The organism is Pseudomonas entomophila (assembly GCF_018417595.1).
Classification (GTDB): Bacteria; Pseudomonadota; Gammaproteobacteria; order Pseudomonadales; family Pseudomonadaceae; genus Aquipseudomonas; species Aquipseudomonas entomophila_C.
Map to the genome: position 1 here is coordinate 2,463,509 of NZ_CP070982.1, position 55,493 is coordinate 2,519,001.

The following is a 55,493-nucleotide window of genomic DNA, read 5'->3' on the forward strand; positions in this document are numbered from 1 at the left end:
GCAATACTTCGCGGCTGCCTGCGCGTTCGTGAAGGTCGTCGACGTTCTGTGTCACCAGGGTGACTTTCGGTAGCCTGGCTTGCAGGCTGGCGATGGCCTGATGCGCGGGGTTGGGGCGTGCCTGAATGATGCCCGCACGACGCATCTCGTACCAGCCCCAGACCAGCGCCGGGTCCGCGGCAAAGCCGTCGGCGCTGGCCAGTTGCACGGGGTCGAAGCGCTCCCACAGCCCCTCGAGCTTGTCGCGAAAGGTAGCGATACCGCTCTCGGCCGACACGCCGGCGCCGGTGAACACCACCAGGTGGCGGGCCTGGGCAAGCAGTCCGGGGTCGAAGGGCATGGCGAATCTCCAGGGGCAGGGCGGTCACTGTGCCTGCGGGGCGGAAAACGAACAAGGGGAATTGGTGCTTGACCTCGACTTAACCCGAGGTTCGATACTCGGCCGCTCTTCCCTCGACGGAGCGATACCATGACCCAGCCACACGCCTTTCACCTGTCCAACCCGGAAGGCCTCTACGACCCCAGCGCCAACGCCTATTCCCACGTCGCCGAAGTGCGTGCCGGCAGCCGCTTGCTGTATATCGCCGGGCAGGGCGGGGAAGATGGACGGGGCGAACTGTCGGCGCATTTCGACGAGCAGGCCCGGCAGGCCCTGGCCAACCTCAAGACCGCCCTGGCGTCCAAGGGGGCGAGCCTGGCCGATGTGTTCAAGCTGACGCTGCTGGTGGTCGACCACTGCGAGGAACGCCTGCGCCAGTGGGTGGCCGAGGCCGAGCGGGCCTGGGGCGGGCGGATGGCGCCGACCTGCACGTTGATTCCGGTGCCGCGCCTGGCGCTGGACGGCATGCTGGTGGAAGTCGATGCGGTGGCGGCGCTGCCTGCGCAGTAGTGTCGGCAAGGCCGCTCCCCGACCGGCACCGCGCGCTATCGAGGCATTGGGCCGTCACCCGCGCGAGCAGTTCCAGTACGATCGGGGCTGGCCTACTTGTTGTTGATGCACTGCGACTGCACCACATAGCGCACGGTACGCAGGGTGCCCTGGCTGTCCTCGAAGGTCATCAGCCTCGGTACCACCTCGCAGGTGCGCGGGTCGCCCGACTGGCGCACGAAGCGGGCGACATCCAGCTGCATGCCATAGCGATAGTCGACGATCTCGGGCATCGGCTTGTCGCGTTTCGCCGCGTAGGCCGCCACGGCCTGCTGGTGGTCGGCGAACAGCTGCTCGTTGCGCTGCCCGGAAAAGCCGCTGGCCTGGGCCGAGAGGGAAAGCGCCAGCAGTGCGGCGCAGATGATCAGACGTTGCATGGGGTGCCTCCGAATGGTCCGTGGTTTCGGAGCCCACCCTAAAGAGGGCCGACCAACAGCGGCATGACGCCAGGGTTACAGATCTGCAAGGGTCGCCACGTCCGCTGTGTTCACCCCTTGAATGACGCGATTGTAATCCGCCCATCACCTTCCCGTTATCCGTCGGCGGCGAGCATCAGCCTCGGCCGAAGGGGCTGGGTGCGCCTGCATCTGGCCAAGCCAGGGACGCTCCAGCGCCAAGGGCCGACAACAAGAACAGCCGCAATCGAAGGAGCATCGGATGACTAACAGTCCCACACTTTCCCTGGCCGCGCTGCTGGCGCTGGCGGGTGTCGGCCCGGCCGCCTGGGCCGCCGAAGAGCAGCAGGAAGGGTTCATCGAGGGCAGCCGCCTGAGCGTGCTCAACCGCAACTATTACTTCAACCGTGACCACCGCGACGGGCCGGCCCCCACCTACAACCGTGGCAAGGAGAGTGACAACGGCTACTCCGAAGCCTGGGCCCACGCCATCATCACCCGCTTCGAATCCGGTTTCACCCAGGGCACCGTGGGGGTCGGCGTGGATGCCTTCGCCATGCTCGGGCTCAAGCTCGACACCGGCGGTGGGCGCAACGGCGGGCGCAGCTCGTTCGATGTGCTGCCGGTGGACAGCGATGGCCAGGCCCGCGACGAATACAGCAAGGTCGGCGGCGCGGCCAAGGTGCGGCTGTTCGACACCGTGCTGCGGGTGGGCGATGTGTTCCCGGTCAACCCGGTAGTGGCTGCGGGTGACTCGCGCCTGCTGCCGGAGAGTTTTCGCGGCGTCACCCTGGAGAACACCAGCCTGCAGGGCCTGACGCTGCAGGCCGGGCGCCTGCATGCCATGAGCCAGCCGGTGTCCAGCGACTTGCGCGACAACTTCGTGACCTTCTACGGCGGCCCGGTGGATTCGCCGTGGATCGCCTACGGCGGTGGCGACTACGCGATCAACGAAAATGTCAGCGTGAGCCTGTTCGGCAGCCGCCTGAAGGACGTGTGGAACCAGTACTACGCCGGCACCAGTGTGACCTGGCCGCTGTCGGATGAACTGGCGCTGATCGGCGGCTTCAACTTCTACAACGCCAGGGACGAAGGGCGTCAGCGCCTGGGGCAGTTCGACAACGACATCTGGAGCGCAAAGGTCGGTGTGCGCTACGGCGCTCACACCCTGGCGCTGACGCACCAGCGCAACAACGGTGACGACGACTTCGACTACCTGCGCCAGTCCGACTCGATCTTCCTCGACAACTCCATCCAGTACAGCGACTTCAACTCGCCGAAGGAGCGTTCGTGGATGCTGCGCTACGACCTGAACATGGCCGCCTACGGCGTGCCGGGGCTGTCGTTCATGACCCGCTACGGCCGGGGCAGCGACGCCGACTACAGCCACGCCAACGCCTACTACATGCGCCGTGACGACAACGGCGACCCGCTCACCGACCAGAAGCGCTGGGAGCGCGACATCGAGGTCAAGTATGTGGTGCAGACCGGCGCGGCCAAGGACCTGTCGCTGCGCGTGCGCCAGGCCACGACCCGGGCCACGGCCTTCGAGTCGGACCTGGACGAGGTGCGGGTGATCGTCGAGTACCCGCTGTCGATTCTCTGATCGCAACCAGAATTCACCTTGAGAAGCCCACGTGCTCCTTTGGTTGAAGGTGAATGTTTTGGCGCCTCTTGCGAGGCGCTTTTTTTATGGATTTGAAGGTCGAATTGCAGCGACCATTCAACCGCGCGCCGCCCGCGCGGCGCATCGCGGCTAAAGCCACTCCTAGAAACATGCTGCGCAGCGCCTGTAGGAGCGGATTCATCCGCGATGCGTCGACCTCAGCTGTCTTCCTTCGGCTGCACCACGATCGCCAATGCATCTGGCTCGGGGCCGACCTTCCAGCGCGCCTTCTCGGTCCAGTTGACGGTGCTGATCACCGCGACTTCGTCGCCACCGCTGATCGCCACGTAGACCCGCTTGCCATCAGGCGAGACCACGGCCCCGATCGGTAGCGCCTCCTCACCGAGCATCGTGCGGCGGTACTCGGCACCCTCGCGGGCCAGGCCGATGCGCTTGATCTCTTTCTTGGCCGCTACGTCGATGACGGCAAGCTCCGCCGATTTGGCGCAGGTGACCAGCGCATACTTGCCGTCCGGGGTCATGGCGACGCGGATCGGGAACAGGCCGGTGCGGATGCGGTCGGTGACCTCCAGGCGCTGGGCATCGACGATGACCACTTCGTTGCCGCCACGGTTGCTGACCCACACCTGGTTGCCGCTGGGGGTGACCGCCACGCCTTCGCTGCCCGAGCCGGTCGGGATCTCGGCGATCTTCTTCTTGTGCAGCAGGTCGACCACCGACAGGGTGCCGCTGTCGACATGGGTGACATAGGCGCGGTCGGCGCCGGGCGACAGCGCGACCATGTGCGGCTTGCCACCACCGACGTCGATGCGCTCGAGCACCTTGCCCTGGGCCAGGTCGACGATCAGCAGCCGTTCGCTGGCCTCGGTGGTGACCACCACGCGCTGGTTGTCGGGCAGGAAGCGGATGCCGTGGGGGCGGGCGTCCTGGCCCAGGTCGATGGTGCGGATGACCGTGCGCGTCGGCCAGTCGATCACGCTCAGGCTGTTGTTGGCCGTGCCTTGGGCGCCGTAGTTGCCGACCACCGCCAGCAGGCCGTTGCCGCTGACCACCACCTCGTGGGGGCCGTCGCCGACCGGCAGGCGGATCATTTCCTGGCCGCTGCGGGTGTCCAGGGCCGACACGCTGGCGTCGGCCTTGTTGCCGACCAGCAGCACGTCGTCGGCATTGGCCAGGGGCGCGCAGGCGAGCAGGGCGCTGGCCACGGCCAGCAGGCGGAAGGGGGTCGTGAGTGTCAGGGGGTAGGGCATGTCCAGTCTCCTTGAGGGTGCATTCCTTATTGCATGCACTGGATGAGACCGGCCGGGCAAGGTGGGAGTTTCAGTGGATGGGCGCGGGATGGAAAAATTGACGTTGTTGTTACAGGTGTACGCGAGGCGTTGGGTTGCGCTGAGCGGGCGAACTGATGCCAGTTATTAAAGTGGGTAATAGGTGAATTATTTATGTATGTGTTATGCCCTGGGTCAGTGTCTTTATGAGATTTAGTTGTGGGAATAGTTGTTTTTTGTCAATGCATGGGTATGAGGGGGTTAGGCTTTTAATTCTAAATTATGCGGGTGAGTGGCGATGCTTTTCGAGGTGGCTTCAACTGAGTGGATTTGGAGTTATTGCTCTATATTTTTCGCTCTATCTCGGCGATTTTGCTGTGTTTCAGGTAAATTGACAGCAGTGTCTGCATCCTCTAGAGTCCGTCGCTACTTGTTGCAAACTAATTCGTTAGTAGAGTGGCAAGACGTCGCTATGGATTGGCGTCATATAAGAACAACACCCGTCTGCGTATGTCTCGTGTTTCTCGAAAGTTGAATGAGATTAACGCTGCCTTAGTGGCATCAAGCCATGAAGCGGACAGGCACGCGGCTGCCTGTCGATAACCGGAAGCCACTAAAGAAAAGGAAATTCTTTATGTTCCAGATATACAGCTGCCCGCTCAGTACCGCCCAGCAGGAAGTGTGCCTCGCTATCAGCCAGAGCGGACGTAACCTCAACTATCACTTGTGTGACGTCATCGACTTGCGCGGTGACCTGAACCTGACCTGGTTGGAGGCGGCCATCCATGGCCAGTTGCTGCAGGCCGACGCCCTGCGCGCCAACTTCGAGATCGACCCGCGCAGCGGTGAATACGTACAGCGCATTCATGCCACCGACACACTGCCGGCCAAGACCTTCCAGTTTCATGACGTCAGCGACCGCGCCGACCCGGAACAGGCTTGCAGCGAGCTGCTGCAGCACCTGTTGGGGCATGACATGGACCTGCAGCACGAACCGCTGACCCGCTACGTGGTGGTTCGCCTGGGCGCGCGCCACCACCGCCTGGTCGAGCTGGCCTCGCACCTGGTGGTGGACGGTTTCGGCCATGGCATCCTGTTCGGCAACATCACCGCGCACTACAACGCCTTGAGCCGAGGTGAAACACTGGCGCCCCACGGCTACGCGCCCCTGGCCAGCGTGGCCGAGGCCGAGCAGGCCTATCGCGACAGCCCGCAGCACGACAAGGACCGCGGCTACTGGCGCCAGTACTGCCTGAAAATGCCCGAGGCCACCCAACTGGTGCCGGGCGATGCGCCCTTGGTCGAGCTCAACCGCCTGCGCCAGGTGTTCCAGGGCGAGACCGTGCAGCGTTTGCGCCATGTGGCCGGCGAGCAGTCGTTGCGGCTGTCGAGCATCCTGCTGGCGCTGTGCGCCACCTACCTGCACCGTATGACCGGCCAGGCCGAGCTGGCCGTCGGCATGCCCGTGGCCGCGCGCCAGCTCAAGGCGCTGCGCGAGTTGCCGTCGATGGTCGCCAACATCCTGCCGTTGCACCTGTCGTTCACGCCCCAGAGCACGGTGCTGACGGTGGCGGCCAACATCCAGCGCCAGTTGCGCCACCACCTGCTGCACCAGACCTACCGCAGCGAAAGCATGATCCGCGACCTGCACGCCGAGCGGGGCAACAAGCCGCTGTTCAATACACTGCTCAATATCGTCGCCTACGACCAGGGCCCCGGCTTCGAAGGCTGTGACACCACGATCCAGAACTATGCCAACGGGCCGGCCGAGCACCTGGGCATCGATATCTTCGACCGGCACCAGGACGGGCGCCTGGAGATCGGCTTCAATGCCAACGCCGACCTGTATCCGGACGCCGCGCTGGCGTTGCATTACCAGCGGTTGGTGGCCCTGTTCGAGCGTTTCGCCGAGGCGCCGCAGACCCTGGCGGCGGACTATGACCTGTTCCTGGCGGATGAACACGTGCGCTACTACTCGCTGCCCGTGACCGAGGCTGCGCTGCCGGTGTTCGCCGATACTTTCTCCAGCGCCGTGCGCGAGCATGCCGGGCGGGTGGCGCTGAGCGAAGGCGGGCGTTCGCTGCGCTATGCCGAGCTCGACGCCGACGCCACGCGCCTGGCCGCGCACCTGCGCGGGCGTGGCGTGGTGGCCGGCGATTGCGTGGTGGTGATGTTCTCGCGCAGCGTCGAGTGGGTGGTGGCGGCAGTGGCATTGTTCAAGCTAGGCGCCTGCTACGTGCCGGTAGACCCCGACTTGCCGCCGGCGCGCATCGAACACATCTTCGCCGATGCCGACCCCGCGCTGGTGATCGTGGCGCCCGGCAGCCAGCTGGCCGTCGAGGTCGCCGCCGACAAGCTGCTGCCGCTCACTGCTGAAACATTGGCGCACCTGCCGCAGGTCGAACAGGCGCTGGCGCCGTTCGATGCCAACCTGCCGGCCTACCTGATCTATACCTCCGGATCCACTGGCAAGCCGAAGGGTGTCGAGGTCACCCACCGCAACCTGGTGCCGATTGCCCGTACGGCCATCGAAGCGGCCCACTTGCAGCCAGGCGCGCGCGTGCTGCAGTTCATTGCCGCCGGTTTCGACATGTCGGTGCTGGAGATCATGATGACCCTGCTGGCCGGTGCGCAGCTGGTGATCACCGACAAGGTTTCCAGCGCGCCGGGCAAGGCGCTGGCCAAGGTGGTCCGGCAGGCGTCCATCGACCTGCTGGTGATGACGCCGAGCCTGCTGGCCTGCCACCAGACCGAGGACTTCCCCCAGGACACCACGCTGATGCTGGGCGGCGAGCCGTGCACGCCGGCGTTGCTGGCGCGCTTCGCCCATTGTCGCCTGCTCAATGTGTACGGGCCGACCGAGACGTCGTTCGCCACTTCGATCAACGCTCACTACGGTAGTGGCGACCTGTCGATCGGCCCGGCCACCGACAACACCCGGCTGTACGTGGTGGACAGCCAGCAGCGCCTGCTGCCGCCGGGCAGCTGGGGTGACCTGTTCATCGGTGGCCCGGGCGTGGCGCGGGGGTACCGCAACCGTCCGGACCTCACCGCCAAAGGTTTCGTCACCGACCTGCTCGACCCGCGGAGCACCATGTACCGCGCCGGGGACCGGGTGTACTTCGACCACCAGGGGCGCATCCACTACCTCGGCCGCCAGGACAACCAGGTCAAGTTGCGCGGCCTGCGCATCGAACTGGACGAGATCAAGAACGTGCTGCTGGGTTGCAATGGCGTGACCGACGCCACGGTGTTGCTGCGTGAGTTGCGGCAGGGGCCGGCCATCGTCGCCTATGTCGCCAGCACCGATAGCCGTCTGGACAGCGCGCAACTGAAGCAGGCGCTTGGTCGGCATCTGCCCCAGCACATGATTCCGAGCGTGATCATGCGCGTCGACCACTTCCCGCTGACGCCCAACGGCAAGCTTGCGGTCGATCGCCTGCCGGAGCCTGTTTTGACCGAAGCCAACGAGCTGAGCGCCGCCGAGACCCCGGAGGAGCAGGCCATGTGCGCGTTGTTCGCCGAAACGCTCGACTGCCCGCAGGTGTTCGCCAACCAGAGTTTCTTCGACCTGGGCGGGCATTCGCTGCTGGGCTTGCAACTGGTCAACCGGATCCGCGAGCAGTTCGGCGTCGCCTTGGGCATCGCCGATTTCCTCGCCGCGCCGACCCCGCGCCAGCTCGCCCAGCGCCTGCGGCGCAACAACGGCTACAGCGATCCGTTCAGCGCCGTGCTGGCGCTGCGTACCGAAGGGCGGCGACCACCGCTGTTCTGCATCCATCCCGGCGGCGGCATCGCCTGGCCCTATGCGGGGCTGCTGGCGTACCTGCCGGAGGACCAGCCGCTGTATGCCCTGCAGTCACCGATCCTGCTCGACCCGGAGCGGGTGGTCGGTTCGCTGGAGGAACTGGCGCGGGAGTACCTGCAACGCATCGTCGCGCTGCAACCCCAGGGCCCGTATCAACTGGCGGGTTGGTCGGTGGGCGGCAACCTGGCGCTGCTGATCGCGGCGATGCTGCAGGCCCAGGGGCATGAGGTGAGTTTCCTGTGCATGTTCGACAGTTATCCGCTGCAGGGCGGGCCGGCCTCGCTGAAGCTGGACGACGCGATGATCATCAGCCGCATGACCCGCGCCATCGTCGGCACGCCACGGGCCGGGCTGAAGGGGCTCAAGAGCGCCATGGAGGAAGTGCTCGGCAGCCAGCAGCTCGGGGATGCCTTCCTGACCCGGCTGGTGGACGACTCCAAGCTGATGCTCGAATTGCTGGGGCGTTGCCAGTACGCGCGCTACAAGGGCGACTTGCTGTTCATCCGTGCCACCACCGATATCCTGCGCCAGGACGAGCAGCAACCAGGCTTGTGGTTGCCCTGCATCGACGGTGAGCTGGTGCAGGTCGATGTCGAGGCACCCCATGAGTGCCTGCTGCAGCGCCAGTACCTGGACCAGTTCGGCGAGCGCTTCGTCGAGGCGTTGCTCGAAAAGCAGGTTGCGGTGGCGGTGAACGAAGCCTGAAACGCATCGCCGCCCGGTTCTCCCACTGAGGGTGAAGCCGGGCGGCATGCCTTCACTCCGTGAACAGATTGCCGGTCGAGGGCAGCGCGTCCAGTTTTGCCTGAAGCAGTGCGATGCACTGCTCGTGGTGGGCGATCTGCGCACGGTGGGCCTCGATCTGCGCCTGCAGGTCGTGGCTGTCCGGTGAGACGAGGCGGGCCATCTTCCTCGACAGTGAGATCTTGCGGTCGGCTTCCTGCCTGGCGCGGTCGTCCATCTGCGCCACCAGCCATTGCAGATCCACGGGCGACTGCACGGTCTGGAACTGCTCCAGAGGCTTGAGGTAGACCAAGGACTTTTTCTGGCGCCCCAGCAGTTCGAGCACGTTGCCGAGCGTGCCGGGGCTCTTGCAATCCCAGATCATCAGGCCGTAGTCGCAGTCCGCCGCCATCGCCAGGTCCTTGGCGGTATGGAAGGCGCGGCCTTTGGCGTTGATCGGCGGCGAAATCATCGCCAGCGGCCAGCCACCGTCGTTATGGCGAGGGGTGTCGCCACTGCAGTAGACGGTGACGGCCGGGTAGGCGGCTTGATGAAAGTGGCGCTGCACGGCATGGTCCACACCGCCGGCGTCCCCCACCAGCACGTCCAGCCCGGATGAGCGGATGTTGTCGAGCCTCGCCTCGACCTGTGGGGGGAGGCGCTTGATGGTGATGGAGCCGGCAATGAAGACCCTGGGCATTAGTGCCTCCGCGTCAGGGCGACGACAGAAATGCTGCGGATGCTAGCGTATTCGCGCAGGGCGGTACAGGCGGCCTCCAGCGATGCGCCGGTGTCGTACAGGTCGTCCAGCACCAGGATGTCGGAGCCGAGCTGCAGGTTGGCGTTGACCGTGAAGCAGCCGGCCAGCGCCTTGACCCGCTCCTCGTAGCTGGCCAGGTCCTTCATCAGGCCGGTGCTCCAGCGTTTTTCCAGGGTTTGCTCGTTGTAGCCGGCGTCGAGCAGCGCGGCGGCACGCTGGGCCACTTCATACACCGGCTGGCGCGCACGCTGCTTGCTGGCGGGCATGGGCAGGATCGCATCGAAGCGGCGGCCGGCGAGTGCGCCGGCGACCGACTGGGCGAGGAATTCCACCTGTTTGTAGTTGTCGCGGTACTTGAGTTGGAACACCGCTTCGCCGATGGCGGTCCTGACCGTGTCGAACTGCATGTAGCCGTATTCGTTGGGGCCGATGGGGACGCTGGAAACGATGTGCTTGTCCAGGCTGATGCCGTAGTCCCAGGCGGTGTTGGCGGGGAGGGGGTGAATGACCATGGAGTGCTTCCTTGTACGTGAGTCGATGGGAGGGGCCCTTGTGGGCCGAGACGCCATCTTGCGTCTGACTCGAGACGGGATCGACTTCATGGTTTCCGTGTTTGCTGTAGTCCTTTTCCTTGTTTTTCGGGTTCCGACTTTCTCGATTCGGCGACGGTTCCTGGAGGGTGTTCGGCGGGAGAGTTGCAGCGCCGAACACCTGGAAAGCGCCCACCCTCAGTCGGCCTCTATAACTGTCTGCACAGTACTCAGCCCACCCGCAACCAGATTGCCGAGGCGTCGTCGCTCATCTTGAAGCGCGGATGGCGCAGGCAAGCGGCGTCCTCCTGTTCGATCTCCCGCAATGTGCGCGCCAGCTCGACCAGACCATGAGCCAGCAGGTGCTCGACGAATGCAGTCGGTGTGTAGGCCTGGTAGGTGTCGAACAACGCGGCGAAGCCATCGCTCATCAATACGATGTCGTCGCCCCGCGCCACTGCAGCACGGTTGTAGCGGGTGCCTTCCCGGGACAACTCGGCATCGACGCCGAGCACGGCCCGGGGCCGTTCGCGGGCCTGGCGGCGGTCGGCCAGCACTGCGGGCGTGCGTACATTGTGGGCACCGGTACCGGGGCCCAGGGCGGCCGCTTCGCCGCGTTCCGCCTCGCGATCGGGCTCTGGCGTGAGGAAGGCGACGCCCCGCGCGCTGCGGTGCAGAACCACGCAATCGGCCAGGTGCGCGCAGACCAGTTCGTCGCCTTCCAGCGCCACGGCGGCGAACGCGGCGCGTGGCAGCTCCCAGTGAGCCACGGGTTCGCGTCGGCGGTCTTGCCGGTAATCGCGGGCCAAGGTCTCGAACACCGTTTCGCACAGGGTCTGCAAGGGGCCCGAGGCCACGCTGAAGGCACGCTGCGCCGCACCCGCCAGCCAGGCCGCGCCGCCGCGTTCGCCCAGCAAGCCGGGCGCGCCGAGGTCGGTGGCGCCGTCGATCACCCAGGCATGGCAGTCGGCGCAGCCAATGCGGTCGTCATTGGGCACGTCCGGCTTGCCGGCCAGGCTGAGGGTCTGGATCAGGTCGAAATGCATGGGGATCTCCGTGTCGGGGGCAGGGGCGTGCATTGGCCTGCGACCTTGAACCCTGTGCTGGCGCACGTCAAATCCGGGGCATGCCTGACAGTCATCAGCGTTGACCGACGATACGTCCGGTATTCAGGCGAGGGGCTTGGCCATCTCAGTCGTGGCCGCCCAACCGAGCCCTGCATAGACCGGCCTGCCGGCCTCGGTTGCATGCAGCACGGCAAAGCCAAGGCCACGCTGGGCGAACTCGGCCTCGGCCAGTTGCATCAGCCTGCGGGCCAGGCCACGGCGCCGATGGCTTTGCGCGACGTAGACATTCAGCACATAGCCACGCAAACCCTGGGTAGGGTGGTTCGGGTGCGGCGGCCATTCGATGTCCATCAGGCCAATGGCCGCCACCGGGCGCTCCTGGTCCAGCAGCACGAAACCGTAGTAGCGGCCGTCTTCCAGGCGTGGCCGCAGCCAGGGGGCGAAGTGTTTGGTCATCAGGCGAAGGCGCTCCGGCGCACCACCGGCCTCGAGGAACATGGCCTCGCGATGGGCACAGACCATGGCATGGTCTTCGGGGCGCAGGCGGCGCACGGTCAGGCCTGGAAAATCGATGTGGGTGGGGAGGTCGTTCATGTCGGCTACCGGGGCGGAGTGTTCGATGCTAGGGGCTTCGGCCCAGGGGCGGCAGATACAGATGGGCGCTGAATCCGGCATACAGCGCGCTTGCCGCGGTCGTCGAACGCGGCGATGATCGGCGCCAACACCACGCCCATCGACGAGGCTTGCATGTCCATCGCCCTGCTTCTGCGTTGCCCCGACCTGGTAACCGTGCGCCGCCATTACCGTGACGTGCTGGGCTTTACCGTCACGGATACCGCCCAGGGCACCCTGACCGCGCGCCTGCAAGGTTGCAGCCTGGTCTTCACCGGGCAGGACCTGTGGCAGCAGCCGGTGGGCTGCTCGGGGACGTTCTACCTGGTGATCGACGATGTCGAGGGCTACTACGCACGGATCAGGGACAAGGCCGACATCGCCTGGCCGCTGCAGGACATGCCTTACGGTTCGCGCGAATTCGGTGTACGTGATTGCAACGGTTATCACCTGGCGTTCAGTCAGTACCAGGCTGGATGGGGCGTTGCTTGAAGGGGGCGTCATTAGCACCATCTCTTGCAGTGCTTGCGAGATCGAGCGCCGCCCGCGCGGCGCATCGCGGATGAATCCGCTCCTACATTCGTTGCAACGTGCCTGTGCCTGCCAGGGCTGGCCCGCGCAAGAATGATCAAACCTGCCTCACGCGCACTTGCTAAGGTGGCCGCGCTGACTGAGGAGCAATGGAATGCGCGGCATCGAACACATCCTGTGGTACATCGAATCGGCCCTGGACTCTGACCTGGACCTGTCTGGTGTCGCCAGGCATTTCGGCCTGTCGCCGTTCGCCCTGTCGCGCCAGTTCGTCGCCACCACTGGCTGGCCGGTCATGCGTTATGTCCGGGCCCGGCGGCTGAGCCGGGCGGCCCTGGCCCTGCGCGAAGGCCACCCGGATATCCTGGACGTCGCCCTGGCGGCCGGCTACGGCTCCCACGAAGCATTCACGCGGGCCTTCTGCGACCTGTTCGGCGTTGCGCCGAGCCAGGTGCGTGGGCAGGCCCATGACCCGATCAAGCTGGTGGAGCCCCTGCGCATGAAAGCACTGAACTTTGTCCCCCTGTCTGAACCCCGTTTCGAACACCGTCCCGAATTCATCGTCGCCGGCCTGGGCGAACGCTTCACCTTCGAGCGCAACGAGGGCATCGTGGGGCTGTGGCAGGCCTTCGATCCCTACGTGGGCCGGGTGCCTGGCCAGGTGGGCGATTTCACTTACGGGTTGTGCTGCAACCCGGGGGAGGATGGCAGTTTCGAGTACATCGCCGGGGTCGAGGTGGCCCGTACCGCCGAGCTTGCGGCGAACTTTCGCTTCTTCCGGCTCGCGGCGCGGGACTATGCGGTGTTCCGCCACCTGGGCCACGTGTCGATGATCCACCAGACGGTATTCACCGTGTTCAACCAGTGGCTGCCGGCCTCCGGCTACCAGGCCGCCGACGCGCCGGAGTTCGAGCTGTACAGCCCGGACTTCGACCCGATGCGCGGCGTCGGCTATGTCGACCTGTGGATCCCCCTGGCTGGCCGCTGATCGCACGAGGCAATTTGCTCGGGGTAGAGGGCTAGACTCGACGGGACATGGCAAGGGCACAGGAGCCACCGACATGACCCCGAAGAACAGTATCTGCCTCTGGTTCGACGGCGACGCCGAAGCGGCGGCGAACTTCTATGCGCGCACCTTCCCCGACAGCAGGGTGACCGCGGTGCACCAGGCACCCGGCGACTACCCGTCCGGCAAGCAGGGCGATGTGATCACGGTCGAGTTCACCGTGATGGGCATCCCCTGCATCGGCCTCAATGGCGGGCCGATGTTCAAGCACTGCGAGGCATTTTCATTCCAGGTGGCGACCGACGATCAAGAGGAAACCGACCGTTACTGGAACGCGATCATCGACAACGGTGGCGAAGCCAGCGTTTGTGGTTGGTGCAAGGACAAGTGGGGGCTGTCGTGGCAGATTTCACCGCGCGTGCTCACCCAAGCGGTGGGGGGCGCTGACCGGGCTGCCGCCAAACGGGCGTTCGAGGCGATGATGACGATGGGCAAGATCGATATTGCGGTGATCGAGCAAGCGCTCAAAGGCTGAGAGCCGGGCGAGCGAGGCGTATCTCTGCGCCGGTCTGTTCGCCGGCAAGGCCGGCTCCTACAAGTGTAGCGCTGAACCTGAGGTGATCATCGCCTCTGCGTCACTTTGGCCCATGGGCGGCAATACGCTTGCCAGCCTGCAAGCCAACTTCCATTGCCTGGCCATCGCGTTGCTTACCTTGTCGCGCCTGGCCGACCAGCTCGGGAATCAGCGGCCCTTCGGGCAGGTTCCTCCAGAACCGACCAGGGAGGTGCTGGCGCAAGGCGTCCGGGTTGAGCCGGGCGGGGTTGAAGGTGTGCCGGTAGTAGGTGAGCCACAGCTCGGCGCCCGGATCCTCCGCGCTTCGCGCCCACTGGCGCCATTCATCCGGGCAGTGGCGGTGGTAGTGCAGGTTTTCTCCGTCGCAGCGGATGCCGTCGCGCGGTGTCGCGATCAGCCAGCGCTGGCGCCCCAGGCGCTCGGCGAAATGGCCGCTGGCGCTGGCGAGGATGTCGTGGGCGGGTTCGTGATAGGCAACCAGGTCCAGTTGCAGGCGTTCGGCCAAGTCGGTGGGCAGTGGCACGAAGCGCACGAAGGCGTGCAGGTGATGGGCCTCGCGACCGACCTGCTTGATACGCCGCTGCAGTTCACTGCCCAGGCGGTCACCGGCGAGCATGGCGGTGCGGTCGCCATGGGCGACGCGCCAGAGCACTTCGTAGAGCAGGTTCCAGCGTTGTTCGCCGCGATAGCGCCCGGCCTGTTCCAGCTGGGCCAGCAAGGCCGCCGGCACACGGGCGCGAAACGGGCCCGGGCCTTCGGGCAGTGGCGCCGGCACCGCGAGCAAATCATCCATCGGGCCTTGGCCCCAGGTCACTTCGGCAGGGTCGATGCCATGGCCGAGCAGCCGCCGTGCCTGGTCGCGCCAGGTGGCGAAGTCATCGTCGCAGTCGAGCGCGATCATCCCCACAAGCCCATCTGCACCGGTGCCTGGGGTTCGCGCAGGCGGGCGCGCAGCAGGCCGCTGCGCAGTTCGGCCTGGGCCGGGCGGTAATCGCTGGTGACGATGAACGGGCGGGCTTTTTCCAGCACGCAGCGCAGCTGGATCAGGTCGTCGTAGCGCACTCGCCGTTCACGGCGCAGGGCCACCAGGCGCTGCACGCTGCGCAGGCCGATGCCGGGGATGCGCGCCAGCAGCGCCGGTTCGGCGCGGTTCACGTCGAGCGGGAACACGTCGCGATTGGCCAGCGCCCAGGCCAGCTTGGGATCGATGTCCAGCGCCAGGTTACCGGCCTCGCCGAGCAGCTCACCGGCCTTGTAGCCATAGCCGCGCAAGAGAAAGTCAGCCTGGTACAAGCGGTGCTCGCGCAGCAGCGGCGGGGCGGCCAGAGGGACGCTGCCAGGGCTGTCGGGGATGGGGCTGAAGGCCGAGTAATAGACGCGCTTGAGCCCGTACCCCAGGTACAGCGACTCGGCATTGCGCAGCAGCGTGCTGTCATCGGTGGTGTCGGCACCGACGATCACCTGGGTACTTTGCCCGGCGGGCGTGAAGCGCGGCGCCCGGGGCTCGCCGGCCACTGCCTGTTGCCCCTGGTGGATCACCCCCATGGCCTGGCGGATGGTGCTGGCCTGCTTTTCCGGGGCCAGGCGCTTGAGGCTGGCGTCGGTGGGCAGTTCAATGTTGACGCTCAGGCGGTCGGCCAGGCGCCCGGCTTCCTCGATCAGCAGCGGGTCGGCGTCGGGAATGGTCTTGAGGTGGATGTAGCCGCGAAAGCCGTGTTCCTCGCGTAGCAGGCGCGCCACCCTGATCAGTTGCTCCATGGTGTAGTCGGCCGAACGGATGATGCCGGAGCTGAGGAACAGGCCGCTGATGCAGTTGCGCCGGTAGAAGTCGAGGGTCAGGCGCACCACTTCCTCGGGGGTGAAGCGCGCCCGTGGCACGTTGCTGGAGCGGCGGTTGACGCAGTACTGGCAATCGTAGAGGCAGAAGTTGGTGAGCAACACCTTGAGCAGGGATACGCAGCGGCCATCCGGGGTGAAACTGTGGCAGATCCCCATGCCATCGGTGGCGCCAAGCCCGTCACGGCCTCGCGAGCTGCGCTTGGGCGCGCCGCTGCTGGCGCAGGAGGCGTCGTACTTGGCGGCGTCGGCAAGGATGCCGAGCTTGGCGATCAATTGCATGGGGGGTCTCGAAATACTGATTATTCATACAGTATTTCGGGAAGTGGCTGATTGCAAGTGCCAGCTCGATCATGCCTGAGCAAATCAGTCGACTAAGCTTGACCCAGGCTCGACACCGCAGGCCCTGTGCCTGTGGGTTGCCGGTGCAGGCAAAGGCGAACACGGGAGCGCACATGAACATTGTGAAAAGAACGAAATGGGCCTTGCTCGGACTGGTCCTGGCTGTGGGCCTGGGCAGCGTCCAGGCCGCCGATACCAAGCGGGTCGACGTACTGCTGGTGGGCGGCGGCATCATGAGTTCGACGCTGGCGGTCTGGCTCAACGAGCTGGAGCCTGGCTGGACGATGGAGATGGTCGAGCGCCTGGACAAGGTCGCCGAGGAGAGCTCCAACGGTTGGAACAATGCCGGCACCGGCCACTCCGCGCTGGCCGAGCTCAACTACACGCCGGAGAAGGACGGCAAGATCGACATCAGCAAGGCGGTGGAGATCAACGAGTCGTTCCAGGTCACCCGCCAGTTCCTGGCCTGGCAGGTGAAGCAGGGCGTGCTGAAGAATCCGCGTTCGTTCATCAACACCACGCCGCACATGAGCTTCGTCTGGGGGGACGACAATATCCGTTTCCTCAGGAAACGCTACGAAGCCTTGCAGGCCAGCCCGTTGTTCAAGCCCATGCAGTACTCCGAGGATCACGCGCAGATCGCCAAGTGGGTACCGCTGATGATGGAAGGGCGCGACCCCAACCAGAAGCTCGCGGTGACCTGGACGCCCATCGGCACCGACGTCAACTTCGGCGAGATCACCCGGCAATACGTGGGTTACTTGCAGACCCGGCCGAACTTCGACCTCAAGCTGTCCACCGAAGTCGAGGGCATCAGCCGCAACGACGATGGCAGCTGGCACGTCGAGTACAAGAACCTCAAGGACGGCAGCACCGCGGCCACCGACGCCAAGTTCCTGTTCATCGGTGCCGGCGGCGCCGCGCTGCCGCTGCTGCAGAAGTCGGGCATCGATGAAGCCAAGGACTACGCGGGCTTCCCGGTGGGCGGTTCGTTCCTGGTCACCGACAACCCGGCCATCGCCCAGCGGCACATGGCCAAGGCCTACGGCATCGCCGCCACCGGCGCGCCGCCGATGTCGGTACCGCACCTGGACACCCGGGTGCTCGACGGCAAGCGCATGATCCTGTTCGGGCCGTTCGCCACGTTCTCCACCAAGTTCCTCAAGCAGGGCTCATTGCTGGACCTGGCGGCCAGCATGTCATTGCACAACACCTGGCCGATGGTGCGGGTCGGGGTGCGCGAGTTCGACCTGGTGCAGTACCTGATCGGCCAGTTGCTGCAGTCGGACGATGATCGTTTCGCCGCGCTGCAGACCTACTTCCCCGAGGCGAAGAAGGAAGACTGGCGCCTGTGGCAGGCGGGGCAGCGGGTGCAGATCATCAAGCAGGATGAGAACCTCGGTGGGGTGCTGAAGCTGGGGACCGAGATCGTGACCTCCAAGGATGGCAGCATCGCCGGGTTGCTGGGCGCCTCGCCGGGGGCCTCCACCGCGCCGCCGATCATGCTCGACCTGCTGAACAAGGTGTTCAAGGACAAGGTTGCCACGCCGCAGTGGCAGGCCAAGATCAAGCAGATCATCCCGTCGTACGGGATCCGCCTGAACGAGCATCCGGACAAGGTGCAGGAGGAGTGGAGCTATACCAGCGAGGTGCTGCAACTGGCGCCCGCCGAAGCACCTTGAGTCGTGTGCGGTCCAGGTAGGAGCCAGCAAGCTGGCTCCTACAGGGTGGACTGCGCAACTGCCTGGATCTGCTGGCGAAACCAGCGTCGCAACGGATCGGCATGGGTGCGCGCATGCCAGATCTGCATCACTTGCACCCTGGGCAGGTCGAGCGGCAACGGATGAATGCACAGGTGCGGATCTCGCTCGATTGCCTCTTCAGCCAGCGATCTCAGGCAGGTCAGCAACAGGTCGGTGCCGCGCACCAGCCGCGTGGGTGCGATGAAGCTGGACAGGCCGGCGATGATCCTGCGTTCACGGCCCAGGCGGCGCAACGCGCGATCGACGCGGCCATCCAGGTCGCCGGTCAGGGTGGTGATCAGGTGCTCGCAGTTCAGGAAGGCTTCCAGGCTCATGCCTGCGGCCAGATGCGGGTTGCCGGCCGATGCCAGCACGACGAAGTCCTCGCTGAGCAGATGCTGCTGGTGGAAGGTGTCCGGCAAGTCGGTGTAGAAGCCGGCGATGGCCAGGTCGCAGGTGCCTTTCTCCAGTGCCTCACGCGGCAGTTCGCCACGGGTGTTGTGGGTGACCAGGGTGAGGTTCGGTGCCTGGCTGCGCAGGACCGGCAGCAGTCCAGGCAGCAGTGTCTGTTCGAGGTAGTCGGTGCTGTATAGATGAAGGCGGGCAGGGCGGGCCAGGAAGTCCTTGCCGTCGCAACGCTCGAAAAAATCCCTCAACTGCTCGGTCAGAACCTGGATTTGGGGCGCCAGTTCGTGGGCGCGTGGCGTCGGGGTGAGACCGCGTGGAGCACGCACGAACAGCGGGTCGCCGAACTGGTGCCGCAACTTGTTGAGTTTGTGGCTGAGCGCCGGCTGGCTGAGGGCCAGGCGCTCGGCGGCACGGGAGGCGTTGCGCTCCTCGTAGAGCACCTGGAACAGGTACAGCAGGTTCAGATCCTTGTTGGCGATATTCATAATTTGGATTGCAGAAATAAAAGCTTTCGAATTATAGAATCTTAGCGCGATGGCTAGCATGTGCCCATTCACATCCATCCGGAGGCGCCAATGCCCATCGCCATCTTCGCCACAATCCACCCTCGCCCTGAACACCACGACGCCATCGAAGCGGCCTTGCGCCAGATGGTCGAAAACAGCCGCGCCGAGCCCGGCAACCTGCGCTATGACCTGTTCGCCCACGAAGGCGACGCATCGGCATTCGAATTGTTCGAACTGTATACCGACGAGGCCGCGGTCGACGCCCACCGCGCCAGCCACCATTACCAGGCTTATCGCGCCGCCACCGCCGACTGGCTGGCCGCACCGACCCGGGTGCAACTGGCCCGTGCGCTCGATATCAGCCCATTCAACTGATCAGGAGATCATCATGTCCAGACTCACAACCGTCGCCCTGGCCAGCGCGCTCATGGCAGGCGGCGCCGTCGCCGCGCCCAAGGGCGAGGTACTGGTGCTGCTGTCCAGCGAAAACCAGCTGGCGCTCAAGGATGGCAAGCACTACCCGACCGGTTACTACCTCAACGAATTCGGCGTGCCCGCCGACCAGTTGCTCAAGGCCGGCTACAGGTTGGTGCTGGTCACGCCCAAGGGCAATGCGCCGAGCGTCGACGAGCGCTCGGTCGACCCGATGTACTTCGGTGGCGACCAGGCGGAAATGCTGCGGATCCGTCATGTCGTCGAAAACCTGCCGGGCATCCACGACACGTTGTCGTTGACCGAGGTGCTGGCGGGTGACCTGGACCGTTACGCCGGTATCTTCATCCCAGGCGGGCATGCGCCGCTGATCGACCTGGCCAACAACCCCCAGGTAGGGGCATTGCTGCGCCACTTCCACCAGGCTGGCAAGCCCACCGCCGCCATCTGCCATGGCCCCATTACGTTGTTGTCCGCGCAGCATGACCCGCTACCCTACCGCGCTGCCCTGGCCCGTGGCGAGGCTCCGGCGGCCCGTGACTGGAGCTACCAGGGTTATCGCATGACCATATTCTCCGACCCGGAGGAGCAGGTGTTCGAGGGGTCGCTGAAGGGGGAGCGCTTGCAGTTCTATCCGGCGAAAGCGATGGCGGGCGCCGGTGCTGACATGAGCTATGCCGATGCCTGGAAGCCCCATGTGGTGGTCGATCGCGAACTGATCACCGGGCAGAACCCATTCTCCGACAAGGCGCTGGCTGCGGCTTTGCTGGAGCAACTGGAACGAGCACAGAAAAAGGCTGGCTGAAACATCTGCATCAAAGCAAAAGCCCTGGTCCGTTGGCCAGGGCTTTTGCTTTGATGCGGGTGAAGGCTGCAGCGTCGTCGGCAGGCGCTTTCAGGGCTTGGCCGGCCTCGTCAGGCCATCGACCACCAGCACCGCCGCGCCGGCCATGATGGCGATATCGGCCAGGTTGAAGACGCCGGTGTGCAGCGAGCCGACATTGAGCACCAGGTAGTCGACCACATGGCCGTCGCGAAACACCCGGTCGATCAGGTTGGACAGGCCGCCCATGGCGATGAACCACGCCGCGGAGGCTTTGACGGGTGCCGTTTGCCAGTGCTTGTAGGCCCAGGCAATGGCCCAGCAGCAGACGATGCCCACGGCGACCACGAAGAGCAGTTGCTTGAGGCCGGGCGCCAACCCCGCGCCGAGGCTGAGGAAGGCCCCGGGATTGAGGCTCAGGGCCAGGTCCAGCCAGAAATTCTGGTTGCCGAGGACATAACTGTGGCTTTTCAGGGCGACCAGGGCGATGAGCTTCACCCACTGGTCGAGAATGATGAAGGCGACGCCCAGGATCAGGACGAGGGTACGGCTGGAGAACATGCTGGCAATTCCTGTGCTGCGCGGGCGCGGCCGTCCGGTATTGGCGGGCATGCCGACAGCGCGGCGAAGATAGCGCAGGCGGGTCTAGACTTAAAGCCTGGACCCGCATGACGCGCGGGCTGTTCAACCTTTCGACCACCGCCCCCGGGCCGGACATCGCCGACGGTGGCCTTCCGCTAGAGGAGGTCAGGTCATGGACGAGGCAAGGCTTCAGGAATTCATGGGCAGGTTGGTGGGCGACATGGGCGCGGCGGCAACCTTGGCCAATGTGGTACTCGGTGACGAGCTCGGGCTTTACAGGGCCATGGCCGACAGCCTGCCGGTCACGCCCGAGGTGCTGGCCGAGCGCACTGGCTGCCAGCCCCGCTTGGTGCGTGAATGGCTCAATGGCCAGGCCGCGGCGGGTTATGTGGAGCATCGCAATGGCAGCTTCACCCTCCCCGAGGAGCAGGCCCTGGCCCTGGCACTCGAGGACTCGCCGGCCTACATGGCCGGTGGCGCGGCGGTGCTGGCCGCACTGTTCCATGACAAGGACAAGCTGGTGGCGGCCATGCGCGGCGACGGCGGGCTGGCCTGGGGCGATCATCACCCCTGCATGTTCAGCGGTACGGAACGTTTCTTCCGCCCCGGCTACCGGACGTTCCTGGTGGCCGACTGGCTACCGGCGCTGGACGGCGTGGTGGCCAAGCTGCAGGCCGGGGCGCAGGTGGCCGATGTCGGCTGTGGCCATGGTGCTTCGACCATCGTCCTGGCCCAGGCATTCCCGGCTTCGCATTTCATCGGTTACGACTACCATGCTCCCTCGGTGAGCACCGCCATCGAACGTGCCCGGGAAGCCGGCCTGGGCGACCGGGTGAGCTTCGTCCAGGCTTCGGCCAAGGATTATCCCGGCCATGATCTCGACCTGGTGTGCTTCTTCGACTGCCTGCACGACATGGGCGACCCGGTCGGCGCGGCGCGGCACGCCTATGAAGCGTTGAAAGAGGATGGCACGGTGATGTTGGTCGAGCCGTATGCCGAAGATACCCTGGACGCCAATATCAACCCGGTCGGGCGGCTGTTCTACGCGGCATCGACGTTCATCTGCACACCGAACTCGCTGTCGCAGGAAGTGGGGCTCGGGCTGGGGGCGCAGGCTGGCGAAGCGCGGCTGCGGGCGGTGTTCGAGGAGGCGGGGTTCACACGGTTCCGGCGGGCGACGCAGACGCCGTTCAACCTGATCCTGGAGGCCAGGAAGTAGCACCCGGGCTGCGCAGAAAAGCGAAGGGGCGCCATTCGGCGCCCCTTCAGCTTGCAGCTCAGGCTTCAGCGTCCCATGGACGGTCGCCGTTTTCATCCTTGACGCGGGTCGGCAGGCCCATCACGTCCAGCGCCTTGAGGAACGGCTCGGCTGGCAGCTCCTCGACGTTGACCATGCGCCCGGCATCCCACTGGCCTCGGGCGACCAGCAGGGCGGCAGCCACCGGCGGCACGCCGGCGGTGTAGGAGATGCCCTGGCTGTCGGTCTCGGCGTAGGCCTCTTCGTGGTCCGCGACGTTGTAGATGAATACTTCGCGCGGTTGACCGTCCTTGGTGCCCTTGACCAGGTCACCGATGCAGGTCTTGCCAGTGTAGCCCGGGGCCAGCGAGGCGGGGTCGGGCAGCACGGCCTTGACCACTTTCAAGGGCACCACTTCCAGGCCTTCGGCGGTCTTGACCGGTTGCTCGGACAGCAGGCCAAGGTTCTTCAGCACGGTGAACACATTGATGTAGTGCTCGCCGAAGCTCATCCAGAAGCGCACGTTCGGCACGTTCAGGTTCTTCGAGATCGAATGAACCTCATCGTGACCGGTCAGGTACAGGTTCTGCGAACCGACCACCGGCAGGTCGTCGGTGCGCTTGACCTCGAACATGGTGTTGCTGGTCCACTGGCTGTTCTGCCAGCTCCACACTTGCCCGGTGAATTCGCGGAAGTTGATTTCCGGGTCGAAGTTGGTGGCGAAGTACTTGCCGTGGGAACCGGCATTGACGTCGAGGATGTCGATCGAGTCGATTTGGTCGAAATACTGCTGCTGCGCGAGTTTCGCGTAGCTGTTCACCACACCCGGGTCGAAGCCGACACCGAGAATGGCGGTAATGTTCTTCTGCTGGCACTCTTCGAGGTGTTTCCACTCGTAGTTGCCATACCAGGGCGGGGTTTCGCAGATCTTGCCCGGTTCTTCGTGAATCGCGGTGTCAAGATAAGCGACACCGGTATCGATGCAGGCGCGCAGCACCGACATGTTGAGGAAGGCGGAACCAACGTTGATCACGATCTGCGATTCGGTCTCGCGGATCAGTGCCTTGGTTGCCTCGACATCGAGGGCGTTGAGCGAGAAGGCCTGGATGTCGGCGGGTACCTTGAGGCTACCCTTGGCCTTGACGCTGTCGATGATGGCCTGGCATTTGGAGATGTTCCGTGACGCAATCGCAATACGACCCAGTTCGTCGTTATGCTGTGCGCACTTGTGGGCCACCACCTTGGCGACACCTCCTGCACCAATGATAAGAACGTTCTTCTTCAATTCAGCTTTTCTCCTTCATGAAAGCCTGTCTTACGACAGGCTCGAAACGTAGTCGTCGAAGCCGAACTCGCGTACCACCTCGACGCTGCCGTCGAGCTGCTTGACCACGATGGACGGCATTTTCAGACCGTTGAACCAGTTTTTCTTGACCATGGTGTAGCCGGCGGTGTCGACGAACGACAGGCGGTCACCGATCTGCAGCGGCTTGTCGAACTGATATTCGCCGAAGATATCGCCGGCCAGGCACGACTTGCCGCAGACCATGTAGGTGTGCGCGCCATCGTTGGGGGCCATCTTGGCGTTGAGGCGATAGATCAGCAGGTCGAGCAGGTGCGCCTCGATCGAGCTGTCGACCACGGCCAGGTGCTTGCCGTTGTACAGGGTGTCGAGCACGGTCACTTCCAGCGAGGCGCTGTTGGTGATGGCGGCTTCGCCCGGCTCCAGGTACACCTGCACGCCGTAGGTTTGCGAGAACTGCTTCAGGCGCGCGCAGAAGGCGTCCACCGCGTAATCTTCGCCGGTGAAGTGGATGCCGCCACCGAGGCTGACCCACTCGACCTTGTGCAGCAGGTGGCCGAAGCGCTCTTCGATGTGCGACAGCATCTTGTCGAACAGGCCGAAGTCACCGTTCTCGCAGTTGTTGTGGAACATGAAGCCGGAGACCTTCTCGATCACCTTCTCGATCTTTTCCGGGTCCCATTCACCGAGACGGCTGAACGGGCGCGCCGGGTCGGCCAGCAGGTAGTCGGAGCTGCTCACCTGCGGGTTGACGCGCAGGCCGCGGACCTTGCCTTCGGACTGTTCGGCGAAGCGCTCGAGCTGGCCGATGGAGTTGAAGATGATCTTGTCGCAGTTCTCGAGCATCTCTTCGACTTCATCGTCGGCCCAGGCCACGCTGTAGGCGTGGGTTTCACCGGCGAACTTCTGGCGGCCGAGCTTGAGCTCGTACAGCGAAGACGAGGTGGTGCCATCCATGTACTGCTGCATCAGGTCGAATACCGACCAGGTGGCGAAGCACTTGAGGGCGAGCAGGGCCTTGGCCCCGGACTGCTGGCGAACGTAGGCAATCTTTTCCATGTTGCCCAGCAGCTTTTGTTTATCGATGAGGTAGTACGGCGTCTTGATCATTTAAAGGCCCCCGGCCAGGCCGGCCAAAAAAAGGACACGCATTGTGCCTTCACTTGCCACTATTCGAAAGGGCGCAAGGCGCATTTCGTCTGAGTTGCGTGGGTGACAGGCCCAGTTGAACAGAAGATTGTGACTGTCCGGGGCTGCACTCAGGTTGCGAGCCTGCACGATGTGTTGTCGATCCTGGCCCGAGGGCGTATAAACTGCACCCACTTTTTGGCCGGTCGCTTCCTGAACCGGCCGCTGAAACAAAGAGAGTCGATATGGGCGCACAGTGGAAAGCCAAGCATAGAGAAACGGCGGCCAACGCCAAGGGCAAGATCATGGGCAAGCTGGCCAAGGAGCTCCAGATCGCGGCCAAGTCCGGCGCCGATCCGGACATGAACCCGCGCCTGCGCCTGGCCATTGTCCAGGCCAAGAAAGCCTCGATGACCCGTGAGACCCTGGAGCGTGCGATCAAGAAAGGCGCAGGGCTGGACGGCGAGGCCGTGCAGTACCATGCCGTCAGCTACGAAGGCTTCGCTCCGCACCAGGTGCCGCTGATCGTCGAGTGCCTGACCGACAACGTCAACCGTACCGTGGCCCAGATCCGCGTGCTGTTCCGCAAGGGCCAGCTGGGCGCCAGCGGTTCGGTGGCCTGGGACTTCAACCATGTCGGCCTGATCGAGGCCACCCCGGAAGGTGACGCCGACCCGGAAATGGCGGCTATCGAAGCCGGTGCCCAGGATTTCGAGCCAGGCGAGGAAGAGGGTTCGACCCTGTTCATCACCGACACCACCGACCTGGACGCGGTGCAGAAAGCCCTGCCGGAGCACGGCTTCACCGTGACGTCGGCGAAGATCGGCTACACCCCGAAGAACCCGGTGAGTGCCGCCAGCTTGAGCGCCGAGGCGTTGGCCGAGGTCGAGGCGTTTCTCGAGGCGATCGACGAGAACGAAGACGTGCAGAACGTCTATGTCGGCCTGACCGACTGATGTCCCTCCCCATCGCGGGGCAAGCCCGCTCCCACGACAATGGCGTGGGAGCGGGCTTGCCCCGCGATCCGTTCGAACTTGCGCCATGAACCCCACCTTCGCCTCCCTCAGCCTCGCCCACCTGCGCACCCTCGACTGCCTCCTGCATCTAAAGAACCTCAGCCACGCCGCCGAGCGCCTGGGCTGCAGCCAGTCCGCACTCAGCCGCCAGCTGGCCCACCTGCGCGAAGCCTTCGACGACCCGTTGCTGGTGCGCCAGGGCCGTGGTTACGTACTCAGCGAGCACGCCGAGGCATTGGTCGAACCGCTACGGCAGGTGCTGGACGAACTCAACGCCCTGCGCCAACCCGCCGCCTTCGACCCGGCCCGTTGCGAGCGGCGTTTCTGCCTGGCAGCGTCGGACTATGTGGCCGAGCACATGCTGCCATTGCTGGTGGCGGCACTTGAGCGTGAAGCGCCGGGGGTGTCGCTGGAGTACCGCACCTGGCAGGCCGGGCAATACACCTTGCTGGCCAGTGGCGAGATCGACCTGGCCACCACGCTGTTCGACGAATCACCGCCCAACCTGCACGGTCGCCTGCTCGGCGAGGACCGTGCGGTGTGCCTGATGCGGCATGACCATCCACTGGCCGTTCGCGCCGAACTGAGCCAGGACGACTATCTGGCGTTCAAGCATGTGCGGGTGTCCGGTGGCGGCGACAAGGACAGCTTCATCGACCGCCACCTCCGTGCCCAGGGCATGCAACGGCGGATCAGCCTGGAGGTGCCGTTCTTCAGCGCCATGGTTCAGGTGGTCGGCAACGGCCAGGCGCTGGCCACGGTGCCCGAGCATATCGCCACGCAGCTGGCGCGGTTGCATGGCCTGGCCTGGCGGCCGCTGGGCTTCATCACGCATACCCAGCGCTACTGGGTGGTCTGGCATCAGCGCCTGCAAGCTTCGGCCGAGCACCGTTGGTTGCGCAACCGGGTGTATGAACTGTGGCGTCATTCGCAGTTCGGTGTGCAGGGTGGGCATGCGCCTTCGCCATAGCAGGTATGCGTGATGCGGGGTTAATCAGCAGGGGATAGGTGTCTAGACTGGGCTCCATTGCGTTGCCCGTACCGGCCTCTTCGCGGGCAAGCCCGCTCCCACCGTTGAACAGCGCACCCTCTGTGGGAGCGGGCTTGCCCGCGAAGAGGCCGGTACAGGCAGCGGACAACCCACAGGAGAGCTGCCGTGACCCCCGAACAATTCCGCCAGTACGGCCACCAACTGATCGACCTGATCGCCGACTACCGCCAGAGCGTCGCCGAGCGCCCGGTCATGGCCCAGGTCGAGCCCGGCTATCTCAAGGCCGCCTTGCCCGGCACGGCGCCGCAGCAGGCCGAACCCTTCGCGGCGATCCTGAAGGATGTCGACCAGTTGCTGATGCCAGGCCTGTCCCATTGGCAACATCCCGACTTCTACGGTTACTTCCCCTCCAACGGCACACTGTCGTCTGTACTGGGCGACTTCCTCAGCACCGGCTTGGGCGTGCTTGGCCTGTCGTGGCAGTCCAGCCCGGCCTTGAGCGAGCTGGAGGAAACCACGCTCGACTGGCTGCGCCAACTGCTGGGTCTGTCCAGCCAGTGGAGCGGGGTGATCCAGGACACCGCCTCGACCAGTACCCTGGTGGCGTTGATCTGCGCCCGTGAACGGACCACCGACTACGCCCTGGTGCGTGGCGGCCTGCAGGCCCAGGCCAAGCCTCTGGTCGTCTACGTCAGTGCCCACGCCCACAGCTCGGTGGACAAGGCTGCGCTGCTGGCCGGTTTCGGCCGCGACAATATTCGCCTGATTCCCACCGACGAACAGTTCGCCATGCAGCCCGAAGCGCTGCGCGCGGCCATCGACAAGGACCTGGCCGCCGGCAACCAGCCGTGCGCCGTGGTCGCCACCACCGGCACCACCACCACCACCGCGCTCGATCCGCTGCGGGCGATCGGCGAGATCGCCCAGGCCAACCAGCTATGGCTGCATGTCGACTCGGCCATGGCCGGTTCGGCGATGATCCTGCCGGAATGCCGCTGGATGTGGGACGGCATCGAGCTGGCCGACTCGGTGGTGGTCAATGCCCACAAGTGGCTGGGCGTGGCGTTCGACTGCTCGATCTACTACGTGCGCGACCCGCAGCACCTGATCCGGGTGATGAGCACCAACCCCAGCTACCTGCAATCGGCCGTCGATGGCGAGGTGAAGAACCTGCGTGACTGGGGCATCCCGCTGGGGCGCCGGTTCCGCGCGTTGAAGCTGTGGTTCATGCTCCGTAGCGAGGGCGTGGAAAACCTGCAGCAGCGCCTGCGTCGCGACCTGGACAACGCCCGCTGGCTGGCCGAGCAGGTACAGGCGTCGGGTGAATGGGAGTTGCTGGCGCCAGTGCAGTTGCAGACCTTGTGCATTCGTCATCGCCCCGCCGGGCTGGAGGGTGAGGCGCTGGATGCCCATACCCGTGGTTGGGCGGATCGCTTGAATGCTTCGGGCGACGCCTATGTGACGCCCGCTACCCTGGAAGGGCGCTGGATGGTGCGGGTATCCGTCGGTGCGCTACCGACCGAGCGCGAGCACGTGCAACGCCTGTGGCAGCGCCTGCAAGCCGTCGTGGCCTGACCCTGTAGGAGCCAGCAACGCTGGCTCCTACACCGATCCTTGCATCAACAGCTTGAGCGATGCGTCGAACTGCTTCAGCGCATCGGCCTGCACCGCTTGCTCCTCATCCAACTGGCGCACCAACTCGACCCCCTTGGCCTGCTTGCTCGCCACCCCCTCGGCACGGCCGATGTAGGTCAGTTGGTCGTCGAAGAACCGCGCCACCACGCTGGCCTGAATAGCTTCGCTGCCGGGGCTGGCCAGCTGGCTGCGGGCATCGAGCAGCACGATCACATCCGGACGGTCGGCGAGCAGGGTGTCCAGGTCATCGTAGAACGTGACGTCGGCGAACGTCTGGGCGAGCGATTGCGCCAACCAAGCGTAGGCCTGGCTACCACCGAGGGTGGCTACCGGCGTGCCCTTGGCCGTGCCCGGCACGGCCTGGTCGCGATGACGTTGCAGGTAGTCCAGGGTCGCGGCGGCGTTACGCCCCAGCAGCACCGCCACACGCTGGCCGTGGCTCAGGGTGACGCTGGACAGCTCGGTGGCCGAGTAGAAGTGCCCGTAGGGTTGCGTCTGCTGTTGGCTGGCGGGCGTCGCGCAACCCGCGAGGGCGGCGAACAGGGTCAGCAGGGCGGCGAGCATGCCGGTTTTCATGGGAGTTGCCTCGTCGAAGTGCCAATGCCGCCATCTTCCTCGCGCCAGGCGGCGGACGGAACTCGATGGCAGGCATGATGGCTATCGACGGCATCGATGGTTCAGCGCGGCGCGCTCATGAACTGCAGGATGCGTTCGCGTAGCCAGCGCTCGGCCGGGTCGTTGTCGTGGGCGCTGCTCCAGGCCATCGACAGTTCGGCCTCGCTGACGTCGAAGGGCGCCGGGTCGGCGCGCAGGCTGCCGTCGTCGGCCAGGGCGCAGGCGGCGTAGTCCGGCACGGTGGCGATCATCTCGGTGTTGCGCAGCAGCGCGCGCAGGCTACCGAACTGCGGCACCGCCAGCACCACCTTGCGCGTGCGGCCGATGCGCGCCAGGTCCAGGTCGATATTGCCGCTCATGTCGCCGGAGAACGACACCATCACATGGGGGCGGGCGCAGTACTCGTCCAGCGTCAGCGGCCCGGGGCGGTCGTCGGCGCGCAGCACCCGCACACCAATGTCGCGCAGCGTGCGGCGTTTCGCGTTGGCCGGCAGGTCGGTGGTATAGCTGACCCCCACCGATATCTCGCCGGAGGCGAGCAGGCCCGGCATCAGCAGGAAGTTGGCCCGACGCACCACCACGCTGATCTGCGGTGCTTCCTGGCGCAAGGCTTCGAGCAGGGCGGGGAACAGGCCGAACTCGGCATCGTCCGACAGGCCCAGGCGGAACACGTTGCAGCTGCTGGCCGGGTCGAACGCCTTGGCCCGGCTGATCGCCGCCGAGATGACGTCCATCGCCGGCGCCAGTTCGCCGAAGATCTGCAACGCCCGTGGCGTGGGCTCCATGGCCCGGCCATTGCGGATCAGCAGCGGGTCGTCGAACAGGTCGCGCAGGCGGGCGAGGGCGGCGCTGACGGTGGGTTGGGTGATGAACAGCTTCTCGCCGACCCGGGTGAGGTTGCGTTCGATCATCAGGGCTTCGAACACCACCAGCAGGTTCATGTCGACGCGGCGCAGGTCGTTGCGGTTCATGCAGGGCCCTTGGACGGAGGAAAGTGCCGATTCAAGCACAGATCCGGGCGCGAGGCTTGTACCGATGTGCCTGGCGCGGCGGCTGACAGATCCACGCTATCACCCTTCAATACTGCCTCTATTAGACCTCTGCCCAAGCTCGACTAGTCTTTCCCCTGGCCCTGCGAAAAGCCATCGCGGGATGCGTGGCGGTGCACACCGGCCACACCTGATGAGGGGTAGGCCCGGGCCTTGCGCCCGGCCGATCGAATACCTGGCGCCGCGTTCACAACAATGCCCGCAAACCTGGACAGATCCGACCCAAAAGGTAGAAGCAGATGTCGAACGAATCGAAATGCCCGTTCCATCAAACCGCAGGTGGTGGCACCAGCAACCGTGACTGGTGGCCCGACCAGCTCAACCTGAAGATCCTCCACCAGCACTCGCGCAAGTCCGATCCGATGGACCCGGACTTCGACTACGCCAAGGCGTTCAAGAGCCTCGACTTCCAGGCCCTGAAAAAAGACCTGACCACCCTGATGACCGACTCCCAGGATTGGTGGCCGGCCGACTTCGGCCACTACGGCCCACTGTTCATCCGCATGGCCTGGCACAGCGCCGGCACCTACCGCATCGGTGATGGCCGCGGTGGCGCCGGCTCCGGCCAGCAACGCTTCGCCCCGCTCAACAGCTGGCCGGACAACGTCAGCCTGGACAAGGCCCGGCGCCTGCTGTGGCCGATCAAGCAGAAATACGGCAACAAGATTTCCTGGGCCGACCTGATCGTGCTCACCGGCAACGTCGCCCTGGAGTCGATGGGCTTCAAGACCTTCGGCTTCTCTGGTGGCCGCGCCGATGTCTGGGAGCCGGACGAGGATGTGTACTGGGGTTCGGAAAAGGTCTGGCTGGGTGGCGACACCCGCTATGGCAAGGCCGAGGCGCCCGGCCAGGGCGACCTGGTGGCGGAACCGGCCAAGCGCCCGCAAGAGCAGGGCCGCAACCTGGCCGGTGAGCGCAACCTGGAAAACCCGCTGGCCGCCGTGCAGATGGGCCTGATCTATGTCAACCCGGAAGGCCCGGAAGGCAACCCCGACCCGGTCGCCTCGGGCAAGGATATCCGCGACACCTTCGGCCGCATGGCCATGAACGATGAAGAGACGGTGGCCCTGATCGCCGGTGGCCACGCCTTCGGCAAGACCCACGGCGCGGGCCCTGCCGACAACGTCGGGCCCGAGCCGGAAGCGGCGGGCCTGGAACAGCAAGGCTTTGGCTGGCACAACACGTTCGGCACCGGCAAGGGCGGCGACACCATCACCAGCGGCCTGGAGGTCACCTGGACCTCGACCCCGACGAAGTGGAGCAACGAGTACCTGAACAACCTGTTCAACTTCGACTGGGAACTGACCAAGAGCCCCGCAGGCGCGCACCAGTGGCGGCCGAAGGACGGCAAGGGCGCCAACACCGTGCCTGATGCGCATGATCCAGCGAAGAAGCATGCCCCATCGATGCTCACCTCCGACCTGGCACTGCGTTTCGACCCGATCTACGAACCCATCGCCCGGCGCTTCAAGGATAACCCCGACCAGCTCGCCGACGCGTTCGCCCGCGCCTGGTACAAGCTGATCCACCGTGACATGGGCCCGCTGGCCCGTTACCTGGGCCCGGAAATGCCCAATGAGGAACTGCTGTGGCAGGACCCGCTGCCCAAGGCCGGCCCGCAGCCAAGCGAAGCCGATATCACCGCACTCAAGGCCAAGGTGCTGGCCTCGGGGCTGAGTGTCGCCGAGCTGGTTTCCACTGCCTGGGCCTCGGCCTCGACCTTCCGCGGCTCGGACAAGCGCGGTGGCGCCAACGGCGCGCGCTTGCGCCTGGCCCCGCAGAAAGATTGGGCGGCGAACCAGGGCGTCGACAAGGTACTGGCGGCACTGGAGAAGATCCGGGGTGAGGGGGGGAACAAAATCTCCTTGGGCGACTTGATCGTGCTGGCTGGCAGCGCGGCGGTGGAGAAAGCCGCCAAGGATGCCGGGCACACGATCAGCGTGCCCTTCCATCCAGGGCGCGTGGATGCCTCGCAGGAACAGACCGATGTCGAGTCGTTTGCCGTGCTGGAGCCACTGGCCGATGGCTTCCGTAACTTCAGCAAGGCGCGCTACAGCGTCAAGGCCGAGAAATTGCTGCTGGACAAGGCGCAGTTGCTGACGCTCACCGCGCCGGAGCTGACCGTGCTGGTCGGCGGGCTGCGTGTGCTCGGCGCCAACCATGGCGGCAGCAAGGACGGGGTATTCACCGACAAGCCCGGCGTACTGACCAACGACTTCTTCCGCAACCTGTTGGACATGGGCGTGGAGTGGAAGCCGACCTCGGCGGACAACGAGCACTTCGAAGGTCGTGACCGCAAGACCGGCGCGGTGAAATGGACCGCTAGCCGGGTCGACCTGGTGTTCGGCTCCCATGCGCAGCTGCGTGCCCTGAGCGAGGTGTACGGCAGCAGCGATGCCGCCGCGAAGTTCGTCAAGGACTTCGTCGCGGCCTGGGCGAAGGTCATGGAGCTGGACCGCTTCGACCTCAAGTAGCCAATCTGCCGCAAAAGCCCGCCCCACAGGTTTGCCGCCTGCGGGGCGGGCGCGTTTTCAGGTCATGCCGGGCGCTTGACGGCGCCAGTTGTCACTGCGCGAGCAGCAGCTCGGCCAGTTGCCTGCCGGCATGGCGCACTTGAGCAAGGGTCAGGGAGGCATAGCCGAGCACGATCGCCGGCGGCGGTCGCACATCAATGCAGAACCGTTGTAGCGGTTGCAGGTGCAAGCCGACTTCGGCCGCCCGCTGGCACAGGTGCTCCGTGTCGCTGCCTGTGGGCAGTCGCAGCAGGCAATGCAGGCCGGCATGGTCACCGTGCAGGGTGAACCGCCCGGGTGCGTGCTGTTGCAGCACGGCGGCCAGGGCGTCGCGGCGTTGTTGGTAGGTGTGGCGGGCGGCGCGCAGGTGGCGCAGCAGGCCGCCGCGCTCGATCAGTCGGGCCAGGGCCAGCTGTTCGACCACACCGACTGCGCGGCCGGTCAGTTCGATACGGGACAGCAAGGCGGCGCGCCAGGCCTTGGGGACCAGCAGGTAACCGACCCGCAAGCCGGCGAACAGGGTCTTGTTGAAACAGCCGCAGAAGATCACCCGGTCACCTGGGTCCAGCGCCTTGAGCGCCGGCAATGGGGCGCTGTTGTAGTTGAACTCGCTGTCGTAGTCGTCCTCGATGACCCAGGCCTGCTCGCGCTGTGCCCAGTCCAGCAACGCCAGGCGCCGCGACACCGGCAGGGTGGCGCCGGTCGGGGCCTGGTGCGCAGGCGTGAGGTAGAGCAGGCGGGCGCCGCAGCCGGGCAGGGCATCACTGCGCAGCCCGTCGTCATCCACCGGCACTGCCCGCACCTGTGCACCGGCCTGGCGCAGCAGCGCGGCGGCGGCGGGGTAGCCGGGGTCCTCTACAGCGGCAATGTCGCCTGGGCGCAGGAGCGTGGCGATGACCAGCTCCAGGCTGTCGCGAATGCCATGGGTGATGATCAGATCATCGGCCGAGCAGGCGATGCCACGGTGCTGGGCCAGATAGCCGGCCAACTGTTCACGCAACGCAGGCGAGCCTTGCGCCGTGGCGTGGGCGAGTTGATCGGGTGAGGCGCAGTTCAAGGTCTGGGTCAGCAGTTGCGCCCATTGCCGAGGTGGAAACAGCGCGGGATCGGGCAGGCGGGCCACGAAAGGCACGCCGGCACGGACCCGGGTTTCCAATGGGGACGGTACGCCGCTGGCCGCGAGTGCTGGCGTGGCGTTGTCCACGCCGAGCAGATGCTCGGGCACCACGGCGCAGACACGGCTGCCGGAACCGCTGCGCCGTTCGATATAGCCCTCACTGCGCAGACGGTCGAATACCACTTCCAGTGTGCCGCGCGATAGCCCCCAGCGGGCCGCCAGGGTGCGGCTGGAGGGCAGCGCCGCCCCCGCGAGCAGGCGTCGTTCGAGGATGGCGTCGCGCAACGCCTGGTAGGCGCCTTGCTGCTTGCCCAGGCCTGGTGTGGAAGGCAGCGGCAGGTCGAGGGGCAGGGCGGTCTTGCCACGAGGCATAGTGGTCTACTCATTACTGCGCCAAATGGCTCTGAATACTAGACCGCTTTCGCTCTACGCTGCGAGCATCTTGTGCCTGTGGAGTTGTACCGATGTTCACCCTTCGCCCCCTGACCCCCTGGGGCTGGTCGTGCCTGCTGCTGGCGTTGGTGTGCCTGCCCCGTGTCGCCCTGGACCTGTACCTGCCGGCCTGGCCGCAGATGGCCCGGGCATTGGAGGTGCCGCCCGCCCAGGTGCAATTCAGCCTGACCGCCTACATGCTCGGCTACGCCTTGTGCATGCTGCTGGCCGGGCCTTTGTGCGACTTCTGGGGGCGGCGTCCCCTGTTGCTGGCAGGGCTTGGCCTGTATGGCGTGGCCACCCTGGGCTGCCTGCTGGCGGCAAACCTGCCGAGCCTGTGCGTGGCGCGTTTCTTCCAGGCCCTGGGCGGCTGTTGCGGCCCCCTGGTGGCCAGGGTGATGGTGCGCGATCGGTTTGCCGCGCACGACCAGGCGCGCCTGCTGGGGCTGCTGTCCAGCGGCATGGCCATCGCGCCGCTGCTGGCGCCTGTGTTCGGCAGCCTGCTGCTGGAGGTGCTAGGGTGGCGCGGGTTGTTCGGCGGGTTGTTGATGATTGGCTTGCTGAGCCAGGTGCAGGCGGTTCGTTACCTGCCGGAGACCCGTCCTGCCGATGCGCCACCGCCACGGCTGCGCCACGCCTGGCGCCAGGTGCTGGGCAGCCGGGTGTTCTGGCGCAGCTCGCTGGTGATCGGTTGCGCCTATTGCAGTTACTTTCCCTTCATCAGTGAATCCTCGTTGCTGCTGCAAACCGGCCTGGGTTTGTCGCCGCAAGTCTATGGCCTGGTACTGGGCGGGACCGTGGCCGCTTATGCCGTGGGATCTCGTTGCTATGGCCCGTTGCTCCGACGCCTGGGCAACGAGCGGGTGATCGCCCTGGGGTGCGCCATCAACCTGGCCGGCAGCGCAGGGCTGCTGGCCCTGCAACTGGCGGGCGCTGGCCTGTGGGCATTGCCCCTGGCGCTGTTGCCGGTGATGCTTTCGGTGGGGCTGATCATCCCGGCGTGCCAGTGGGCCGTGCTGCAGCCTTTCGCCGCGATTGCCGGCACGGCTTCGGGCGGGTTCTTCTTCGTGCAGATGTTGCTGACGGCGCTGAGCAGCGCGGTGACCGGCGCATGGTCCGACGGTAGCGCATGGCCGATGGTGGGTATGACGGTGGCGGCGAGCGCCTTGTTGCCGGGTGTGTTGTGGGTGACTGCGAGCGGACGGCAGGCGCGGACGAAACAGGCGCTGTTGGTGGGGGAATGAGACCAGGTCTTCAAGGTGTTCGATGGCAAGGTTGTAGCGCCTAGGAGATCGAGCGCCGCCCGTGCGGCGCATCGCGGATGAATCCGCTCCTACAAGTTTGTTTCGGGCCAGTACAGGTGCGGCACATTGCAATCGATGTAGGAGCGGATTCATCCGCGATGCGCCGGTGCCAGCCCCATCATTCCCGGTCGCAACCAGCCGGTACCGGCCATGAAAACGTCGGGCGCTGGTCCTTCACCGCCTCGGGCACGTCGATCGGTGCTTCGCTCGGCCCCAGCAGCGCCTCGATCTCATGCACACTGCGCAGGTAGGGTGTCAGGTCAGTGCCCAGCCCAGCCTGGTGTGGGATCCACCAGGCAATGACCTGCGGCTGCCCGGCGTCATCTTCGGTCAGCAGCACCTTCCAGAACACTTCCGGTGTGGCGATGCCATGGCTCTGGGCGAAGTAGTCGTTGTTCAGCGCCTCGCCTTCATGGCCGAACACCACGCCACCGATAACCTTGATTGGTTGCCGGTCTCGAAAACATTCGCTGAGCAGCTCGGTCTGGTACCAGGTCTGGCTGTTGTGCGATGCCAGTTGCGGGACGATGTTGCTCATCAGGTTGGAGGCATCCATCGCCGCGCGGTCGTCATCGAAGTGGTTGTTGGCCGCCAGGTGGCCACGGTGGAAACCCTTGGGCAGCGAGTAGGCCTTGGCCGAGTGCTGGCCCACGCAGCCTGGGGGCAGGTCGCGGTCGATGCGGAAGTTGTCCTTGCGCTCCAGGTGGCCCTCGTCCCGCTCGAGGGTGAAGGTGAAGCGGTGGGGCTCGCCACGCTGGCAGTCGTACCAGAGCTGGAAGCGGCCGCGGTCGAGCAGGGTGAGCTCGGCGGGTGGGGTGGGGAGCGTCTCGGGTGGGGTGGGGGACGGTAGCCGAGGGACGCAGGAAGTCAGGGTGAGGACGAACAGCAGGAACAGCAAACGGCGCATGGCGCGTCATCCTTGGGCGAACAACGAAGGCGCGCTTGCTCCGCGAGGAAACACCTTGCGGAACAAGCAGTTGGGCGCATTCTAACGATCTGCGCCCAACGCTTCACTCATCCATGAGCGCGAGCCTGGCACCCGCTTGGCGGGTGATCGCGGCTGAAGCCGCTCCTACGGGGTTGCATGGGTTCAGAAACGCACGTCCATCGCTAGCTCGAAGGTGCGTGGCGCGCCCATGTAGTACTGGGTGCCGTAGGCCTGCTTGGCATACACCTCGTCGGTGAGGTTGCGTACCCGCCCGGTCAGGGTGGTGTGCTCGTCCAGGCGGTAGCGGGCAAAGGCGCCGAACAGGGTGTAGGCCGGGGCCTTGAGGGTATTGGCGTTGTCGGCGTACACCGAGTCGACGTAGCGCGCGTCCACGCCGGCCGACCAGGCCGGGGTGAAGCTGTAGGTCAACCACAGGTTGCCGACATTGGCCGGCACGTTGACCGGCGCATTGCCCTTGCGCGACACCGACACGCCATTGACCGCTTCGTTGAACGCATCGTATTGCGCATCGACGTAGGCGTAGTTGGCTTCGGCGAGCAGCTTCGGGGTGACTTGCAGGCGCCCGGACAGTTCGATGCCGCGGGAGGTCTGCTGGCCCGCCTGGACCGTGAGGTTGGGGTTGCTGGAATCGCGCACGGCGAAGTCCTTGCGCACGATCTGGTACACCGCCACGGTCGCTGCGCCGCGCCCATCGAGGAAGTCGAACTTGCTGCCGGCTTCCCACTGTTCGCCCTTGGACAGGTCGAACAACCCCACGTTGGAGTAAGTGGCCGCGGCCAGCGAGCCGGCCGGCAGGTCGGCGGCGGTGCTGTATTGCACATAGACGCTGGCCGATGGGGTCAGTGCGTAGGTCAGGCCGAGCCGCCCGGACAACGGCTCCCAGCGCCGCTCGAAGTAGGCGGGCGATGTGGGGCTGACGGCACCGTAGTTGTTCACCTCCATGTCCAGGTAGTCGTAGCGCAGGGCCGTGAGCAGGGCCAGGCGATCGGTCAGCTCCAGGCGGTTCTCGGCGAACACGGCACGGTTGATGACTTCGTGGTGACGCTGGCGGGTGAGGCCACGGTTCACGCCGGGGATGGCGTCGAAGCTGCCGGGGTCGAAATGGTCCGGGTCGACCACGTCGCTCCAACTGCTGGAGGTGGGGTAGAGGTCCTGACGCATGCGTGACCAGTCCAGGCCCATGGCCCACTGGGTCGGCAGGCCGAAAACGCTGTTGTCGTGGCGCAACTCGACACGGTCACCGAGCACGCTCTGGGCGTGGCGTTGCAGGTAGGGGCTGGCGCGCACCACGTTGCCCGCGCTGTTGTAGCGATAGTTCTCGACGTTGCGGTAATCGCGCTCGGCTTTGTAGTGGTACAGGGTGTTGTGCACGCTGGTGCTGTCGCTGAACTGGTAGTCGAGCATCGAGCGCAGCCAGCGCACCCGTTGTTCGTAGCGGCCGTCGGCGACGTTGTAGTTTTCGAAGCGGCGGCTGTTGTCGATCTTCATGGTGCTGCGCCCGGGCAGGATCGGCGAGCCCCAGTATGGGCTGTCTTCCTTGTCCTCCTGGTACTCCACGGCGAAGGTGTGGGTGAGATCGGGAGTGAGGTCGCTGAGCACGGAGAAGGCCAGGCTGTCGGTCTTGCGCTGGTTGCGGTCGATATAGCCGTTGCCCTGGCTGCGACTGAAGTCCAGGCGGGCGAAGTGGCGGGCGTCGGCGGGGTTGCTGGCCAGGGCCTGGTTGATGCCGAAGGCGTACTCGGCGTCGTCGTAGCTGCCATAGCGGATACGCCCGTCGACGGTCTGCTGGTCGCGGCTGGCCAGCTTGGTGATGTAGTTGATCGAACCGCCCACGGAGCCGGCGCCATGCAGGAACGACGACGGGCCTCCCAGCAGCTCGACACGGTCGATCACCCAGGCGTCGACCGGGCGGGTGGCGCTGCTGTAGCCCAGGTTGATGCCGTTGTAGAGCTGGGTCACCTGGCTCTGGGTGAAGCCGCGGTAGGTGACGAAACCACCGTAGCCCGGGTTGGCCGAGGCATTGACGCCGGTCATGGCGTTGATCACGTCCTGGGTATCCTTGGCGTCGCGCTGCTCGATCACCCGGCGGTCGGAGACGCTCACCGAGGCGGGGGTTTCCCGGGCGGTCAAGCCAAGGCGCGAGCCGGTGCGGATCGGTTCGTCCAGTTGCACGCCCGAGGGGGCTTCGCGCTGGCCGTCGACGGTGGTGGCAGAGAGCTCGACGGGCGCGTTTTGCGCCCAGGCACAGGTGCAGGTGGCGCCCATCAGGAGCACCAGGGAGGTGTTGCGGATCATGTTGTGTTTTCCACGCAAGGGTCATGGCAGGGCCTGACCGCCTTGGCGAACAGGCACGCACGGGCGCGCCGGCCAAGGGTCAGGCGAACGGTTCGGTTGCGGGGAAAAGACGAGGGGAGGCGCGGGGATTGATGGCGTGGCGCAGGTAACGTGGCGGGGGCTGCGCCCAGCTGCGCACGACAATCGGGGAGGGGGCGTGGCCCTGGATGTCGGTGAACGACCAACCACTGCTGGCCAACGGCACCGCAAGGGCAAACGAGGAGCACACCGGGCAGTCGAGCTGCGCCATGTGCTGGTCGCCCCCGGCACCGTCCAGGTCGATGGCCGAACCGTGCTCGCTGTCCAGCGAGCAGAAGCCACCTTCGAGGCCGGCCAGGCGCAAGCCACTCATCTGGCCGTGGTGCATGCCGCACAGCAATAAGCTGAACAGGACGCTGGCATACAGCGCCCAGGCGGTCAGCGAACGTGTCCGACGGGTGGTTTTCATGGCGGCGAATCTACCATCCGGATGGATGGCGTGCTTCGCGCCCTGCTGTGGCGGATTGTCGCAGCGAGGCTTGGGCCAGGCCCAGGCCTCGGCCGCTCAAGGTGTCATTGGCTGACCGAAGTGTCATCCTGCGACAACAGCGCCTTTGCCAGTTCCTCGTCGCTGATCTGCAACCCTGGGTTGTCATGGCGAGCCTGCGCCAGTGCCGACTCCAGGTAGGCGCCACGAATCGCGCCGCCACTGGCAACGAAGGCCGACAGCTCGTCACGGGCCGGAATGATGCGTTTATCGTCCTTGAAGGTGGAGTACAACGAGGCGGAGATCCCCGCCGAGGTGGCGACGTCACCGGCATCGACGCGGGCCAGGGCGGCGCCAGCGGGTAGCAGGAGCAGCAGCGATGAAGCGAGCAGTAAGGGGCGCATGGCGAGTCCTCCGGAAGGTGAGGCCAATGGGAGTTACTGCATGATGTTAAGAGCGGTGGGGCGGGGTGGGAGTTCCGTGGCACGGATGCGCGGATGAAGCGGCTTGCGCAACAGGCACCGCAGTGCCTGTTGCGCGGGTAAACCCGCTCCTACAGGTTGCGCGCGGAACCTGAGCGCCACTGCAAACCTGTAGGCGCCAGCCTTGCTGGCGAACACCGGCAAGGCCGGTGCCTTTGTTGCGGAGGTTGGCTGGATCAGCGCGTGATGTTCAACCCATCGAGCAGGGCCAGCAGCTTCGTTTTGCCTGCTTCATCCAACCCGAACACCGGCCGCCGAGGCTCGCCGACCGGCAACCCGGTCAATGCCAGGCCGGCCTTGATGGTGGCCGGCAAGCCGCCCTTGAGGATGAAGTCCAGCAGTGGCAGCTGACGGTAGAACAACGCCCTGGCCTGCTCCAGATCACCGGCCAGCACCGCCTGGTACAGCCGCTGGTTGAGCGCGGGAATCAGGTTGGCCGCCGCCGTGCACCACCCCGTGGCACCCGCGACGAAGGCCTCCAGCGCCAGCGGGTTGCAGCCGTTGTAGAACGGCACCTGCCCCTCGCCGAGCACCTGCAGCTTGTGCATGCGCTGGATGTCGCCGGTGCTCTCCTTGACCATGGTCACGTTGTCCACCTCGCGCACGATGCGCAGGATCAGTTCCACGGGCATGTCGGTACCGCTGGTGGCGGGGTTGTTGTAGAGCATGATCGGCAGGTCGATGGCCGCGCCGATGGCCCGGTAGTGCTGCACGATCTCGGCTTCGCTGAGCTTCCAGTACGCCGACGGCAGCACCATCACCGCATCGGCGCCGTGCTGCTGGGCGAAGCGCGCGCGGCGGATGGCGCCGGCCGTCGTCAGGTCGGAGACGCTGACGATGCTGGGCACGCGCCCGGCGATGCGTTCGAGGCTGTACTGGGCGACCTGCTGCCATTCGCTGTCGCTCAGGTAGGCGCCTTCGCCGGTGCTGCCCAAGGGCGCGATGGCCTGCACGTCGCCTGCGATCAGGCGGTCGATGGACTGGCCCAGGGCGGGCAGGTCGAGCTGCTCGCCGTCCTGGCTGAACGGGGTGATGGTGTAGCCGATGATGCCGTGGAATCGAGTGGTCATTCTGGATATCTCCGCAAGCAAGGCAAAAGAGGGTCAGGCAAGGCAGTCGGCGTGCTGGCGCAGGCACTGCCGGGCGAAGTAGTTGAAGGCCGCGCCGTGGCGCTTGGGCCGGTCGATCCAGTCATGGGCGTCACGGCCCAGCGCCGGGTCGATCGGTTTGACGGTTCCGGCGGCCATCGCCAGCAATTGCAAACGCGCAGCGCGCTCGATCAGTTGGGCATAGACGCAGGCCTGCTCGATGCTGGTGCCGGTGGACAGCTGGCCGTGGTGCGACAGCAGGATCGCGCGCTTGTCGCCCAGGGCGTTGCTGATGATCTCGCCTTCCTCGTTGCCCACCGGCACGCCGGGCCAGGCTTCGAGGAACGCGCAGTCTTCGTACAGCGGGCACAGGTCCATGTGCGAGACCACCAGGGGGACTTCGAGCATCGACAACGCGGCGACGTGGGTGGGGTGGGTGTGGATGATGCAGTTGACGTCCGGGCGGGCGCGGTACACCCAGCTATGGAAGCGGTTGGCCGGGTTGGGCATGCCTTCGCCTTCGAGCACCTCGAGGTCTTCGTTGACCAGCAGCAGGTTGCTGGCGCTGATCTCGTCGAAACCCAGGCCCAGTTGCTGGGTGTAGAAGGTGCCCGGTTGCGGGCCGCGGGCGCTGATCTGCCCGGCCAGGCCCGAGTCGTGGCCATGTTCGAAGAGAATTCGGCAGGTCAGGGCCAGCTTTTCGCGCACGGTCCACGTATTATCCGCAAGCGAGCCTTGCATCTGTTTCAGTGCTTTTTGCACCAGCTGGTCTTTGCTGAGTGTCAGGGTATTGGCCATGGGGGTCTATCCTCTGTGGCGTGACGGTGGATGTCATGGCTGGCTCGCCCCTTTGCTTTCGACGGTGGAGGGGCGATCAACTAATGACACAAATAATCCTATATGACACAAAGTGTCATAAGCAAGTGCGTTTGTTCGGGAAACCCGCGTCACATGTCCATTCGACTGAAACTGCTGCGAAAGAAACTGGGGATCACCCTCGAGGTGCTGGCCGAGAAGTCCGGCATGACCAAGAGCTACCTGTCCAAGGTCGAGCGTGGCCTGAACACTCCTTCGATTGCCGCCGCGCTAAAGCTGGCGCGGGCGCTGAACGTCAACGTCGAGGAGCTGTTCGACGGCGAGCACACGGGCCAGGCGCGCTACAGCCTGGTGCGCCGCGGCGAGCGCCAGGCCCTGGTGGGCAGTGGTGAAGGGCCGGGGTATGCGGTGCTCACCTCGCAGGTGGGGCAGCGCAGTTTGTTGCCGTTCCTGATCCAGCCGCCGACCACGTTCAGCGACCCGACGTTCAAGGCGCACGAGGGCGAGGAGTTTTTGTTCGTTCACGCGGGGCAGGTGGAGGTGGACTTCATGAGCGAGCGGGTGCTGCTGGAGGCGGGTGATGCCTTGCACTTCAACGCCCAGACGCCCCATCGCCTGCGTTCGGTCGGCGAGCACCAGGCCCAGTTGCTGGTGGTGGTGCAGGGCGGCGAAGGGTGAGGGCGGGGCGATGATCGAGGTCTCGCGGTTCTGGCGTGATCCGGCATTGCCCTTCGTCGAGGCTCGGCGCGTGGGGGATGGGCGCCAGGTATGCTACGCCGCGCATTCCCACGAGAGCTTTTCCATCGGCGTGATCACCGGGGGGCGCAGCACCTACCTGACCGGCAACGCCCGGCACGAAGTCGCGGCGGGCACCACGGTGCTGATGAACCCAGGCGTGGTGCACACCTGCAACCCGATCCAGGGGGAGCCCTGGTCCTACCTGATGCTGTTCGTCGACATGCCGTGGCTACAGGCGCGGGGCTTCGTGCCGCCGGAGGCGACGCTGAGCACCTCGCCGGGTTTGTACGGGCATCTGCTGCAGGTGTTCGCCGAGTTGTTCGAAGACCGGCAGGCCGGCAGCAAGGAAGCACGGCTGGCCGCATTTTTCGACGTGTTGCCGCGCTATCTGGAGGCGAGGGCCGGCACGCGCTCAGTGCAGCACCCACGGCTGGACATGGCGGCAGCGTTCATGCGCGCTCACCGTCTTGACCCGTTGACCCTGGAGGATATCTGCGCCGCTGCCGGGTTGTCCCAGGCCTACCTGACGCGGGCTTTTGCCAAGCGCTTCGGGTTGACACCCCATGGTTACCTGCTGGACCTGCGTGTGCAGCATGCCCGTGCCCAGCTGCGCCTGGGCCGGCCGATCGCCGAGGTGGCGCTGGAGGCCGGGTTTGCCGACCAGGCGCATCTGCAGCGGGTGTTCAAGCGTCATCTGGCGGCAACGCCGGGGCACTACCGGGCGGGCGCTGGCTGACAGAGGGGGCGGTTCGCCGGCCTGCCAGCGAACCTTCGGTCGATCAGCCCTTGGCCGCCATCGCCGTCACTTCCACACGCATGCCTTCAAAGGCCAGCGAGGCGACACCGACCGCCGCACGCACCGGCCATGGCTTGCTGAAGAACCGCTGGTACACCTCGTTGAACGCCGGGCGGTCGGCCATGTCGGTCAGGTAGATGGTCAGGTGCAGCACCCGGTCCATCGAGCTGCCGGCGCGCTCCAGGGCGACCTTCAGCGCCTGCAGGGTGCATTCGCATTGCGTGGTGATGTCGCCCAGCTCCAGGCTGCCGTCGGCGTGTACAGGGATCTGGGTGCTGACCAGCACGCCGTTGTATTCGGCGACGTCGGAAGAGATGGAGTCGGCGTCCGGGTCCGGGGTGAAGATGATGTCTGCGTTTGCCATGGGGTATTTGCCTTGCGACGGAAGGAAAACGGCAAGCCTACGCGAGCGGCCGGGGCGGGTCGAGTCGGGGCTCCGGTCGCGCGGATTTGAAAAGTCCGGCCGGGCTCGGCAGAATCGCGGGCCGTTCTGGCTATCGACGCCGGATTCCGGTTCTGAAATGAGGCTGCCGTTGAACGAACACACCTTGTCCATGCGCCTGGAGCGCGTGGCCGCGCATGTGCCCGCGGGGGCGCGACTGGCCGATATCGGCTCCGACCATGGCTACCTGCCAGTGGCGTTGATGCGCCGTGGCGCGATTGCCGCTGCGGTGGCCGGCGAAGTGGCGCTGACCCCGTTTCTCTCGGCGCAACGCACCGTGCGCGAGAATGGGCTCGAAGACCGCATCACCGTGCGCCAGGCAAACGGCCTGGCCGCCATCGAGCCGGGTGACGGCATCACCGCCGTCAGCATCTGCGGCATGGGTGGCGAGACCATTCGCGACATCCTCGAAGCTGGCAAGCAGCACCTGCATGGCCAGGAACGGCTGGTGCTGCAGCCCAACGGCGGCGAGCAGTTGCTGCGCCAGTGGCTGGCGGACAACGGCTATCGCATCCTCGGCGAGGAAGTGCTGCGGGAGAATCGCTTCGACTACGAGATCATCGTCGCTGAACGCGGTGATGCGCCGTCCTACAGCGCTGAGCAGTTGTATTTCGGGCCACTGTTGATGCAAGAGCGCAGCCCGGCGTTCCTGTTCAAGTGGCAGCGCATGCTGCGTCAGAAGCAGCAGACCCTGGCCAACTTCACCCGTGCCCGCCAGGCGGTGCCGCAGGACAAGTTTGATGCTATCGGCCGCCAGGCCCGCTGGATCAGCGAGCTGCTGGCCTGACTGTCTCTGTAGGAGCGGCTTTAGCCGCGATGCGGGTATCGCGGTGTCTGGCACCCGCTTCGCGGGTGATCGCGGCTGAAGCCGCTCCTACAGGCGTTCAGCTGTTCAACGCGGGTTGACCACCTCCGCTGGCACCCTCAGCACCATCACGCCTCCCAGCACGATGGCCACCGCCAGCACCTGCAGCGCCAGCCCCGGGCTCTGCGTGGCATCGCGCATCCAGCCGATCAGGTAAGGCGCCAGGAACGAGGCGATACTGCCGAACGAACTGATCATCGCGATGCCCGCCGCCTGGGCGCCCCCGGACAGGAACGCCGGGGGCAACTGCCAGAACATCGGCAACGCGGCGCTGGCGCCCATGCCCGCCAGCACCAGCCCACTCATCACCAGCGCGGCATTGCCTGGCGCCAAGCCTGCCAGGGCGATACCTGCGGCCGCCATCAGCAACGGCAGGCACAGGTGCCAGCGCCGCTCGCGGCGATGGTCCGACGAGCGTCCGCAGGCGAGCATGAACAGGCAACCGGCCAGGTAAGGCACGGCGCTGAGCAGGCCGACCTGGCCGTCGCTGCCGATCCCGGCCCCATGGATCAGGCTCGGCATCCAGAATGCCAAGGTGTTCACTGCCAGCATCACGGCGAAGTAGACCGCCACCAGCAACCACAGGTGTCGGTCGGTGAAGAGCCCTGCGAGCGAAGCGATGGGTTTGTGCCGTTCCTCTCGGTCGATCTCTGCGCGCAGCGTTTGCTTTTGCTCTGTGCTCAACCAGTCGACCTGCTCGAAACTGTCTGGCAGCGTCTTGAGCACCACCAGCCCCAGCAGCACGACGGGCAGGCCCTCGATCAGGAACATCCACTGCCAGCCGCGCAACCCGGCCTGATCGTGGAACGCTTGGAGGATGCCGCCGGACAACGGCCCGCCGACCACTCCGGCCAGGGGCACGGCGATGGCGAACAGCGCAGTGACCTGGGCCCGCCGCCGCGCAGGGTACCAGCGGTTGAGCACCACAAGGATGCCGGGGAAGAACCCCGCTTCGGCCACCCCGAGCAAGAACCGCAGGGCATAGAAGCCGGCGGCGTCCTGCACCCACATCATGCCCGTGGACAGCAGGCCCCAGACCAGCATCAGGCTGGCGATCCAGCGGCGTGGCCCTACCCGGTCCAGGGCCAGGTTGCTGGGCACGCCGAACAGCGCGTAGGCGATGAAGAACAGGCCGGCGCCAAGGCCGTAGACCGTGTCGGAAAAACCCAGGTCGGCGCTCATCTGCATCTTGGCGAAGCCGATGTTGATGCGGTCGAGGTGGGCGAACAGGTAGCACACCAGCAGCAACGGCATCAGCCGCCAGGTGATGCGGGCGTGGGTGGCGTCCGGTGAGTGCGCGGACGGTACGGCGCAGGTTTTTATCGTGTTCATGGTCCAGGACGTTCTTGTTGTTGTCCTGGATGATCATGCGGCGGCGGGCGAGGGTGGCAAATGCACTTTCAGCAAGATGGCTGGTATTTTTCCCTCGCGTTCCGGGCGTGGCTTACAGCTGCGAGCAGTTGCCCATCTGGCGATAGTCGATTTCGCGGGTCTGGCCTTGGTGGTCGACGTAGACCATGTGCGCGGTCCCCACCTGGCAGTCCTCGGCGTTGCTGGCCGGTGTGATGGCGATGACCTTGGCAATGTCCAGCGGCATGCCGTATTCGTAACGGGCGGCCTCGGCCTGGCTGTCGGTAGCGGCGAAGGCGCCGAACGAGGCGAGGGTGGCGGTCAGGGCGAGCAGTGCGATCGAACGTTTCATGGCAGGTTCCTCTTTCTCGGGGTGTGCCTATGATTCATTCATTTACGTTTCACAATAAATGGTCTATCCCGTGATAGATTCCTGCCTTTCATGTATGAATGAGAGCGATGTCTCATGGATATGCTGCATGCGATGCGCACCTTCGCCCGGGTAGTGGAATGCGGCAGTTTCGCTGCGGCGGCCAATGCGCTGGACATCTCGTCGGCCCAGGTGTCGCGGATCGTCGCGGAGCTCGAAAACCAGCTGCAGACCCGCCTGCTGCACCGCACCACCCGCAGGCTGCGCATGAGCGAGGCGGGCGAACGCTTCCTCGAGCGCTCGCGGCAGATCATGCTGCTCACCGAAGAGGCCATGGACGAGGCGCGCGGTGCCCATCTCACGCCGCGCGGCCATTTGCGCTTTCACTGCACCCATGGCCTGGGGTTGCTGATGATGCCGCTGGTGGCCCGCTACAACGCCGCCAACCCTGAGGTGGTGATGGAGTTGACGCTCTCGCAACGCAACCCCGACCCGTTGGCCGAAGGCCACGACGTGGTGATCACCATCGGCCAGGGGCTGCCGGACTCGCAACTGATCGCCATTCCCTTGGGCAGCATCCACAGCATCCTCTGCGCTTCGCCCGACTATCTGGCCCGCCACGGCGTGCCCCAGCACCCGGAAGACCTGCACGAGCATGTCTGCCTGCGCACGGTCGACCCGTTGTTCGAGGAGGACTGGTCGTTCGAGCAGGCGTCGGAGAAGTGTGTGATCGTGCCGCAGGACACGTTCCTCACCAATGTCGCCGACGCGATGCTCAAGGCCACCGAGCTGGGCATGGGGGTGGGGCTGCTGCCCTACTATTCGGCCAGCCAGGCGATGGAGGAGGGGCGCCTGTGCCGTTTGCTGGCGCCTCACCGGCTGCGCCAACGCGAGATCTATGCGATCTACCCGTCGCGGCACTACCTGGACGCCAAGGTGCGCACCTGGCTGGACTTTCTCAAGGAGCAGTTGCCAGTGCTGTTCCAGGAGCACCAGCGGGTGGCGGACGAGCCGCGCTATTGGCGATAGGGCAACCTGCAGGAACCGGCGCAGTCCCTACCAGATGCCGACCAGCGGATACTCCACCGCCAGCCTTACCTGGTCCGCATCCAGCTCCGCCTGGGCCGCATTCCCACGGTGTACGTTATGCCTCAGTGAAATCGCCAGCCCCTTGGCTGTGCCTCCCTGCACCACATAGCGTGCCTCCAGGTCCCGCTCCCAATGCTTGCCACCCTCGCCATAACCCAGGTAGGCATACCCACCGTTGCGCTCGACATGGCTGCCATCGATGCCGAACCCGCGCGCATACAGCGCCGTCAGACTCAGCCCAGGCACGCCATAGGCGCCCATGTTCAGGTCGTAGCGCGTCTGCCATGACTGCTCGTTGGGCGCATTGAAGTCAGACAGCTGCACCGCGTTGCCAAGGAAGATCGCCCCGCGGGTGACGTAGTCGAATGGCGTGTTGCCGTCCACCTGCTGCCAACCCAGGCTGAACGTGTGCGGCCCCTGGGCATAGCGGGACACCAGGCTCCAGGTGGTGTTGTCGATGCTGCCTGAAAACGCCTTGCCGGTGTCGGTGGTGCGATACAGGTTCAGCTCGAGGCTGACACTGCGCCGATCGTCGATGGCGTGGCTCAACGTGCCGCCCAGGTAATGCTGGCGCCAGGTGTCCTCGTAGCGTGAGGTGAAGAGGCTGGCGCTGACGCTGTTGGTCGGGCTCCATACCGCCCCGGCAAGGTCGAACGTACTGCCCTGGCGGCCATTGGAGTAATTGACCACGAAGCCCTGGTCGTGGCTCGAGGCATTGCGGTCGGTGCTTTCGTTGAAGTGCCCGGCAACCAGCTTGAGCCGGTCGACCTCGTTGCTGGTGAGCAACCAGCCGGTGGCGGTCTCGGGCAACAGACGGCTGTCGGAGGAACTGAACACCGGCGTTTTCACGCGCTGTTCGCCATAGGCCAGCACTGTGTTCGACATCCTCAGTTTCACCGCGCCGCCACCACGGCTGTACGCGTCCTTGGGATGGCCCTGGTTGTCGACCCCGAGCAGGCGCACCTTGCCCGCGCGACCACCGCCGCTGTCGAGCTGCACGCCTTGGTAGGCGTGGCCGTCGAACCCGACGCCGAGCAAGCCTTGGGTGAAGCCGGAACTGAATGAGCCCATCAAGCCATAGGCCCATTCCTCGGCCTTGCCGTTGCGTTCAATACGCGGCTTGTAGGCGTTGCGCGCGGCATTGTTGCGTCCACCATGGCGGTAGTCGCGTTGGTCGAAGACGCTGCGGTTGAGCAGGCTCCAGGTGCTGTCCTCGAGCAGCCCCTTGGCCTGCGACTGGGCGGAGTCGGCCAGGGCCAGGGGGCTGAGGCCGAGCATGGGCAGGGCAAGGGCGAAGCGGCGCAGCGGCATGGTCGAGCTCCCAGGGTCAGAAGTACTTGAGCCAGGCGATATCGCGGCGGCGTGCCTTGAGACGCGCGAACCCATGCACCGGCAGGTAGAGCGCAAGCGCCAGCAGCACCGCGACCAGCCACACCGCGCCGATGCCGTCGAAGCCGAAGTAAGCCCCCTGGTTCAGGCCGAACAGGGCGACGCCTGCGAGGTACAGCAGCTTCAACACGTACAGGTGCAGCAGGTAGAAGAACATCGGCGCGGCGCCGAACACGGCCAGCACGCCGATCCAGCGCGCGCTGCCGGCGCGTTCAAAGCCGCGCAGCAACAGCAGGCCGAAGCCCAGGGTCAAGGCCAGGAACAACAGCGACGGTGGATACTTGGTGATGTTGAAGACACTCATCAGGGTCTGGGTGGTGCTTGGGTACACGCTCCAAGGTGCTTCGCCATAGCCATTGAGCACACGCAGCGTGACAAAGCCGAGCAGGGCGCCGGCACCGGCCATAAGCAAGTGTCGTTGACGCTGGGTGACGCTGCTGCCGCGGGCGAACCACGGACCCAGGCCGTAGCCCAGGGCGATCACCCCGATCCAGGGCAGCACCGGGTAGGAAGTGCGCAGGCGCAAATGCTCGCCAACCGCCAGCCAGCCACGGTCATGCAGGATCGCCCACGGCACATGCAGCGCCGATGTTGCGTCGAAGTGCAGGCCATCGAGCAGGTTGTGCCCGCCGATGATCGCCATGCCAACCAGCACCAGCGCTGGCCGTGGCAGCCACACCAGCAGCGACAGGGCAATCATGCTGAGGCCGATGGCCCAGATCACCTGCAGGTAGATCACGCTCGGCGGCAGCTGGAAGGTCCAGGCGAAGTTGACCAGGGTGAACTCCAGCACCACCAGGAACAACCCGCGCTTGAACAGGAAGGTGGCGACATCGCCACGTCCCTGGTGCTTTTCCCCGTAGAGCCAGGCGGACAACCCGGTGAGCAGCACGAACACTGGCGCGCACAGATGCGCCAGGGTACGGCTGGCGAACAAACCGGGGTCGGTGGCATCGATGGTCATCGGGTCGCTGACCTGGCGGTGCAGGTAGAAGGTTTCCCGCACGTGGTCCAGCAGCATGAACAGGATCACCAGGCCGCGCAGGGCATCGATGCTCTGCAGGCGCTGGGAGAGGGGGGAAGGTGGGGCGCTAGTCATCGAGGAGGGGTCACTGAAGGATGGGAATGAATGTCAAATGAAATGTTATCTTATATCTTTTTCTGGGCGACTGGATAGAGGTAGGCGCCGGCTTTGCCGGCGAAAGGGCCGCCCCCGACGACCTCTACTCCAACATCTGGCGCAATGCCTCGATAAACGCCCCTTCCACCCGGCTCATGCGCTGGTTCCGTTCCACATCAGGTGAATTTCCACATCGGCAATCTCAAACATGCTCACTTCTTGAACTCTGCCTTGAACTGGCATGTGGTCGCACCCTTTGTAAGCCCCTCCATAAGAACAGCAGATCTACTCATCTGCTTCACTACCATCTCTTTATCAACGGAATAGTACGTGTAGAGCCTCCGTGTATCCGCTTTTAGAAGAGACCCTAACAATGCACCCGCCGACAGCGCCTCATCGGTTGCCAAGTAGGCCAGTGCCCCTCCCGCTCGGTATGAAACGTTTCGAGACCTACTGACAGCCTGTCCTGATCGGGACCTCTACACATGCCAAAATAATGGCTCAGTCAACTATCCTCGAAGTTAAAGCCCAAATATGGAAAAAGACCATTGCTGCAGTAAGGAAAATCACGCACCAGAAACCGAAATCGGTTATGGCGCTGTAGGGAAACTGAATAAAGCCCTCCCCACCCATCAATTCAATATAAACTCCCCCCATAAAACTATTGAACAACAACGACCCTAGGAACTGTAAAAATCTATCCAGATCCTTAAAGACAAATCTATTCAGCAGTAAGCTGATTGCAACATCGCATATCGTAAAGAGCCCCAGAAGAAGCAGCTTCATTCTCTGTACTCATCCATCCATTGATTAATTGTCAGACCGGATGTGAAGAACTCGAATGCAAGCCATCCCATGCCTAGCTGTCTTAATTTTCGCTCTTTGTCAGCATCCATATATCGATATAGCCGCCATGCATCTCGCCTTGGAACCTTTCGCCACAACGCCCGCCCCGACAGAAAGAGATCCGCCGTGTAGTACGCAAGATTTCCATCCCGCTCGCTATACCCCAGGCTCTTAGCTGCATCCTGATAGAGTTCCCTCACAGGTCCGACCACATCGGTTCGACCTTCGTAGAGACCCCGGGCATTCTCGTAGAAGTTATTACCTCCATGCATGATCAACGGCGCCCCGTGAATCGCGCATGTGGAACCAAGACTGCCTATGCAGCTCCCTAACCCAGTAGCCAGTTGCGAGGCACCGCCAGCCATACCTCCCAACTGGGTAAATATCCGCGACGCTTGCGAATAGAGACTCTTTTTCTCGGCCTGAATCTGCTCAAGCCCTTGCTCTGGGCTGATACGTCGCTCATAAACATCATCCATCACCCGCCGCGCGTAATAAGCCAGTTCCCGATTGAACTGCATCCGCGACCGCCGATCGCTCAGGTGTTTGGCACTGACCCCACAGCCATAACTGATCAACCGAGACGCCGCTGCATTCACCTCCCAGTACGCCTCATCCAGCCGCTCACCGTATTCTTCGCGCTGGCTCATAGCTCTTCCCCCCAGGTGGCGTACCCGGTGGTACCGGCAGCGTGATGAATCCAGCTGATGGCCCGATAGCTGATAAGCAGCCGCTCCTCGGCGTCCTGGTCGGTCAAGAGCGTCGCGTGGGGCACGTCCAGCTCCTGGCTGACCACCACCGCGCCCTCCAACCTTACGGAGAAGTACTTTTCCCGATGGCCCGCCGGATGAATGCGGTACAGCTGGATATCGCAGTCGACCACTTCCCGGCTGTCCACGGCCTGGGCCAGCAAGGGTGTGGCCTTGTCGATGTGCTTGGTGATCACCACGGGCTGATGCACAGCACGTTGGTTGGTATCAGGGGTGGCAATAGCGTGATTGAAGGACAGCACCGTTATTTCGTCCTGGTGCATGAGTTGGCATTTGTTGCCAATGGATGGCTGGGTATTGCACCTCGCCGAAATCAACCCCTGTCGATTGCCTTTGATACTCATGTAGCCGTTGAACGCCATGGTCTGCTCTCCCTGTAGACAAGGTATGCAGCCTACGAAAACGAGAACAGGTTGTATGCCAGACGCTTCCCAAATATTCACCGGGCGCGGAACGCTCTGTTTATTGCCCCTAAGTGCTACAGGCTGTTAGCCATCGCACAAGCGTGCCAGGTGTACTTGAGTATGGGGTTTTCCTTGATTGTCAGAGCAAGGGGGCGCTATGCGCCCCACAGCGACGAGCGCTACTTGGCCCACCACTGGGCACCGCCCTTCGGCCAACTGATGCCACTGTACTTCAGGCGCACGAAGGGGTCGTTCGCCCAATTCATGCCAATGTCATTGAAGGCATCGCCACCCGAGACGAGTTCCAGATCGGCCTCGCTCAGCACCTGAGGGGGGCTGCTGGCAGTGGTCTTTTCCGTTTCCGCAGTCTTGAACCTGAACATGGAGTTTCTCCTTGATTGTCAGCGCGCCGTTTTCCTGCACAACGCAGTGACAATCTAGGTGGGCAGCTGCTCCGGCCTCAATAGCACGGGTGGGCTAGGTCAAAACGGCTATTGTCACAGCGCCCCGCGGCGCACGTGCTTGACCAGCACCTTCTCCAGTAACTCCCACATCGCCGGGTCCGCACTGAACGCCACGTTGAAGCGCATCCACCCGGTCGCCTTGGCATCGACCATGAACAACTGCCCGGGCCCGAGCATGATGCCTTTTTCCATGGCGTCATCGAGCAGCGCCGCACTGTCTGGAATCGCCGGATGGCGGGTCCAGATATACATCCCTTCGTCCGACTCGATGAACAGCTCGAACCCCAGCCGGTGCAGGTGCCGGCCCACCTCCTGGTGCGCCTCGGCCAGGCGCTGGCGCAGGCGCTTGAGGTGCTTGCGCCAGCGGCCGTCGATGATCGCGGCGTACACCACCCGCTCCATCACTTGCGAGGTGGTCAGGCCCGAGCGCATCTTCAGGTGCAGCAGTTGCTGGGTCAGCTCCGGGTTGGCCAGCAGGTAGCCGACCCGCACGTTGGGCGAGATGCTTTTCGAATAGCTGCCGACGTACACCACTTGCTGCAGGTGGTCCAGGCTCGCCAGGCACGGCAGCGGGTCGGCGATCATGTCGGCGTAGAGGTTGTTCTCCACCAGGCGGAAGCCGTGCTGGCTGGCCAATTGCAGCAGGCGGTGCAACTGCGCAAGCGGGGTGCGCGAGCAGGTCGGGCTGTGCAGGTGCGGCTGGGTGAAGAACGCGGTGGGCCGGTGGTGCGCGAGCAGGCGTTCGAGGTGGTCGAGGTCGTAGCCGGCCGGTGTGCGTGGCACGCCGATCAGGGTGGCGCCCTGGGTGCGCAGGATGCTCATCAGGTTGGGGTAGCCGGGGTCGTCCACCAGCACCACATCGCCTGGGCGCACCAGGGTGCGCACGGCCAGGTCCAGGGCCTGGCTGGCGCCGTGGGTGAGCATCAGCTGTGCCGGGTTGGCGACGATCGACAGTTCCTGCTGCAGGTTCTGCGCGGTCAGCGCGCGTAGCTCCGGCAGGCCCATGGGGTCGCCGTAGCCGGACAGCTCCAGCGGGCTGCCGGCCACCTGGCGCAGGCCGCGACGCAGGCCTTCCTCGTACATCCAGTCGTTGGGCAGCCAGCCGCAACCCGGCTTGAAGGGCAATTGGCGGATCTCGAAGATCTGTTGCAGGTACCACTCGGAATTGAAGGTGGGGCGGGTGGTGTCGGCTTCGACGTTGTGCTTGTCCAACAGCTCGTTCGCCGCACGATTGACGAAGAAGCCCGCGTTGCCCTTGCTCACCAGCAACCCCTGGGCCACCAGCCGGTCGTAGGCCTCGACCACGGTGAAAGTGCTCACCGAGTAGGTGGCGGCGAACGCCCGGATCGACGGCACCTTCGCCCCAGGCTTGAGGGTCTGGTCGTCGATCAGCGCGCGCAACCCATCGATGATCTGGTTGACCAGCGGGGTGGAAGAGTCCGGATGGAGCTGGAGCATTCGGGGGCCTTCAGGTGTGCGGGACGCCAGGCGCCGGCAGGGGTATCGCGGGTGTATTGGATCGGCGGCCTGTACAGTGCAGTGCGTTTTTCATGCCGCTGTGCATGGCTCAATGTGTTCGACATTTTTACATTACGTGTCAGATATAGCCAACACAGCACGTATCAGCGCTATGAATAATCACAACATCGCTGCTTTGCCGTCGGGGCCCGCCCCGCACCTTCTTCCCGCGTGGCCGGCCCCCCAGCGTCCGTCCCCCGCATGGTTCAGTTCGCCCAGAGGGTTGCCTCTGGCCGCGTAAGCAGGCCGCCACGGATGGCCTGCGTGTGCACCGCACACCTCCCTGCCCGCACTGATGTACAGGTGAGACCGATAGCCATCGGGGTTTCACAGTTTTTCCTTGGATAAAAAGAAGCACGGGGTATTTAACTGATGGAAGCTACATCCACATCCACCACCGCGAAGGACGGGCACGAGAGCAAACTCAGTGCCTCGTTGAAGTCGCGCCACCTGACGATGATGTCCATCGCCGGAGTGATCGGCGGCGCCTTGTTCGTCGGTTCCGGCAGCGTGATCCACAGCGCCGGCCCAGCTGCGGTCCTGGCGTATCTGGCCGGCGGCATCCTGGTGGTGCTGATCATGCGCATGCTGGGCGAGATGGCGACATCCTCGCCGGACACCGGCTCGTTCTCCACCTACGCCGACCGCGCCATCGGGCGCTGGGCCGGTTTCACCATCGGCTGGCTGTACTGGTGGTACTGGGTGATCCTGATGGCCTGGGAGGCCTATGTCGCCGGCAAGATCCTGCATGGCTTCTTCCCCGACGTCAGCGTCAACGTGTTCGTGCTGGCCACCACGCTGCTGCTGATCACCGTCAACTTCTTCAACGTCAAGCACTACGGCGAGTTCGAGTTCTGGTTCGCGCTGATCAAGGTGGTGGCGATCGTCTGCTTCCTGGTGGTGTGCACTGCCGCGGTGATGAACGTCTGGCAGTTCGGTGAAGTGCGCGGCATCAGCCACCTGACCGCCGAAGGCTTCATGCCCAACGGCATCACCACGGTGATCGGCGCGCTGCTGGGGGTGATGTTCGCCTTCCTGGGCGCCGAGATCGTCACCATCGCCGCCTCCGAAGCCAAGGACCCGGCCACCCAGATCGTCAAGGCCACCAACTCGGTGGTGTGGCGTGTGTGCCTGTTCTATGTGGGCTCGATCTTCCTGATCGTCTGCCTGGTGCCGTGGAACGACCCGCAACTGGGTGTCTCCGGCTATGGTGCCTATCGCCGTACGCTGGAGCTGCTGGGCGTGCCCTATGCCGAGCTGCTGATGAACTTCGTGGTGCTGACCTCGGTGAGCAGCTGCCTGATCTCCGGCCACTACACCGCTTCGCGCATGCTGTTCTCCCTGGCCCAGCGTGGCGACGCGCCGCGTCTGTTCAAGTTCACCCGCACCGGTACCGGTGTACCGGTGAACGCGATCATCGGCTCGTGCCTGGTGGCGGTGTTCTGCGCGCTGATCAACTTCAGCGACACCCTGCGCCCGAAAGACGTGCTGGAAACCCTGATGAACACCACCGGCATGATCGCCCTGCTGGTGTACCTGGTGATCGCCTTCTCGCAACTGCGCATGCGCCGCAAGCTGATCGCCGAGGGCAAGGAAGTGCGCCTGAAGATGTGGTTGTTCCCCTGGTTGACCTACCTGGTGATCGTGTTCATCGTGGCCGCCCTGGTGACCATGGCGTTCATGCCTGACTACCAGATCCTGGTGATTTCCACCGGCATTGCCGCAGCCATCGTGGTGGCCATGGGCGTGGTGCACCAGATCCGTAGCGCCAAGCGTCACTAAGCGCCAGGCGTTGCATGAAACGGCCGGATCCCTCCAGGGGATCCGGCCGTTTTCGTTCGTTGTGGTGGCGACTTGGCTTATGCTGCACGCATCTGCCATCGAAGGAGCCCACCCATGGCCTGGTCCGCCACCCAGTACTCACGCTTCGAAGATGAACGCACACGCGCCGTGCGCGACCTGCTCGCCGCGGTACCGCCGCGCCCGGTGCGCCATGCCACCGACCTGGGCTGCGGCCCTGGCAACTCCACCGAAGTGCTGTTGCAGCGCCACCCCGATGCCCAGGTGACCGCGCTGGACAGCGACCCGGACATGATCGAAAAGGCCCGGCAACGCCCGCGCCTGAGTGTGCCGCGGGTGCGCTGTGATATTGCCGATATCGGCAGTTGGGTTGCCCAGGAGCCACAGGACCTGATCCTCGCCAACGCTTCGCTGCAGTGGCTGCCGGAGCATGGCAGCCTCTACCCGCACCTGGTGCGGCAGTTGAGCGAAGGGGCCAGCCTGGCCGTGCAGACGCCCGACAACCTCGACGAACCCGCTCACCACCAGTTGCGCGAGATTGCCAGCCGCGGGCCGTG

Annotated in this window: 53 protein-coding genes (2 of these 53 running past the window's edge); 21 read left to right on the forward strand and 32 right to left on the reverse strand. The window is 64.9% G+C overall.

The window, feature by feature from the left end:
• Positions 1–340, reverse strand: the start of a protein-coding gene (locus JYG34_RS11095; RefSeq protein ID WP_213660721.1) for an SIR2 family NAD-dependent protein deacylase. It extends 425 nt beyond the left edge of the window; 340 of the gene's 765 nt are visible here — the first part of the coding sequence; it begins with the start codon at positions 338–340; the stop codon falls past the left edge of the window.
• A 129-nt stretch (positions 341–469) separates the two neighbouring features.
• On the opposite strand from JYG34_RS11095, the gene JYG34_RS11100 reads away from it, so the two are divergent.
• Positions 470–889: a RidA family protein gene (locus JYG34_RS11100; RefSeq protein WP_213660722.1), complete on the forward strand. Its 420-nt coding sequence runs from the start codon at positions 470–472 to the stop codon at positions 887–889.
• A gap of 92 nt (positions 890–981) precedes the next feature.
• Here JYG34_RS11100 and JYG34_RS11105 read toward each other — a convergent pair whose 3' ends face one another.
• Positions 982–1,305 (reverse strand): DUF2790 domain-containing protein, encoded by a 324-nt coding sequence (locus tag JYG34_RS11105; protein ID WP_213660723.1) that lies wholly within the window; start codon positions 1,303–1,305, stop codon positions 982–984.
• 280 nt (positions 1,306–1,585) lie between these two features.
• On the opposite strand from JYG34_RS11105, the gene JYG34_RS11110 reads away from it, so the two are divergent.
• Entirely contained in the window at positions 1,586–2,929 is a 1,344-nt protein-coding gene (locus tag JYG34_RS11110; RefSeq protein WP_213660724.1) for an OprD family porin, read from the forward strand.
• Positions 2,930–3,147: 218 nt separating this feature from the next.
• On the opposite strand, the gene JYG34_RS11115 is transcribed toward JYG34_RS11110, so the two are convergent.
• Positions 3,148–4,200: a cytochrome D1 domain-containing protein gene (locus tag JYG34_RS11115; RefSeq protein ID WP_213660725.1), complete on the reverse strand. Its 1,053-nt coding sequence runs from the start codon at positions 4,198–4,200 to the stop codon at positions 3,148–3,150.
• Positions 4,201–4,852: 652 nt separating this feature from the next.
• Between JYG34_RS11115 and JYG34_RS11120 the strand changes: the two genes are divergently transcribed.
• Positions 4,853–8,731 carry a non-ribosomal peptide synthetase gene (locus JYG34_RS11120; protein WP_213660726.1) on the forward strand — a complete coding sequence of 1,293 codons (3,879 nt, stop codon included), beginning with the start codon at positions 4,853–4,855 and terminating at the stop codon, positions 8,729–8,731.
• Positions 8,732–8,783: 52 nt separating this feature from the next.
• On the opposite strand, the gene JYG34_RS11125 is transcribed toward JYG34_RS11120, so the two are convergent.
• The 4 genes from JYG34_RS11125 to JYG34_RS11140 form a co-directional block, all read right to left on the reverse strand.
• Positions 8,784–9,449, reverse strand: a complete 666-nt coding sequence (locus tag JYG34_RS11125; protein ID WP_213660727.1) for a hypothetical protein — start codon at positions 9,447–9,449, stop codon at positions 8,784–8,786.
• The gene (locus JYG34_RS11130; protein ID WP_213660728.1) at positions 9,449–10,021 is read right to left on the reverse strand and encodes a ComF family protein; all 573 of its coding nucleotides are present in this window, start codon (positions 10,019–10,021) and stop codon (positions 9,449–9,451) included. Before JYG34_RS11130 ends, JYG34_RS11125 begins: the two co-directional genes overlap by 1 nt.
• A gap of 248 nt (positions 10,022–10,269) precedes the next feature.
• Positions 10,270–11,085 (reverse strand): protein phosphatase 2C domain-containing protein, encoded by an 816-nt coding sequence (locus tag JYG34_RS11135; protein ID WP_213660729.1) that lies wholly within the window; start codon positions 11,083–11,085, stop codon positions 10,270–10,272.
• A 123-nt stretch (positions 11,086–11,208) separates the two neighbouring features.
• Entirely contained in the window at positions 11,209–11,700 is a 492-nt protein-coding gene (locus JYG34_RS11140) for a GNAT family N-acetyltransferase (RefSeq protein ID WP_213660730.1), read from the reverse strand.
• Positions 11,701–11,814: 114 nt separating this feature from the next.
• Between JYG34_RS11140 and JYG34_RS11145 the strand changes: the two genes are divergently transcribed.
• The 3 genes from JYG34_RS11145 to JYG34_RS11155 all read left to right on the forward strand — a co-directional run bounded on the left by JYG34_RS11145 (position 11,815) and on the right by JYG34_RS11155 (position 13,790).
• On the forward strand, positions 11,815–12,210 hold the full coding sequence (locus tag JYG34_RS11145; protein ID WP_249746245.1) for a VOC family protein: 396 nt from the start codon (positions 11,815–11,817) through the stop codon (positions 12,208–12,210).
• Positions 12,211–12,403: 193 nt separating this feature from the next.
• On the forward strand, positions 12,404–13,237 hold the full coding sequence (locus JYG34_RS11150) for an AraC family transcriptional regulator (protein ID WP_213660731.1): 834 nt from the start codon (positions 12,404–12,406) through the stop codon (positions 13,235–13,237).
• Between the two features lie 73 nt (positions 13,238–13,310).
• Entirely contained in the window at positions 13,311–13,790 is a 480-nt protein-coding gene (locus JYG34_RS11155) for a VOC family protein (RefSeq protein WP_213660732.1), read from the forward strand.
• Between the two features lie 100 nt (positions 13,791–13,890).
• Here the strand turns inward: JYG34_RS11155 and JYG34_RS11160 are convergent, their stop codons facing one another.
• Together JYG34_RS11160 and JYG34_RS11165 are read right to left on the reverse strand one after the other, a co-directional pair.
• Positions 13,891–14,730, reverse strand: coding sequence for a TIGR03915 family putative DNA repair protein (locus JYG34_RS11160; protein ID WP_213660733.1), 840 nt, complete (start codon positions 14,728–14,730; stop codon positions 13,891–13,893).
• The gene (locus tag JYG34_RS11165; RefSeq protein ID WP_213660734.1) at positions 14,727–15,947 is read right to left on the reverse strand and encodes a putative DNA modification/repair radical SAM protein; all 1,221 of its coding nucleotides are present in this window, start codon (positions 15,945–15,947) and stop codon (positions 14,727–14,729) included. The genes JYG34_RS11160 and JYG34_RS11165 overlap by 4 nt, the downstream gene beginning before the upstream one ends.
• A 173-nt stretch (positions 15,948–16,120) precedes the next feature.
• Here JYG34_RS11165 and mqo point away from each other — a divergent pair, with 173 nt between their 5' ends.
• Positions 16,121–17,689 (forward strand): malate dehydrogenase (quinone), encoded by a 1,569-nt coding sequence (gene mqo, locus JYG34_RS11170; RefSeq protein ID WP_213660735.1) that lies wholly within the window; start codon positions 16,121–16,123, stop codon positions 17,687–17,689.
• Positions 17,690–17,727: 38 nt separating this feature from the next.
• Here the strand turns inward: mqo and JYG34_RS11175 are convergent, their stop codons facing one another.
• A complete protein-coding gene (locus JYG34_RS11175) occupies positions 17,728–18,642 on the reverse strand; it encodes a LysR family transcriptional regulator (protein ID WP_213660736.1) in 915 nt (304 codons plus the stop codon).
• 90 nt (positions 18,643–18,732) lie between these two features.
• Between JYG34_RS11175 and JYG34_RS11180 the strand changes: the two genes are divergently transcribed.
• Positions 18,733–19,038, forward strand: coding sequence for a putative quinol monooxygenase (locus JYG34_RS11180; protein ID WP_213660737.1), 306 nt, complete (start codon positions 18,733–18,735; stop codon positions 19,036–19,038).
• Positions 19,039–19,051: 13 nt separating this feature from the next.
• The gene (locus JYG34_RS11185) at positions 19,052–19,900 is read left to right on the forward strand and encodes a type 1 glutamine amidotransferase domain-containing protein (RefSeq protein ID WP_213660738.1); all 849 of its coding nucleotides are present in this window, start codon (positions 19,052–19,054) and stop codon (positions 19,898–19,900) included.
• Between the two features lie 90 nt (positions 19,901–19,990).
• On the opposite strand, the gene JYG34_RS11190 is transcribed toward JYG34_RS11185, so the two are convergent.
• The gene (locus JYG34_RS11190) at positions 19,991–20,479 is read right to left on the reverse strand and encodes a signal peptidase II (RefSeq protein WP_213660739.1); all 489 of its coding nucleotides are present in this window, start codon (positions 20,477–20,479) and stop codon (positions 19,991–19,993) included.
• A 193-nt stretch (positions 20,480–20,672) separates the two neighbouring features.
• On the opposite strand from JYG34_RS11190, the gene JYG34_RS11195 reads away from it, so the two are divergent.
• Positions 20,673–21,719, forward strand: coding sequence for a class I SAM-dependent methyltransferase (locus JYG34_RS11195; protein ID WP_213660740.1), 1,047 nt, complete (start codon positions 20,673–20,675; stop codon positions 21,717–21,719).
• 58 nt (positions 21,720–21,777) lie between these two features.
• Here the strand turns inward: JYG34_RS11195 and JYG34_RS11200 are convergent, their stop codons facing one another.
• Both JYG34_RS11200 and JYG34_RS11205 read right to left on the reverse strand, forming a co-directional pair.
• Positions 21,778–23,022, reverse strand: coding sequence for a saccharopine dehydrogenase family protein (locus tag JYG34_RS11200; protein ID WP_213660741.1), 1,245 nt, complete (start codon positions 23,020–23,022; stop codon positions 21,778–21,780).
• Positions 23,023–23,052: 30 nt separating this feature from the next.
• Complete coding sequence (locus tag JYG34_RS11205; RefSeq protein WP_213660742.1) at positions 23,053–24,150, reverse strand: carboxynorspermidine decarboxylase; 1,098 nt, start codon at positions 24,148–24,150, stop codon at positions 23,053–23,055.
• Positions 24,151–24,413: 263 nt separating this feature from the next.
• Between JYG34_RS11205 and JYG34_RS11210 the strand changes: the two genes are divergently transcribed.
• From JYG34_RS11210 to JYG34_RS11220, 3 genes are all read left to right on the forward strand, one after another.
• Positions 24,414–25,124 carry a YebC/PmpR family DNA-binding transcriptional regulator gene (locus JYG34_RS11210; RefSeq protein ID WP_213660743.1) on the forward strand — a complete coding sequence of 237 codons (711 nt, stop codon included), beginning with the start codon at positions 24,414–24,416 and terminating at the stop codon, positions 25,122–25,124.
• 85 nt (positions 25,125–25,209) lie between these two features.
• A complete protein-coding gene (locus JYG34_RS11215) occupies positions 25,210–26,154 on the forward strand; it encodes a LysR family transcriptional regulator (RefSeq protein WP_213660744.1) in 945 nt (314 codons plus the stop codon).
• Positions 26,155–26,340: 186 nt separating this feature from the next.
• Positions 26,341–27,750, forward strand: coding sequence for a DOPA decarboxylase (locus JYG34_RS11220; protein ID WP_213660745.1), 1,410 nt, complete (start codon positions 26,341–26,343; stop codon positions 27,748–27,750).
• A gap of 27 nt (positions 27,751–27,777) precedes the next feature.
• Here the strand turns inward: JYG34_RS11220 and JYG34_RS11225 are convergent, their stop codons facing one another.
• Positions 27,778–28,386, reverse strand: coding sequence for an ATPase (locus JYG34_RS11225; RefSeq protein WP_213660746.1), 609 nt, complete (start codon positions 28,384–28,386; stop codon positions 27,778–27,780).
• Between the two features lie 101 nt (positions 28,387–28,487).
• Positions 28,488–29,396 carry a LysR family transcriptional regulator gene (locus tag JYG34_RS11230; protein ID WP_213660747.1) on the reverse strand — a complete coding sequence of 303 codons (909 nt, stop codon included), beginning with the start codon at positions 29,394–29,396 and terminating at the stop codon, positions 28,488–28,490.
• A gap of 317 nt (positions 29,397–29,713) precedes the next feature.
• Here JYG34_RS11230 and katG point away from each other — a divergent pair, with 317 nt between their 5' ends.
• Positions 29,714–31,948, forward strand: coding sequence for a catalase/peroxidase HPI (gene katG / locus JYG34_RS11235; RefSeq protein ID WP_213660748.1), 2,235 nt, complete (start codon positions 29,714–29,716; stop codon positions 31,946–31,948).
• A gap of 91 nt (positions 31,949–32,039) precedes the next feature.
• Here katG and JYG34_RS11240 read toward each other — a convergent pair whose 3' ends face one another.
• Entirely contained in the window at positions 32,040–33,476 is a 1,437-nt protein-coding gene (locus JYG34_RS11240) for a PLP-dependent aminotransferase family protein (protein WP_213660749.1), read from the reverse strand.
• 92 nt (positions 33,477–33,568) lie between these two features.
• Here JYG34_RS11240 and JYG34_RS11245 point away from each other — a divergent pair, with 92 nt between their 5' ends.
• Complete coding sequence (locus JYG34_RS11245; RefSeq protein WP_213660750.1) at positions 33,569–34,780, forward strand: multidrug effflux MFS transporter; 1,212 nt, start codon at positions 33,569–33,571, stop codon at positions 34,778–34,780.
• A gap of 178 nt (positions 34,781–34,958) precedes the next feature.
• Here the strand turns inward: JYG34_RS11245 and JYG34_RS11250 are convergent, their stop codons facing one another.
• The 6 genes from JYG34_RS11250 to JYG34_RS11275 form a co-directional block, all read right to left on the reverse strand.
• Positions 34,959–35,747 carry a DNA/RNA non-specific endonuclease gene (locus JYG34_RS11250; RefSeq protein ID WP_213660751.1) on the reverse strand — a complete coding sequence of 263 codons (789 nt, stop codon included), beginning with the start codon at positions 35,745–35,747 and terminating at the stop codon, positions 34,959–34,961.
• A 183-nt stretch (positions 35,748–35,930) separates the two neighbouring features.
• A complete protein-coding gene (locus JYG34_RS11255) occupies positions 35,931–38,084 on the reverse strand; it encodes a TonB-dependent receptor (protein ID WP_213660752.1) in 2,154 nt (717 codons plus the stop codon).
• Between the two features lie 79 nt (positions 38,085–38,163).
• Complete coding sequence (locus JYG34_RS11260; RefSeq protein ID WP_213660753.1) at positions 38,164–38,571, reverse strand: DUF2946 family protein; 408 nt, start codon at positions 38,569–38,571, stop codon at positions 38,164–38,166.
• Positions 38,572–38,675: 104 nt separating this feature from the next.
• Positions 38,676–38,993: a DUF2388 domain-containing protein gene (locus tag JYG34_RS11265; protein WP_213660754.1), complete on the reverse strand. Its 318-nt coding sequence runs from the start codon at positions 38,991–38,993 to the stop codon at positions 38,676–38,678.
• 254 nt (positions 38,994–39,247) lie between these two features.
• The gene (locus JYG34_RS11270) at positions 39,248–40,141 is read right to left on the reverse strand and encodes a dihydrodipicolinate synthase family protein (protein ID WP_213660755.1); all 894 of its coding nucleotides are present in this window, start codon (positions 40,139–40,141) and stop codon (positions 39,248–39,250) included.
• A 33-nt stretch (positions 40,142–40,174) separates the two neighbouring features.
• Entirely contained in the window at positions 40,175–40,957 is a 783-nt protein-coding gene (locus JYG34_RS11275; protein WP_213660756.1) for an aldolase, read from the reverse strand.
• A gap of 153 nt (positions 40,958–41,110) precedes the next feature.
• On the opposite strand from JYG34_RS11275, the gene JYG34_RS11280 reads away from it, so the two are divergent.
• On the forward strand, positions 41,111–41,653 hold the full coding sequence (locus tag JYG34_RS11280) for a helix-turn-helix domain-containing protein (protein WP_213660757.1): 543 nt from the start codon (positions 41,111–41,113) through the stop codon (positions 41,651–41,653).
• Positions 41,654–41,663: 10 nt separating this feature from the next.
• The gene (locus JYG34_RS11285) at positions 41,664–42,449 is read left to right on the forward strand and encodes a helix-turn-helix transcriptional regulator (protein ID WP_213660758.1); all 786 of its coding nucleotides are present in this window, start codon (positions 41,664–41,666) and stop codon (positions 42,447–42,449) included.
• Between the two features lie 43 nt (positions 42,450–42,492).
• Here the strand turns inward: JYG34_RS11285 and JYG34_RS11290 are convergent, their stop codons facing one another.
• Positions 42,493–42,873: a RidA family protein gene (locus tag JYG34_RS11290; RefSeq protein ID WP_011533591.1), complete on the reverse strand. Its 381-nt coding sequence runs from the start codon at positions 42,871–42,873 to the stop codon at positions 42,493–42,495.
• Between the two features lie 169 nt (positions 42,874–43,042).
• On the opposite strand from JYG34_RS11290, the gene JYG34_RS11295 reads away from it, so the two are divergent.
• On the forward strand, positions 43,043–43,738 hold the full coding sequence (locus JYG34_RS11295; RefSeq protein WP_283811815.1) for a tRNA (adenine(22)-N(1))-methyltransferase: 696 nt from the start codon (positions 43,043–43,045) through the stop codon (positions 43,736–43,738).
• A 105-nt stretch (positions 43,739–43,843) separates the two neighbouring features.
• Here the strand turns inward: JYG34_RS11295 and JYG34_RS11300 are convergent, their stop codons facing one another.
• Together JYG34_RS11300 and JYG34_RS11305 are read right to left on the reverse strand one after the other, a co-directional pair.
• Positions 43,844–45,148 (reverse strand): MFS transporter, encoded by a 1,305-nt coding sequence (locus JYG34_RS11300; protein ID WP_213660760.1) that lies wholly within the window; start codon positions 45,146–45,148, stop codon positions 43,844–43,846.
• 112 nt (positions 45,149–45,260) lie between these two features.
• Complete coding sequence (locus JYG34_RS11305) at positions 45,261–45,518, reverse strand: DUF2790 domain-containing protein (protein WP_213660761.1); 258 nt, start codon at positions 45,516–45,518, stop codon at positions 45,261–45,263.
• A gap of 114 nt (positions 45,519–45,632) precedes the next feature.
• Between JYG34_RS11305 and JYG34_RS11310 the strand changes: the two genes are divergently transcribed.
• Entirely contained in the window at positions 45,633–46,565 is a 933-nt protein-coding gene (locus tag JYG34_RS11310; RefSeq protein ID WP_213660762.1) for a LysR family transcriptional regulator, read from the forward strand.
• Between the two features lie 27 nt (positions 46,566–46,592).
• Here the strand turns inward: JYG34_RS11310 and JYG34_RS11315 are convergent, their stop codons facing one another.
• From JYG34_RS11315 to JYG34_RS11345, 7 genes are all read right to left on the reverse strand, one after another.
• On the reverse strand, positions 46,593–47,936 hold the full coding sequence (locus tag JYG34_RS11315) for an OprD family porin (protein ID WP_213660763.1): 1,344 nt from the start codon (positions 47,934–47,936) through the stop codon (positions 46,593–46,595).
• 16 nt (positions 47,937–47,952) lie between these two features.
• Complete coding sequence (locus tag JYG34_RS11320; protein ID WP_213660764.1) at positions 47,953–49,113, reverse strand: DUF1624 domain-containing protein; 1,161 nt, start codon at positions 49,111–49,113, stop codon at positions 47,953–47,955.
• 522 nt (positions 49,114–49,635) lie between these two features.
• On the reverse strand, positions 49,636–49,920 hold the full coding sequence (locus JYG34_RS11325) for a hypothetical protein (RefSeq protein WP_213660765.1): 285 nt from the start codon (positions 49,918–49,920) through the stop codon (positions 49,636–49,638).
• Positions 49,917–50,630, reverse strand: coding sequence for a DUF4225 domain-containing protein (locus JYG34_RS11330; RefSeq protein WP_249746246.1), 714 nt, complete (start codon positions 50,628–50,630; stop codon positions 49,917–49,919). Before JYG34_RS11330 ends, JYG34_RS11325 begins: the two co-directional genes overlap by 4 nt.
• Complete coding sequence (locus JYG34_RS11335) at positions 50,627–51,112, reverse strand: Hcp family type VI secretion system effector (RefSeq protein WP_213660766.1); 486 nt, start codon at positions 51,110–51,112, stop codon at positions 50,627–50,629. The genes JYG34_RS11330 and JYG34_RS11335 overlap by 4 nt, the downstream gene beginning before the upstream one ends.
• Before the next feature lie 221 nt (positions 51,113–51,333).
• Complete coding sequence (locus JYG34_RS11340) at positions 51,334–51,537, reverse strand: hypothetical protein (protein ID WP_213660767.1); 204 nt, start codon at positions 51,535–51,537, stop codon at positions 51,334–51,336.
• A 114-nt stretch (positions 51,538–51,651) separates the two neighbouring features.
• Positions 51,652–53,076 carry a PLP-dependent aminotransferase family protein gene (locus tag JYG34_RS11345; protein WP_213660768.1) on the reverse strand — a complete coding sequence of 475 codons (1,425 nt, stop codon included), beginning with the start codon at positions 53,074–53,076 and terminating at the stop codon, positions 51,652–51,654.
• A 432-nt stretch (positions 53,077–53,508) separates the two neighbouring features.
• On the opposite strand from JYG34_RS11345, the gene JYG34_RS11350 reads away from it, so the two are divergent.
• Both JYG34_RS11350 and tam read left to right on the forward strand, forming a co-directional pair.
• Positions 53,509–54,918 carry an amino acid permease gene (locus JYG34_RS11350; RefSeq protein WP_044488010.1) on the forward strand — a complete coding sequence of 470 codons (1,410 nt, stop codon included), beginning with the start codon at positions 53,509–53,511 and terminating at the stop codon, positions 54,916–54,918.
• Positions 54,919–55,032: 114 nt separating this feature from the next.
• Positions 55,033–55,493: the 5' portion of a trans-aconitate 2-methyltransferase gene (gene tam, locus JYG34_RS11355; protein WP_213660769.1), read on the forward strand. Its footprint extends 316 nt past the window's final position; the window shows 461 of its 777 coding nt (coding positions 1–461); the start codon lies at positions 55,033–55,035; its stop codon lies off the right edge, out of view.

Bases quoted from the DNA above. Each gene is read 5' to 3' on its own strand.
- katG (WP_213660748.1), top strand. From the start codon at position 29,714: ATGTCGAACGAATCGAAATGCCCGTTCCATCAAACCGCAGGTGGTGGC.
- JYG34_RS11255 (WP_213660752.1), bottom strand. From the start codon at position 38,084: ATGATCCGCAACACCTCCCTGGTGCTCCTGATGGGCGCCACCTGCACC.
- JYG34_RS11145 (WP_249746245.1), top strand. From the start codon at position 11,815: ATGATCGGCGCCAACACCACGCCCATCGACGAGGCTTGCATGTCCATC.
- JYG34_RS11165 (WP_213660734.1), bottom strand. From the start codon at position 15,947: ATGCAATTGATCGCCAAGCTCGGCATCCTTGCCGACGCCGCCAAGTAC.
- JYG34_RS11275 (WP_213660756.1), bottom strand. From the start codon at position 40,957: ATGGCCAATACCCTGACACTCAGCAAAGACCAGCTGGTGCAAAAAGCA.
- JYG34_RS11180 (WP_213660737.1), top strand. From the start codon at position 18,733: ATGCCCATCGCCATCTTCGCCACAATCCACCCTCGCCCTGAACACCAC.
- JYG34_RS11230 (WP_213660747.1), bottom strand. From the start codon at position 29,396: ATGAACCGCAACGACCTGCGCCGCGTCGACATGAACCTGCTGGTGGTG.
- JYG34_RS11350 (WP_044488010.1), top strand. From the start codon at position 53,509: ATGGAAGCTACATCCACATCCACCACCGCGAAGGACGGGCACGAGAGC.
- JYG34_RS11195 (WP_213660740.1), top strand. From the start codon at position 20,673: ATGGACGAGGCAAGGCTTCAGGAATTCATGGGCAGGTTGGTGGGCGAC.
- JYG34_RS11110 (WP_213660724.1), top strand. From the start codon at position 1,586: ATGACTAACAGTCCCACACTTTCCCTGGCCGCGCTGCTGGCGCTGGCG.
- JYG34_RS11105 (WP_213660723.1), bottom strand. From the start codon at position 1,305: ATGCAACGTCTGATCATCTGCGCCGCACTGCTGGCGCTTTCCCTCTCG.
- mqo (WP_213660735.1), top strand. From the start codon at position 16,121: ATGAACATTGTGAAAAGAACGAAATGGGCCTTGCTCGGACTGGTCCTG.
- JYG34_RS11190 (WP_213660739.1), bottom strand. From the start codon at position 20,479: ATGTTCTCCAGCCGTACCCTCGTCCTGATCCTGGGCGTCGCCTTCATC.
- JYG34_RS11140 (WP_213660730.1), bottom strand. From the start codon at position 11,700: ATGAACGACCTCCCCACCCACATCGATTTTCCAGGCCTGACCGTGCGC.
- JYG34_RS11265 (WP_213660754.1), bottom strand. From the start codon at position 38,993: ATGCGCCCCTTACTGCTCGCTTCATCGCTGCTGCTCCTGCTACCCGCT.
- JYG34_RS11315 (WP_213660763.1), bottom strand. From the start codon at position 47,936: ATGCCGCTGCGCCGCTTCGCCCTTGCCCTGCCCATGCTCGGCCTCAGC.
- JYG34_RS11345 (WP_213660768.1), bottom strand. From the start codon at position 53,076: ATGCTCCAGCTCCATCCGGACTCTTCCACCCCGCTGGTCAACCAGATC.
- JYG34_RS11310 (WP_213660762.1), top strand. From the start codon at position 45,633: ATGGATATGCTGCATGCGATGCGCACCTTCGCCCGGGTAGTGGAATGC.
- JYG34_RS11100 (WP_213660722.1), top strand. From the start codon at position 470: ATGACCCAGCCACACGCCTTTCACCTGTCCAACCCGGAAGGCCTCTAC.
- JYG34_RS11215 (WP_213660744.1), top strand. From the start codon at position 25,210: ATGAACCCCACCTTCGCCTCCCTCAGCCTCGCCCACCTGCGCACCCTC.
- JYG34_RS11250 (WP_213660751.1), bottom strand. From the start codon at position 35,747: ATGCGCCGTTTGCTGTTCCTGCTGTTCGTCCTCACCCTGACTTCCTGC.
- JYG34_RS11185 (WP_213660738.1), top strand. From the start codon at position 19,052: ATGTCCAGACTCACAACCGTCGCCCTGGCCAGCGCGCTCATGGCAGGC.
- JYG34_RS11225 (WP_213660746.1), bottom strand. From the start codon at position 28,386: ATGAAAACCGGCATGCTCGCCGCCCTGCTGACCCTGTTCGCCGCCCTC.
- JYG34_RS11175 (WP_213660736.1), bottom strand. From the start codon at position 18,642: ATGAATATCGCCAACAAGGATCTGAACCTGCTGTACCTGTTCCAGGTG.
- JYG34_RS11210 (WP_213660743.1), top strand. From the start codon at position 24,414: ATGGGCGCACAGTGGAAAGCCAAGCATAGAGAAACGGCGGCCAACGCC.
- JYG34_RS11130 (WP_213660728.1), bottom strand. From the start codon at position 10,021: ATGGTCATTCACCCCCTCCCCGCCAACACCGCCTGGGACTACGGCATC.
- JYG34_RS11320 (WP_213660764.1), bottom strand. From the start codon at position 49,113: ATGACTAGCGCCCCACCTTCCCCCCTCTCCCAGCGCCTGCAGAGCATC.
- JYG34_RS11270 (WP_213660755.1), bottom strand. From the start codon at position 40,141: ATGACCACTCGATTCCACGGCATCATCGGCTACACCATCACCCCGTTC.
- JYG34_RS11300 (WP_213660760.1), bottom strand. From the start codon at position 45,148: ATGAACACGATAAAAACCTGCGCCGTACCGTCCGCGCACTCACCGGAC.
- JYG34_RS11335 (WP_213660766.1), bottom strand. From the start codon at position 51,112: ATGGCGTTCAACGGCTACATGAGTATCAAAGGCAATCGACAGGGGTTG.
- JYG34_RS11125 (WP_213660727.1), bottom strand. From the start codon at position 9,449: ATGCCCAGGGTCTTCATTGCCGGCTCCATCACCATCAAGCGCCTCCCC.
- JYG34_RS11245 (WP_213660750.1), top strand. From the start codon at position 33,569: ATGTTCACCCTTCGCCCCCTGACCCCCTGGGGCTGGTCGTGCCTGCTG.
- JYG34_RS11240 (WP_213660749.1), bottom strand. From the start codon at position 33,476: ATGCCTCGTGGCAAGACCGCCCTGCCCCTCGACCTGCCGCTGCCTTCC.
- JYG34_RS11330 (WP_249746246.1), bottom strand. From the start codon at position 50,630: ATGAGCCAGCGCGAAGAATACGGTGAGCGGCTGGATGAGGCGTACTGG.
- JYG34_RS11150 (WP_213660731.1), top strand. From the start codon at position 12,404: ATGCGCGGCATCGAACACATCCTGTGGTACATCGAATCGGCCCTGGAC.
- JYG34_RS11340 (WP_213660767.1), bottom strand. From the start codon at position 51,537: ATGTTCAGGTTCAAGACTGCGGAAACGGAAAAGACCACTGCCAGCAGC.
- JYG34_RS11115 (WP_213660725.1), bottom strand. From the start codon at position 4,200: ATGCCCTACCCCCTGACACTCACGACCCCCTTCCGCCTGCTGGCCGTG.
- JYG34_RS11160 (WP_213660733.1), bottom strand. From the start codon at position 14,730: ATGATCGCGCTCGACTGCGACGATGACTTCGCCACCTGGCGCGACCAG.
- JYG34_RS11290 (WP_011533591.1), bottom strand. From the start codon at position 42,873: ATGGCAAACGCAGACATCATCTTCACCCCGGACCCGGACGCCGACTCC.
- JYG34_RS11155 (WP_213660732.1), top strand. From the start codon at position 13,311: ATGACCCCGAAGAACAGTATCTGCCTCTGGTTCGACGGCGACGCCGAA.
- JYG34_RS11120 (WP_213660726.1), top strand. From the start codon at position 4,853: ATGTTCCAGATATACAGCTGCCCGCTCAGTACCGCCCAGCAGGAAGTG.
- JYG34_RS11205 (WP_213660742.1), bottom strand. From the start codon at position 24,150: ATGATCAAGACGCCGTACTACCTCATCGATAAACAAAAGCTGCTGGGC.
- JYG34_RS11260 (WP_213660753.1), bottom strand. From the start codon at position 38,571: ATGAAAACCACCCGTCGGACACGTTCGCTGACCGCCTGGGCGCTGTAT.
- JYG34_RS11305 (WP_213660761.1), bottom strand. From the start codon at position 45,518: ATGAAACGTTCGATCGCACTGCTCGCCCTGACCGCCACCCTCGCCTCG.
- JYG34_RS11135 (WP_213660729.1), bottom strand. From the start codon at position 11,085: ATGCATTTCGACCTGATCCAGACCCTCAGCCTGGCCGGCAAGCCGGAC.
- JYG34_RS11285 (WP_213660758.1), top strand. From the start codon at position 41,664: ATGATCGAGGTCTCGCGGTTCTGGCGTGATCCGGCATTGCCCTTCGTC.
- JYG34_RS11280 (WP_213660757.1), top strand. From the start codon at position 41,111: ATGTCCATTCGACTGAAACTGCTGCGAAAGAAACTGGGGATCACCCTC.
- JYG34_RS11325 (WP_213660765.1), bottom strand. From the start codon at position 49,920: ATGAAGCTGCTTCTTCTGGGGCTCTTTACGATATGCGATGTTGCAATC.